Consider the following 55,440-nt stretch of genomic DNA (forward strand, 5'->3'; position numbering starts at 1 on the left):
TCAACCCGATGAACCGGCTGTGGAGCGACGGACGTTGGAACAAACTCACCGTGGCGCACGGCTGCTACTGGAAAAAGTGCAGCTTTTGCGACGTGAGCCTGGACTACATCAGCCGCTACGAAACCGCACAGGCCAGCACGCTGGTGGACCGTATCGAGCAGATCGTGGCCGAAACAGGCCAGACCGGCTTTCACTTTGTAGACGAAGCCGCACCGCCCAAAGCGCTCAAGGCACTAGCCGAAGAACTGCTGCGCCGGGGCGTGCAAATCTCTTGGTGGGGCAACATCCGTTTTGAGAAAACCTTCACCCCCGAGCTGTGCGAGCTGCTGGCCCAAAGCGGCTGCATCGCCATGTCGGGCGGGCTCGAAGTGGCTTCAGACCGCTTGCTCAGCCTCATGAAAAAAGGCGTCTCGGTCGAGCAGGTGGCCCAAGTGACCAAAGGCTTTGCCGACGCGGGCGTGATGGTGCATGCCTACCTGATGTACGGCTTTCCGACGCAGACCGTGCAAGACACGGTGGACGCCCTCGAATACGTGCGCCAGCTGTTTGAAAACAGCTGCATCCACAGCGGCTTTTTCCACCGCTTTGTCTGCACCGTGCATTCGCCGGTGGGCAAGAATCCGGAGGCTTACGGCGTGACGCTCTTGCCCCTGCCCGAAGGCACTTTTGCCAAAAACGATGTCGGCTTTGTGGACCCAACCCCCATGCCACCGGGCGTGGACCACGACCTGCTGGGCCAGGGCCTGAAAAAAGCCATCTACAACTTCATGCACGGTGTGGGCGTAGAGAACGATGTGCGCCAGTGGTTTGATCTGCCCAAAGGCCAATGCCCCAAAACCACGGTGCTGCGCCACAAGATTGCCAGGGCACTGGGCTAATCCAAGTCCTCAGCTTGGGCGCATCACCAAGGGATGTGCTGCCCCTGATGGTCCACAAACTGCGCACGCCCTGTGGGCTGCAAGCCATCGAGCGTGGCCAGCAAGCGCTGGGCTGACTCGTTTGGGTGCAGGGCATCCTGGCCCACAAACGGCTGGCTCAAGGCCGATTGCACCGTGCCCGGCTGCAAGGCGGCCACCACCAACAGCGGCCTGCGCCGTGCGATTTCGATGGCCGCTGTTTGCAGCAACATGTTGAGCGCTGCCTTGGCCGCCCGGTAACCGTACCAACCGCCTTTGCGGTTGTCTTCGATGCTGCCCACGCGCGCCGACAATTTGCCCCAAATGACACGCTCACCCGAGGCCAACAAAGGCAAGAAATGCTTGAGCAGCAAAGACGGCCCCACAGCGTTCAGGTGCAAGGCGTGAAGCAAATGCGCCGCGTCCAGCTCGTCCAGTCTTTTTTCAGGGCCTCGCCCATTCAGTGTCAAGGCCCCCGTGGCGTCCAGCACCAAATGAAAGGGCCCCTGCGCTGTCAGATCCTGGGCGCAAGAGGCCATGCTGGACTCGTCCAGCAAGTCAAAGCCGGGCGAGCTTTGCCGCGAAACGCCGTACACCTTGGCACAGCGCGGGTCACTTTGCAAGGCTTGCACAAAGGCTTGGCCCATCGCGCCACTGGCACCGAAAACCAAAGCACTGTAGCCCTCGGGCAAGGAATGCATCATGAGGGTGCCCTGTTCGGGTTGTTGCCTTTTGGCGTGAGGTCATAAGCGCAGCGAAAGCCGAGGTAGACCACATAAACGTCAGCGGCTTTGAAGGCCTGCACATTGGCCTTCATGTTGTAAGCGCCATACCACCACGAGCCTCCCACGGTGCGCCGCTGGCCGCCCTGCTCATCGGTGGTCCACTCCCACACGTTTGCGCCCATGTCGTACAAACCGTTCACGCCTTGGCGCGTGGCGCCCGCAGGGGCTGCGCGGGGCCATGGGTCTGGGTCGCTGGTGTTCGCCCCTTGCGGGCTGTCACCCGTGCTCCAGGCATAGGTTTTGCCTTTCACCCAAGGCGCTGGGGGGTTGTCACGCAACTCGGTGAACCCCGCCTTTTGCCATTCCGCGCCTGTGGGCAAGCGGCCCCCTGCCCAGCGGCAGTAAGCCTGCGCCTCGGCAAAATCCAGGTGCACCGCAGGCAAATCAGCAACTGCCGAAACGCCGTCGGGCTTGCGCCAAGACCAGCCGGGACGGCGTACCCATCCGCCGACATACTCAAAACCGCCGCCCTCTTTTTCAGCGCGGGTCACGGTGCCGGTGGCCCGCACGTAGCGCTCAAACTGGCCGATGGTCACTTCGGTGCGGTCCATGGCCCAAGGGCCCAAAGTCACCTTCTCGCCAACCGGGCTGGATGCTTGCGCCAGGGCATGGGGCAGACCCGACACAATCAAAGCGCCATACAAACCCAAGCCAACCACTTTGGGCAAAGCGCCCGACAAGCCTTTGGTCATCACGATTTCTCCTCACCCAAGCTGCGCCTGACCCACTTTTGCAAAGTGGGTCGCAACGGCAAAAACAAACGGTACGCGGCCTCGAACAGCCAAGACAGCGGAGGCCAGGCCGACAGCCAACCCAACCAACGCCAGCCCGGAAACAAGCGCCACATTTGCGAGAACGCGGCCGCGCCACTGAACAAGCGGCCTTGGCTGTCGCGCACATGGAAACGGGCCATCGCCTGCGCGCAGCTGAGCGAAGCGCCCAATTCGGCCCCCGCACTCACATCCACCCAATCGATGGCGGCCGCCTGGGGCAAACGCCGGTAAACGGCCATCTCGCGTCGGCACATGGGGCACGAGCCATCAAAGTACACCGTCAAACTGCGCAGACCGCTCATGGGGCGAGCTCCGCTCGGGCCAGCAAACGGCCTTGGCGGTCCACCAAAAATCCCTCGCCCATGCTGGGGTAGGCCCCTGTCAGGCCGGTCATGTTCACTTGGTGTGTGACCCACACCTCGGTGCGGCCCTGGGGCCATCCACGCAAACGGGACAACAAGGCTTTTTGCTGCGCAGCCGAATCACCCTGCCCGGCGAAGGTGCTGTTCAGTGCGGGCCAGTCTTCAAACTGCCCAAAAGCCAGTCGCGCCGTGTCTTGGCAGCGGCACCACTGGCTGCTCAGCACCGCATCGGGCTTGAAATTTTGTGCTTTCAGCCAGGCCCCCAAAGCCTGCGAGGCCTGCCTGCCCGCATCGCTCAAATTGCGTTGGGTGCGGCACTGTCCCAAAGTGAATCCCGCCGGATCGCCCAGGCCCGATTCGGTCGCGGCATGGCGAATCAGCAGCGCACCACCGCTTTGCCGCCACAGGCGCAAAAGTTCTGCCGCGGCAGCCTTGCGCTCAGGCTGCGCCCGCACCCCACCCGACATGCCCATCAGGGCCAAGGCCGCCGCCGCAGGCCATTGGCCCAAAAGTCTGCGCCGTGAGGTGCAGACCCTCGGCATCTCGAGGTTTGCCGCTGGCAGCTTGAACAGAGGCTTCATTTGCAAGGCCCCGATCAACCCGCTTCGCCCAGGGCGATGCGCCGAAGCGCCTGCTCGAACACCTCGACCGGCTGGCCGCCCGAGATCAAATGCTTGTCGTTGATGATGACCGCGGGCACCGAGCGGATGCCCGCCTGGGTGTAGAACTGTTGCCGCTCGCGCACCTCTGCGGTGTGGGCATCGCTTTGCAACACCGCGTTGGCGGCCGACACATCCAAGCCTGCGGCAGCCACGCTGGCCAACAAAACCTGCGGGTCTTCCACACACTCGGCACGGCCTTGGTAAGCCTGCAGCAGGGCTTTTTTCAAGGCATGCTGTGCCCCGTCGCCTTGCCCTTCGGCCCAGTGCAGCAAGCGGTGTGCGTCAAAGGTGTTGTAAACCCGGCCTCGCCCGTTGGGGTTGAACACGAAGCCCACCTCGGCCCCACGTTCGGTGATCGTCTGGCGAATCTGGGCTTGTTGCTCAGGGGTGGAGCCGTATTTTTCGGTCAAATGTTCCCCCAAGTCTTGACCACCCGGCGGCATGTGCGGGTTCAGCTCGAAAGGCTGAAAATGCAGCTCGGCCTGCACCTCGCCTTGCAAGCGCTCCAGCGCTTGCTCCAGCCCGCCCAAACCCACGGCGCACCAAGGGCAGGCGATGTCGGACACAAAATCAATCTTCAAAGGGGTCATGGTCAACTTTCGGAGAATACGTGCCGCTCAATGCGGCAGAATCATGATCTTGCCGCATATCACCGACAATCGCAGATCTTGGCCCCAATTCCCACGATCCTTTGAGCAATAGAGCCTCCACCATGAACATCCTTGTCCTGCACGGCATCAACCTGAACATGTTCGGCAAACGTGACCCGGCCCAATACGGAACGACCACGCTGGACGAAATCAACACCGAATTGACCGCCCTGGGCCTTAAACTGGGCGCGCAGGTCGAGTGCTACCAAACCAATTACGAAGGTGAAATGGCCGAGCGCATCCACCGCGCCCACGGCGATGGCGTGCAGGCCGTGGTCATCAACGCTGGGGCTTGGACGCATTACAGCTACGGCATCCGCGACGCGCTGGCCATCCTCAAGTGCCCCATCATCGAAGTGCACATGTCCAACATCCACGCCCGCGAGGCATTTCGCCACCACTCGGTGATCGCCGACATCGCCAAAGGCCAGATCGCTGGTTTTGGCGTGGACAGTTACCTGCTGGGCCTGCGGGCCGCTGTGTCGGCCGCCCTTGGTTGATTGAGCGGATTTGGCCGACACGGTGCTGCATCAATCACCCAGCGTGTAACGCTGGCACAGCGCCAAAAAATCATCCAAATGGGGCTCTAGCCCGGTCTCTTCCTGCAGCAAAGCGGCCACTGCCGGGGCCATGGACGCGGCCTGGCGCGCATCAAGAAACAGCGCCCGCCAACGCCTGGCAAGCATGTCTTCGACCGTGAACGCCCATTCGTGGCGTGCGGCAAAGCGCACCATCCCTTCGGTCAAGCCCAGGCCCAACTCGCGCTGCGCACCGGGCATGGCCAGCACATGTTCGGCTTGGCTGCCCCACAAATGCAAGCCGGGGGCGTCGCTCAAGGGGTGCAGCGCCGAGCCTCCCTCTTCTGGCGCGCCCACCAAGCGGTGCAGGCGTGTGTCCACCGGACCATTGGGCGGCGGCGGCACATCGCCGTGGGCCTGCAGGGTGTGCAAGACCTCCTCAGCCATGCTGCGGTATGTGGTCCACTTACCACCGGTCACCGTGACCAGCCCAGGGGCTTCACGGCGGATCAGGTGTTCTCGCGACATCTGGCTGGTCGACTGCGCGCCATCGCCCTGCCCTGCGCTCCCTACCAAGGGGCGCAGCCCCACCCACACGCTGCGCACATCGCCAGCCTGCAAGGTCAGGCCAAACGCGTTGCGTGTTTCGCGGAACAAAAAGTCCAGCTCTTGGGCCATGGGCTGCGGTTCGCGTGGCGCGTCGCTGCGTGGGGTGTCGGTGGTGCCAATCAAGGTGGCCCCCAACCATGGCACCGCAAACAACACCCGGCCATCGGCAGTGCGGGGAATCAGCACAGCCTCGTGCAGCGGCAAACAAGCCCGCGTGACCACCAGGTGCACGCCCTGACTGGCCGTGACCAAGGCTTTGAGCGGTGGCCCTCCGGACTCGGGCGGCAAGGCCAACCGGCGAAGTTCGTCCACCCACACCCCGGCAGCGTTGACCACGCAATGCGCGAACACCTTGCGCGATGTGCCCCGCCGAGCATCGAGCAAGCGCACTTGCCAGCCGTCGGGTGTGGGGCTGAGGGCAGTGACGCGGGTGTGGTTGTGCACTCCAGCGCCTGCGCGCTGCGCGGTCTGAGCCAAAGCCAGCGCCAAACGGGCATCTTCAAACTGACCATCCCAATAACGCATGCCCGCCACCGCGCGCCCGACCAGTCCCGCCATACCCGGCAAACCCAGGGCCAGCGCCTGGCGCGACACGGCCACGGTATCACCCAGACTCAAACGCCCTGCCAGCCACTGGTACATCTTCAGGCCCACGCCCGTGAAGGCCCAGTTCAGCCAACCGGCCGCAGGCACCACAAACGACAACGGTTGCGCCAAATGGGGGGCCAAATGCAGCACAGTGGCACGCTCGCGCAAGGCCTCGCGCACCAAACGCAGCCGCCCTTGTGCCAGATAACGCACCCCGCCGTGCAAGAGCTTGGTGGACCGCGAGGATGTACCGCTGGCAAAGTCGCGGGCCTCGACCAGCAGGACGCTGCGTCCCTCCAGCGCCGCCTGCAAAGCCACCCCCAAACCGGTGGCCCCACCGCCCACCACCAGCAGATCACAGGTCTCTGGCACTTCTTTATTTTTTAATTCACTCAAAATAACCTTTCAAATGATCAAAAATAGTTGATTACAATGATTCTTTTTTGATTGTATCTAAAAAATCCAACCATTTTACGAAGCATCGCACAGGGTGAAGAACCCAGTCCACCTTAAAAAAGCAAACACCCATGGCCCTCAATCCCAGACAACTCGCCATCCTGCAATCCGTGCGAGAACAAGGCAGCGTCAAGACCGAAGAACTGGCAGAGGAGTTCGGAATCACCCTGCAAACCGCCCGGCGCGACATCCAGCGCCTGACCGAAGCGGCCGAGTTGGAGCGCTTTCATGGCGGCGTGCGGGCCGTGGACTCCTCCACCCGCAACATCACTTACACCGAACGCCAACGCATTCAGGCCAGCGCCAAGCAAGACATTGCCCGGCAAGTGGCCGCTGCCATTCCGCACGGGGCCAGCCTGTTCATGAACATCGGCACCACCGTGGAGGCCGTGGCCAGCGAGCTGCTGCACCACCGCGATTTGCGTGTGGTGACCAACAACCTGCATGTGGCCCGTATTTTGGCGGCCAACCCACAGTGCGACGTGGTGGTGGCCGGCGGCACCCTGCGCCACGAAGACTTGGGGGTGGTGGGTGAAGCCGCCTTGAACTTCATCCGCCAATTCAAGGTGGACATTGGCCTGATCGGCATCAGCGGCATCGACGAAGACGGCACCCTGCGCGACTACGACATGCGCGAAGTCATGGTGGCCCGCGCCATCGTGGCGCAATCGCGCCAAGTCTGGCTGGTGGCCGACCACAGCAAATTCCGCCGCCCCGCCATGATCGAGATGGCCCAACTCAATGCGGTGCACACCCTGTTCACCGACTTGCCGACCGAGCCTGCGCTGGCGCAGCTCATGAGGGATCAGGGGGTGCGGTGCGTGGTGGCGCAAATGGGGGCCAACACGGCGGATGCACAAGACACCCTCTGAGGCAACAACAGCTCCCGCGTCATCATCACTCTGACCTCGCGGGACTACGAAAGCAACGGCGTAGGCGGCTTGGCAGGCTGCACCTTTTTGGCCCAAGTCGGTGGCCGCGCCACCTGCCAATGCCAGACGCCTTGACGCCAACGGGCCACCAGTTTGGGGCCAGAAATGCCATGTCGGCCCACGCCCGAGGTGTCGTACAGCAAAGCCAAATCGGCCAAGGGAATGGCGTCTTGTAAATTCTGCAAAGTCCGGGGGTAACGCGCCAAAATGCGCTCGGACGGCACATCGTGGCCGCCCTCGACCACACGCTGCGCCACCCGGCCCAGCAACTGACGCGGGTCATTCACACACACCACCAACAGAACCACGGCAAAATCCGCCGCTCGCGCATCCCGCATCAAAGCCAGTTTGGACGGGTGCGAAAACACCGTCTCACTCACAAACGACTGGCACCGCGCCAGACAAGCTGCGCGACGCGCATCGGCCCAAGCCCGGGCTTGGGCAGAACGCAGTTCGGGATCGGTGATGTGCTGCAAAGCGTGGGCTTCGTGCAGGTCCGCATTCACAAATTCGGCATCGGCCGGCAGCAAGCCCGAGGCAACGGCGGAGCGGTACAGCGTGGATTTGCCGGCACCATTGGGGCCGGCCAGCAAATAGAAAACGGGGTTCAAACGAGGCAGTTGCTCAAGCGGCCTTCACCACCTGTGAGCGGTTGCTTTGCACCGTCTGTCGCACGGCCTGAGCCAGGCGGCCGGTGCTTTCGGCGGCTACAAAATCCGCCTCAATGGCGTCCAGCGGGTCGGCCGCAGACACCGAAATCGTCTGGTGCACATCGTAGAGCGCAATGGCTTCTCGGGCCTCAGAGATGGTCAAGCCAGAAGCCTCGGCAATGCGCCCCAGCGTGGCCCAATACTCGATCTGCCCTGCTACCGAGCGGCGCATGGGCGTGGCCGCTTCGCGGGCCTGGGTGACCAAACCAGCAGGCAATTTGACGGATGAGAAAGAAGAAGGTGATGCAGACATGAGACGCTCCTTTATGGCGCATTTTGCGCCAAAACGGACTCATCTGGCCATCTGGCGTGAATAAATTCCTATCGACGCAGGAAAAACACCTGCATCCATCCACACCACCCGTGCCCAAGGCTGTGGATAAGACCCGGGACAAGTGCGCCAAAGCGCATGGCGGTTGGGCTGGCGGGGTGCGCTTAAATAACAGGCAACATCAGGAGGTAACCCTCATGGTTACTCTCGAAAAGCCAAACACACAAGTCACCTCTTTGCGCGTGGCGGCAACCCCGTGTGCTGCGTGAGCAACTGCCCCTTCTTTGGCTGCCCCATGCGCTTAGGCGCAGTCGACAAGGCAACCGATGACTTCTCCCCCGCCCCTGTGCTGTTTTTGCGCCGGGCACTTTGGTAGCCGTCTTCGGCCAACGGCTGCCAGTTCGGAATCAAATGGTGTTTGCCGTTGCCAATCAAATCCGACCGGCCCATGGCCTTGAGCGCTTCGCGCAGCAAGGGCCAATTGTTGGCGTCGTGGTAGCGCAAGAAGGCTTTGTGCAGGCGGCGGCGTTTGTCGCCTTTGACCACGTCCACTTTTTCGCTGTCACGGGTGATTTTGCGCAGCGGGTTGCGTGTGGAGTGGTACATGGCCGTGGCCGTGGCCATGGGGCTGGGATAAAAGGTTTGCACCTGGTCGGCCCGAAAGCCGTTCTTTTTGAGCCAGATGGCCAGGTTCATCATGTCTTCGTCGCTGGTGCCCGGGTGGGCGGCGATGAAGTACGGGATGAGGAACTGCTTTTTGCCCACTTCTTCGCTGTACTTGTCGAACATCGACTTGAAGCGGTCGTAGCTGCCGATGCCCGGCTTCATCATCTTGGACAGCGGGCCGCCCTCGGTGTGCTCGGGCGCAATTTTCAGGTAGCCGCCCACATGGTGCTGCACCAGCTCTTTCACGTATTCGGGCGACTGCACGGCCAAGTCATAACGCAGACCGGAGCCGATCAAAATCTTCTTGATGCCCTTCAAGTTGCGCGCCCGGCGGTACATGTTGATCAGGGGGCCGTGGTCGGTGGTCAGGTTCTGGCAGATGCCGGGGAACACGCAACTCGGTTTGCGGCAGGCCGATTCGATCTCGGGGCTCTTGCAGCCCAGGCGGTACATGTTGGCGGTGGGGCCGCCCAGGTCAGAGATGACGCCGGTGAAGCCTTTGACCTTGTCACGGATGTCTTCGACCTCGCGGATGACGGATTCTTCGGAGCGGCTTTGGATGATGCGGCCTTCGTGCTCGGTGATGGAGCAAAAGGTGCAGCCGCCAAAGCAGCCGCGCATGATGTTCACGCTGAAGCGGATCATTTCCCAGGCGGGGATTTTGGTGCTGTGGTCGTGGCTGCCGTTTTCGTCGGCATAGCGCGGGTGCGGGCTGCGGGCATAGGGCAGGTCGAACACATGGTCCATCTCTGCGGTGGTGAGCGGGATGGGCGGCGGCGTGATCCACACGTCGCGTGCCAATCGTTTGGAATTGACGTCGCCATCAAGGCCTTCGCCATGCGCTTGCACCAGGCAGCGGGCGTTGCCGGGGTTGGTTTCCAGGTGCAGCACGCGGTTGGCGTGGGCGTAGAGCACGGCATCTTGCTTGACCTGCTCGTAGCTCGGCAGACGGATCACGCTTTTGTCGCGGGGCGGCACTTTGTGGGTGCCTTTGCCCCGAAGACCAGATGAAAGGGCGGGGTTGGGCACAAAAGTCAGCGGCTGAGTGATGGGCTGAATAGCGGCTTGCACGGTGCGGGCTTGTGCCACAGCAGCCGACAAATCGGCTTCGACGCTTTGAGCGTTCTGCGCGTTGTGGCCCTCGGCCACTTCTTTGGCTTCTTCCTCGCGGGCGCAAGTGGCGCCCTGCTCCCGCGCTTGGTCCGAAATCATCAGATACGGGTTGATGTGCGCTTCCACATGGCCGGGGGTGTCCACGCTGGTCGAATCGATCTCGAACCAGCCTTCTGGGGTCTCGCGGCGCACAAAGGCTGTGCCGCGCACGTCGGTGATCTGGGCTACCGGCTCACGGGCTGCCAGTCGGTGGGCGATTTCGACAATCGCCCGCTCAGCGTTGCCGTACAGCAGCAAGTCGCACTTGCTGTCCACCACCACCGAGCGGCGGACTTTGTCAGACCAATAGTCGTAGTGCGCGATGCGGCGCAGGCTGCCTTCGATGCCGCCCAGCACGATGGGCACTTCAGGAAAAGCTTCGCGGCAGCGCTGGCTGTAGACGATGGCGGCGCGGTCAGGCCGTTTGCCGCCCAAATCACCCGCGGTGTATGCGTCGTCGGTGCGGATTTTGCGGTCCGCCGTGTAGCGGTTGATCATGGAGTCCATGTTGCCGCTGGTCACGCCCCAAAACAGGTTGGGTTGGCCCAGTTCTTTGAAGGCGTCGGCGCTGGTCCAGTCGGGCTGGGCGATGATGCCGACCCGAAAACCTTGGTTTTCCAACATGCGACCAATCACCGACATGCCAAAGCTGGGGTGGTCCACATAGGCGTCGCCCGTGACGATGATGATGTCGCAGCTGTCCCAGCCCAGTTGGGTCATTTCGGCGCGGCTCATCGGCAAAAACGGGGCCGTGCCAAAGCGCTGCGCCCAGTACTTGCGGTAACTGGTCAGGGGTTTGGCGTCACGCGGGAAGAAAGAGACGTCGACAAAGGCGTTCATGGGCGGGCATTTGGGATTACCCCTTAGTGTAGGGGCACTGCGGAGGACCTGAAGCTGGCGCGGGTATTCGCCCGGGATCCTAGACGCCTGCGGACGTGTCCCCGCGTCAAAGGTCTTTTTGGGCTCGCTCGATGAGGTCGACAAAGGTCGACGCATCCCCCAGAGCTTGGGCGGCCAGCAGCGCCAGCTTGACCAGAAAAAGCTCGGATTTTTCGGGGCCAGCGGCGTCAATGGCCATGGCCAATTGGTCATAAGCGGTTTCCAGGCCGACAATGTCCAAACCAGTCGCGTTGTTCATGGGGCTTCTCCGGTGGTGGCTTGGGCAAGGGCAGCGTTCAGGCGCTGGGCATCCAGGTGCAACCAGCGGGCGCAAATGTGCTGGTCGGGGCGCAACAAATAAGCTGAGCCGGGCGTGGTCACGCCGTAGCGGCTGTGCATCCGGCCTTGCGGATCTGACAGCACCTGCAGCCAAGGCGCATCGGCCGGGCTTTTCACCAGGCCCGCATCGGCATCGCCTGGGCTGATGCAGGTGACCTTGAGCGGCAAGCCCTTGGCCCACCATTGGGCCACGCTGGCCAGCACATCGGCAGGCAATGCATCGGCCGCACCAAACCACAGCAAGTCAAAACCACCGCCCAAGTGGTCCAGCAAAAACTGCGTGTCCGTCAGGCGCACATTGAGGGGCGGCGCGCCATGCGCGGGACCGGCCTGGAAGTGCGCGTTGTCGTCCACGCGGCAGTTGAGGCTAGAGTGGCTGTACTCGTGTGGGCGTGAGGTGCGCCAGTGGTAGAGCGGTCGCACAAAGGCTTCGGTGAGCGAGAGTGACAAGACGGCATCGCGCAGCAAACGAAAGCCGCGTGTGGGCGGGGTCATGAAGCGGGTGCTTTTGCCCGCTTCTTCGATGATTTCCCAAGCCGCAGCCACGCGCTCGGTGCTGTAGTTGGCCAGCAAGGCCGAAGAAGCCTGCCCCCGGCACACCAGAGCCAGACGCCAGGCCAGGGCCTGCGCGTCCTGAAAGCCGGTGTTGGCCCCCCGCACACCAAAAATCGGCAGCAAGTGGGCCGCATCGCCCATGAACAAGGTGCGCCCCACCAGGTAGTCGGGCAAGGTGAGCGTGCGCGCCGAATACACCGAGCTCCAGTCCATCTCCCAAGGCTTGTCGGCATGGCCGATCATGGCCAGTTGGGCGTTGATGCGGGTTTTGAGCGACTCTGGCGACAAGGCTTGCTCGGGCGTTTCGCCCTCGGGCAGTTGGTAGTCAATGCGCCAGATGCCCAGGGGCTCGCGGTGCAGCAGCACGGTGTTGCCAGGGTTCCATTCGGGGTCAAAAAAGGCCAGGCGCTCGGTGGGCAAAGGCAGGTCGATGCGGATGTCGGCAATGACAAAACGGCCTTCGTAAGAAGCGCCTTCGAGCTTGAGGTCCAGCAGGCTGCGGATGGCCGAACGGGCCCCGTCGGAGGCCACCAGCCATTCGGCCTGCAGGGTGTAGGGGCCTTCGGGGGTGTCGACTTGCAATTGCGCGTGGTCAGCGTGTTGCTCAAGCGCCATGACGCGGTTGCCCCAGCGCAGATCGATCAGAGGGTTCGCTTGGCAGGCTTCGACCAAGTACTGCTCCAAAAACTGCTGCTGCAAGTTGATCATGGGGCCAAAACGGTCGTTCTCGTCGTGCGGGGCTTCCATGCGGAACACGCGTTGCCCCCGGTAAAACGAGTTGCCAAAGCGCCAGGGCAAACCGTTTTGTGTGACGCGCTCGGCCACGCCCACTTGCTGCAAGATTTCCATGGAGCGGCGGGTGAACACGATGGCGCGGCTGCCCTCGCAGACCTGCTGCTCCGATTCCAGCAGCACACAGGGCACCCCCAAGCGGGCCAACTCCAAAGCAGCTGTCAGGCCCGCCGGCCCGCCCCCGGCCATCACCACCGGGTGCAGCGGCTGCGCCGGGTGCTGCGAGGGCAACCAGGGCTGGTGCACGGTGTAGTCGTAATAAATCGAGCGGCGGGGCGCGCTGGCCGGTTGGTGCATGGTGATTGAAACAGGTGAATGCGACAGAAGAATGGTGACCAAACGCACCGATTGGCACGCAGGCGAGTGAAAAAGAGCGCTGTCTGATCAGGTCTAGCGTGGGATCATATCGAAGCGTCACTTTGACGGCCTTCGGTACGGCGTGGTGCCACAGTGCTTGGGGTATTCTTGGCCGATGCCTTTTTCTCTTGCCTGCCCTGCCCACCACGTACTGGTCATCAAAAAAAGCCGTTTCATCGCCTGTGTCGAATCGGTTGCAGGACGCGACGAGGCGCAGGCCCGGGTGGCGCAGCTCAAAGCCGAGCACCCCGATGCCGCCCATGTGTGTTGGGCGCTGCTGGCAGGTGGCCAGTCGGCGGCCAACGACGATGGCGAGCCCGGCGGCACGGCAGGACGGCCCATGCTGGAGGTGCTGCGGCACCAAGCGCTGGAAGGCGTGATGGCTTCGGTGGTACGTTACTTTGGCGGGGTCAAGCTGGGCGCAGGCGGTCTGGTGAGGGCCTACACCGATGCGGTGGCCCAGGCCTTGCTGACCGCCGAAAAAATCCCGCTGATCAAGCAGGCACAACTGGCGTGCAGCGTGCCTTATGCACTCGAAGGCCTGGTGCGGCGCGAGCTGGAACTGGCGCAGACACAGCTGCTGGACGTGGCCCATGGCAGCGTGGTCACTATGCGCTTTGCCCTGCCCGACACGCAGGCAGCGGCCTTGATGACGCGATTAAGCGAGAGCGGTCGGGGCCAACTGGTGTGGCTGGACAGTGACACCTTTGATTGAGCCCGCACAGGGATAATCCGAAACATGCCCGAACACCAACCCCTGCAGCAACCGCGCTCCAAAACCGATCTGTTTGTGTCCTTCACCGTTTTGGCCCTGCAAGGCTTTGGCGGCGTGCTGGCCGTGGTGCAGCGCGAGTTGGTCGAAAAAAAACACTGGATGACACGCGAGCAATTTGTCGAAGACTGGGCAGTAGCGCAAATTTTGCCAGGGCCGAATGTGGTCAATTTTTGCCTGATGATTGGCGGTCGTTATTTTGGTTTGGCTGGTGCCCTGGCTTCTTTGGCGGGTTTGCTGTTGGCCCCGTTGGCGGTGGTGTTGGTGTTGGCCATGGCTTTTGGCGGCGTATCGGATGCCCCTTGGGCACAAGGCGCGTTGCGCGGCATGGGCGCTGTGGCGGCCGGTTTGATTGCCGCCACCGGGATCAAACTGATGAGCGCCTTGAAACGCAACCCCATGGGTCTGCCAGTGTGCGCGGCCGTGATGCTGTTCACCTTCGTCTGTGTGGGCGTTCTGCGCTGGCCGCTGATCTGGGTGCTTTTGGGGGTGGGCAGTGCCGCTTGTGGCTGGGCTTATCTTCAGCTGACGCGCCAAATGCTGAACAAAGGGGACGCCACATGAACCTTGCTGTATCACTGAGCTTCAGCGATTGGCTGGCGTTTTTCAACCACTTTTTGTCCCTTTCCCTGTTGGCGGTGGGCGGCGCGATCATCACCGCGCCCGACATGCACCGTTTTTTGGTGGACGAGCGCCAGTGGCTGAGCGACCAACAATTCAACTCCTCCATCGCACTGGCGCAATCTGCGCCCGGGCCCAATGTGTTGTTTGTGGCCGTGATCGGATGGAACGTGGGACTGAACGCAGGTACGGGTTTGGGAGGGGGATGGATCAGCGTGGGCTTGTCGGCCATGGGCGTTGTCCTGAGTTTGCTGGGCATCATGCTGCCCTCGTCCATCTTGACTTACAACACCACGCGCTGGGCCCAGCGCCACCGGGACAAGTTGGGCGTGCGGGCCTTCAAGCTGGGCATGGCACCTGTGGTGATTGCGCTGCTGGTGTCCACCGGTTGGCTGCTCACTGCGGGGCACAACCAGCCAGCGAAAGACTGGCCACTGTGGCTGCTCACGGCCGTGGCCATGCTGCTGGTCTGGCGCACCCGCATCCATTTGCTGTGGTTGATTGGCGCGGGCGCTGTGATCGGCGGGTTGGGCTGGATCTGAGACCTCAGGCCTGAACAGCCCGTCAGCGCGGGCTCTCGAAAAACACCGTGTTCGAGTAGTCGCTGACCTCAAAATACACTTTTTTCTCGCCCGGATCGACTTCGAAGTTGAAGTTTTCATCGAGCACGCCGTAGCCATATCGGTAGGCACGGGCTTTGCCATCGTCTGTACCCAAAGCGGTGCTGACTTTGTCGACCTTGATGAAGCGGCGCACCAGCTTCTCGCCTGCATACACCTCCATCACGCCATTGGTCCCGGTCCAGTTCTGGATGCCGCGGCTGATTTTGTTTTGTTGCTCTTGTGTGCAGGCGGCCAGCAGGCAGGCCGCACCAACGGCGAAGATCAAGCCGATTCGGGGGGTGTTTTTTGACATGGCGTGCGCCCTATTTGAATGGTTGGATGATTTGAAAGAATCTCAGCTGCGCTGGCGCAAGGCCTCGTAGAGGCAAACGCCACTGGCCACCGACACGTTCAGGCTTTCCACCGCGCCGCGCATGGGGATGCTGACCAGCTCGTCACAGTTCTTGCGCGTCAACTGGCGCATGCCAGCGCCCTCAGCGCCCAGCACCAAGGCAGTGGGCACTTTCAAGTCGGCTTGGTAAACCGTGCGCGGTGCATCGTCGCTGGTGCCGACGATCCAGATGCTGCGCTCCTTGAGTTCGCCCAAGGTGCGCGCCAAGTTGGTGACCATGAAATAAGGCATGGTTTCGGCCGCGCCGCTGGCCACCTTGGCCACGGTGGCGTTGATGCCCGCCGCGTGGTCTTTGGGGGCGATGACCGCGTGCGCACCCGCGCCATCGGCCACGCGCAGGCACGCGCCCAGGTTGTGCGGATCGGTCACGCCGTCCAGCACCAACAGCAAGGGCGGGCCTTCCACGGTGTCGAGCAGGTCGTCCAGCGAATGGTTTTGAGGCATGGGCGAGACCATGGCCACCACACCCTGGTGACCGTGGCCACCGGCCAGCTTGGCCAAGCGCTCACCGTCCGATTCGATCATGCGCATGCCCGAATCGCGCGCCTTGTCGATGAACAGGCGCATGCGCGCATCGCGGCGCGTGACCTCGTAATGGATTTCAACAACGGATTGAGGGGCGATCTTGAGGCGAACGCCCACGGCATGAAAGCCGAACAGCACTTTGTGGGATGACATGCCCGGATTATCGTTGGTCGCAGCCTGCCGATTTGACCGCTTGCCCAAACGGATCCGAGTTCAGGCCGGGGTCGCTGCAGGCTCCGACAAACGTCCTGCCTGAATCACCAAGCTGCGCTCGCATCTGGCGGCCAGCAGGCGGTCGTGCGTGACCAGGACCAAGGTCGTGCCCTGCTCGCGGTTGAGCGCGAACATCAAATCCATGATGGCCTCGCCGGTGGCGTGGTCCAGACTGCCGGTGGGCTCGTCGGCCAGCAGCACGTCGGGTTGCACCACAAAGGCACGGGCCAGCGCCACGCGTTGTTGCTCGCCGCCACTGAGCACTCTCGGCAGGTGCTTCAGGCGTTCACCCAGGCCCACGCGCTGCAGCATGGCCGTGGCGGTGCTGCGGGCATCGTGCCGATCGGCCAACTCCAGGGGCAGCATCACGTTTTCCAGCGCTGTCAGATTGGGCATGAGCTGAAAGCTCTGAAACACAAATCCCACATGTTGGGCCCGAACGGCCGCGCGCTCGTCTTCGGACAAATCGAACAGCGATTGCCCTGCCAACACCACCTGCCCCGTGCTGGGCGTGTCCAACCCGGCCAGGATCGCCAGCAGCGTGCTTTTGCCCGAGCCGGAAGCACCGACAATGGCGGCTGTTTCCCCCGCGATCAAAGAGAAATCGATATCGCGCAAAATGTCCAGCTGCCCACTGGCATCCTGCACACTTTTGGAAATGCCACGCACGGCAATGATGGATTCAGGCATGCACAAACCTTTGTTGAGACGACGCCACTTTAACTGGACCTTGCTGGCCCTTGCCAGCTGGGGCTTTGCCGCGCCAGTGACGGCGGCCTCCAGGCAACGCATTTTGGTGGTAGGCGACTCGCTGAGCGCCGAATACGGCCTGGCCCGCGGCACCGGTTGGGTGGCCTTATTGCAAAAACAACTGGCCACCGAAAAGCCGGGCGTTCAGGTCATCAACGCCAGCATCAGCGGCGACACCACCTCGGGCGGGCGCTCGCGCCTGCCCGCCTTGCTGCAACGCCACCGACCCAGCCATGTGGTCATTGAACTGGGGGGCAACGACGCCCTGCGCGGCCTGCCGATGGCCATGACGCAAGACAACTTGCTGGCCATGACCAAGCAAGCCCAAGCGGCCGGGGCCCAAGTGCTGCTTTTGGGCATGCAAATGCCGCCCAACTACGGCCCCGAGATGGCGCGGCAGTTTGAAGCTGCCTACGCCCAAGTGGCCAGAAGCCAAAAAGCGGCGCTGGTGCCTTTCTTTTTGAAAGGCGTGGGCGATGATGCCGAACCGCTCAAATGGTTTCAGGCCGACCGCATCCACCCCAACGAAGCCGCGCAGCCGCGCATGCTGGCCAATGTTTGGCCCGCCTTGAGTAAACAACTGAAATGAGCCTTCACCTGATCTCGGCCTTTGAAGCCATGGCCAAACTGAACCAGTTTGACGCCATTCTGGATGCGCGCTCCGAAGGTGAACACGCCGAGGACCACCTGCCCGGCGCTTTGAGCTGGCCGTCACTCAACAACGAAGAGCGCATCAAGGTGGGTACCCTGTACAAACAGGTCAACCCCTTTGAGGCGCAAAAAGTGGGGGCGGCCTTGGTGGCCAAAAACATCGCCCGACACATCGAAACCCAGGTGATGGACAAGCCGCGCAACTGGCAACCGCTGGTGTATTGCTGGCGCGGGGGCAAGCGCAGCAATTCGCTGGCGCTGATCTTGGGGCAAATCGGATTCAAGGTGCACCTGATTGAGGGCGGCTACAAAGCGTTTCGCAAAGAGGTCATGGAAGACACGCCCCGCCAGGCACAGCGCCTGCAATTCAAGGTGCTTTGTGGACCCACGGGTTCGGGTAAAACGCGCTTGCTGCAAGCCTTGGCGCAAGAAGGTGCGCAGGTGCTCGATCTGGAGGACATCGCCTGCCACCGCAGTTCGGTGTTGGGCTTGATTCCGGGCACGCCGCAGCCGACGCAAAAAGCCTTTGACACGCAGGTCTGGAATGCTTTGCGCGGCTTCAGCGCGGACCGTCCGGTGTTTGTGGAAGCCGAAAGCAAAAAGGTGGGCAATCTGGCGGTGCCCGACGAGCTGATGGTGACCATGCGGGCCAGCCCCTGCCTGCGGGTGGACCTGTCGCTGGAGAGTCGGGTGAATTTGCTGTTGGAAGACTATGCGTTTTTCACGCAAGACCGCGCCCTGTTTGCCGACCGGTTGGAGCGGCTGACAGCCCTGCGCGGCAAGGCTGTGGTGCAAGGCTGGCAAGAAAGAATTGAGCGGGGTGAAATGCGTGAGGTGGTGACCGAACTGCTTTCAGGCCACTATGACCCGGGTTACGAGACCTCCACCGGCAACAACTTTGTGCATTACGCCCAAGCCCCGCTGGTCACGCCGGCCAGCCACAGCATGGCGGACATGCTGGTTTTGGCGCGTGAGCTGGTGCAAGGGTGATCAATGTCCGGTGATTCAATCAGCTGTCGTGGAAGCGTCGACCGCGCCGGGCGTGGACGAGTCAGCAGCACCGGGCGCTGCATTGTTGGCGTCGCCCTCTTCGCCCTCGATTTCGGAGCCGTCTTCTGAAAACAGGCCTGATTTGCGGTCGGACTTGGCTTTGAGCTTGTCTTCTTTTTTGCGTTTCTTGGCCAGTTCTTTCTGGCGTTTTTCGAATCCGTAGTTGGGTGTGGCCAAGATGGCTCCTTTAATTTGAGCTGCCCAATGTAACAGCTTCTTCAGGGTTTTCTTGCCACTCGACACAGCCCCGGTACGCATGCCAGCTGGCGTGACCCAGCCAAGGCCCCACCATGATGATGCCCAGCGCCCAAGGCCACAAGGCCGCGAGCACCAGCACGCTCAGCAGCAAGCCCCACAACAGCATCACGCCCGGGTGCGAAAAAACCACCCGCATGCTGGTGATCACCGCCAAAATCGCATCGGTATCGCGGTCCAGGATCATGGGAATCGACACCACCGACAGGCCATAAACCAGGGCCGCAAACACACCGCCCACCACCAGGTACACCATCAAAAATTCAATGTTTTGCGGGTTGAACACCGCCTCGATCACGCCCGTGGTCGAAGGCATACCGGTGTTGAAGAACACCGCAAACACCACCAGCGACGCCCTGCCCCACAGCAGTTCCAGCACCATCAGCACCAAAATCAGCATGGCCATGCTCTTGATGTGCTGATCCCAACATATCAAGGAGCTGGCCATGTCCGGCACTTCGCCCTGCTCGCGTTTGCGGCTGACCTCGTACAAACCCATGGCCAAAAAAGGTCCGACCAGCAAGCAGCCCGAAATCAGGGTCAAGGTGTACTCGGGCTTGTGCTTGAACACCAAGGCCAGCACCTGGGCCATGCCCCAAAAACACAGGCCATAAAAAAGGGCAATGCCCGGGTGATGGCGCAAGTCCTTCAGGCCCCGAGCCAGCCAGCGAAAAGGATCGGCAAAGCCCACGGGCCGCATGTGCGAGCGCGGCCCCACGGGCAACGGCGGCACATAGGGCTTGGACATGGTGGGCAGGCCTGGCTCACGGGCAGCTTCAATAGACTTGGCGTCGGCGTTCATATGAAAAGCCCATCTGAAATTACAAAGGTTTTCAGATTACCCCCACCGGTCCACTTTGAACAGTCAGGAAAACCTGAACTGCGCGTGTCTTGGGCCACAAAAGTGCCCACATGGTCACCAGCGTGATCAGGCCATGGGCAAATGCGCTTGCACGGCTTGATGCAAGTCAAGAATCAGGTCCTGCGTCGATTCCAGACCGGTCGAAAAACGCACCAAGCTGCCCGGTTTCAAATGGCCAGGCCAGTTCTGTCGCATTGAGGCAATGTTGTAAGGCACCACCAGGCTCACAGGGCCTCCCCAGCTGTAGCCGATCTTGAAGAGTTTCAGCCCATCGCAAAACGCGTCCACCTGGGCTTGGCTGAAACGCACGTCGATCATCACGCTGAACAAGCCTGCGGCCAGGCCCGTGCCGGGCTCGCGATCACACAGGGCTTGCCAATGGGCGTAGCCGGGTGCGCCTTCAAAGGCCGGGTGCATCAGTTGCGCGCATTGCGGCTGGGTTTGCCACCAGGCAGCGAGAGCGCGGGCGGTTTGGTCGTGCGCGGCATAGCGCAGCGCAATGCTGGGCAAAGAGCGCAGCACGGTTTCAGCGTCGTTGGCCGCCACACCCAGGCCCAGGCGCATGTGGCAAAGTTTGATTTGAAGGTGCAAGGCCGCGTCGCGGGTGATGACGCTGCCCATGAGCACGTCACCGCCACCACTGGGGTATTTGGTGAGCGCATGGGCGCTGATGTCTACCGCCAGGCTACCCGCCCCATCTGCACCATCGGCCAACAAATCAAAAGGCTTGAACGCCAGGCCCGAGCCCCAGGTGTTATCCAGTGCGCACAAGACACCGCGCTCGCGGCAACGGCGCACCATTTCGGGCAAATCGGGAAACTCCATGCTCACCGAGCCGGGCGCTTCAAGCCACACCAAGCGGGTGCGGTCCGTGATCTGGCGGGACAGATCTTGTGGGTCCATCGGGTTGTAAAAGCGGTGGGTGATGCCGAAGTGGCGCAACTCACCATCGGCCAAGGCTTTGTTGGGGCCGTAAGCGTTGTCCGGAATCAGGACTTCGTCGCCGGTTTTTAGGACGGCCAAGGCCACCAGGGCCAAAGCCGCCAGCCCACTGGGCACCAGCATGCATTGCAATCCCCCCTCCAGCGCGCACAAACGCTCCTCAAGCAAATAGGTGGTGGGCGTGCCGTGCAAGCCGTAGGTGTAGGCCGATTTGTCTTTCCACTCGCGCTGGCGCATGTCGGCCACCGTGGGAAAGTAAACCGTCGAGGCCTTGAACACGCCCGGCTGGGGCGCGTCGAAACCGGCAGGCGGTGTGTAGGGGTGGTGAATCAGGCCGGTGACGCTGGGCACGGCGGGGAGATTTGGATGGTCTTTTTGCATCCGGACATCCTAATGCAAACTGCCTCCCAAAGGAGGCTGTTGCAGGTCGACTCAGGGAAAGTCCGAGTCCGAGTCGGCTCAGACGCGCCACTTTTCCATCAACTTTTCGGGGCGCATGTTGTCGTACGGCTCAAAAGGCTGGTGAATCCAGGGGTTGGTGGGCAGGTCCTCGATCGAGTAATCGGGCTTGAAGCTGGACACGCCCTTGGTCCAGATCACGGCGGTGCGCAGCTCGGTGATCGGCTTGTAGTTGTTTTTCAGCTGGTCCACCACCGCACGCAGGGTGTGGCCCGTGTCGGCCAGGTCGTCCACCAACAGCACTTTGCCAGCGATCTCGCCTTTGGGTGTGGTGATGAAGCGGGCGATGTCCAAGTGGCCCTGCACCGTGCCAGAGTCAGCGCGGTAGGAACTGGTGGACATGATGGCCAGCGGCTTGTCGAATACGCGAGAGAGAATGTCGCCGGGGCGCATGCCACCGCGTGCCAGACAGAGGATGGTGTCGAATTCCCAGCCGGACTGGTGAATTTTGATCGCGAGTTTTTCGATCAGGTTGTGGTACTCGTCGTAGCTCACGTACAGGTGCTTGCCGTCTTCGGTCAACATGGGGTCACTCCAAAAATTCAGGGGTTGAGATCGATGGGTTTCGCGGACTGAAAAAATCAGGCGGCAAAGGGGTTGTGCAGCAAGATCGTGTGGTCACGGTCCGGGCTGGTGGAGACCACATGCACGGGCACGCCCGTCACTTCAGCAATGCGGTCAAGGTAATAACGGGCCGTGGCTGGCAGCTTGTCCATCTCGGTCACACCCACGGTGGTCTCGGTCCAACCGGGAATCACTTCATAAATGGGTTTGCAGCGGGCGATCTCGTCGGCGCCCATGGGCAAGATGTCAATCGTTTCGCCATCCAGCTCATAGCCGGTACACAGCCACAATTCTTTCAGGCCGTCGAGCACATCGAGCTTGGTGATGCACAGACCGCTCAGGCCGTTGACCTGGGCGCTGCGCTTGAGCAAAGCCGCATCGAACCAGCCGCAGCGGCGTGAACGGCCAGTGGTTACGCCTTTTTCAGCGCCCACGGTGGACATGTGGTGACCGGGCGTGCCGGGGGTTTCCCAGTTAAGTTCTGTGGGAAATGGGCCGCCGCCCACGCGGGTGCAATAGGCTTTTGTGATGCCCAAAATGTAGTGCAGCATGCCAGGGCCCACGCCCGCACCGGCAGCGGCATTGCCCGCCACACAGTTGCTGGACGTCACAAAGGGGTAAGTGCCGTGGTCCACGTCGAGCAAGGTGCCTTGTGCGCCCTCGAACAGCAAATTCGCACCCGCTTTGTGGGCTTCATTCAACTCGCGGGACACGTCGGCCACCATGGGCAGCAGCGCTTTGGCATAAGCCATGGCTTCGTTGTAAGTCGAGTCAAAGTCAACGGGCGCAACCCCCAAGATGTTGACCAAAATTTCGTTGTGCAGCGCCAAGTTTTCGCGCAACTTGGTGGCAAAACGCTCGGGATATTTGAGGTCTTGCACGCGCAGGGCACGGCGCGCCACTTTGTCTTCGTAGGCGGGGCCAATGCCGCGGCCTGTGGTGCCGATTTTGGCCGTTCCGGCTTTTTCCTTGGCGGCTTCGCGGCCCACATCCAGCGCGACGTGGTACGGCAAGATCAGCGGACAGGCCTCGCTCACGCGCAAACGTGAACGCACCTCAACACCGGCTTTTTCCAAGCCCGCGATTTCTTCGAGCAGTTTGGGCACCGATAACACCACACCGTTGCCAATGTAGCACTTGACGCCGGCGCGCATGATGCCACTGGGGATCAGGTGCAAAGCGGTTTTGACGCCGTTGATCACCAAGGTGTGTCCCGCGTTGTGACCGCCCTGGAAACGCACAACGCCTTGGGCGCTTTCAGTCAACCAATCGACCAGTTTGCCTTTGCCCTCGTCGCCCCATTGGGTACCGACAACGACCACGTTACGGCCTTGCTTCATGTTCATGCTTGAAATGTTCTTTCTCAAAGAGCCTTGACCAACCACCGCCCTGCCGCTTCAACCAGCTCGCGGTCGCAATGGAATTCGTCCACTTCGCTTTCATGGCCTGGCAAAACGCACACCACGGTTTCGCCTCGGCCGCGCAGCGCTGCGATGGCCGAACGCAAGGCGTCCGATTGGCCCCATGGCGCGCGAATGGCTGCGCGCAAAGCCAAAGGCTGAACGGCGGCCACCAATTCTTTCAAATCCAGGCTGAAACCCACGGCCGGACGGTCGCGGTCGATGCGGTGCCCAAAGACAGCGCCCACGCCATCGTAGCGACCGCCACGGGCCAGGGCGTCAGAGGCGCCTTTGGCATAAATGGCAAAGCGCGTGCCGCTGTAATAAGCGTAACCACGCGAATCGCCCAGGTCAAAACTGACGGCCACGCCTGGGATCTGCTCAGCCAACCAACGCAGCTGAGCCAAGGCCTGGGTAATTTCAGGGTACCCGGGCAAGCGCGATGCCGCCACGTCCAGGACGCTGATGTCACCGTACAAATCAACCAAGGCCAGCAGCCCCTCGCGCACGGCGGGTGCCCAACTGGCGCTCAAACGGGCCAAGGTCGAGGCGTCCTTGCTCGCCAGGGCGGCATGGATGGCGTGGCGCTGGGCTTCGCTCAAAGGCTGGGCCTGCAACAAGCTGTTCACAATGCGGGCATCGGCCAGGTCCACCTGCAGCCCACTGGCTCGGCCAGCGGCCAGGCAGTCCAGGGCCAGTTGCAGGATTTCCAGATCGGCCTCAGGGCCGGCATGGCCGTAAATTTCGGCACCCAGTTGCAGCGGCTCACGCGTGGCGTGTGGGCGCGCTGGGCGGGTGTGCAGCACAGGTCCGCAATAACACAGACGGGTCAGTGCCGTGCGGCCCAGCAAGTGCGCGTCGATGCGAGCCACCTGGGGCGTTGTGTCGGCACGCAAACCCAAGGTGCGGCCCGAGAGTTGGTCGACCAGTTTGAAGGTCTGCAAATCCAAGGCTTCACCCGTGCCGGTCAGCAGGGATTCCAAATGCTCCAGCAGCGGCGGCATCACCAGCTCGTAGCCATAGCCACGGGCGGTGTCCAGCAGTTCGCGGCGGAGTTCTTCGATGTGGCGAGCCTCGGAAGGCAAGACATCGGCAACATGATCCGGGAGGACCCAAGCAGACATGAGGGGATGGGGGGAAGGGGTAAAAACGAGATTTTACCGGGTTGACAGGCTCATTTCCGGCAAAGAGATTGGCAAATTGTCCAAATCCTGACTCTGTGAGAAGAATGGGCCCGTTCAGATCAGCCGCACCAGCGTGAGGGTGTCAGGCCAGCAGCCAAATCACCACCAGTCCGAACACCACCATGATCATGCCGAAAAATCGGATCTGCCCCTCCTGAAGCTGGAGCATTTGCTCAAACAGGCCTCGCCACCTGCGTGGCGAGATCATGGGCAGCAACCCCTCCAGGATAAGCATCAGGCCCAAGGCCATCAGGAGGGTGTCGAGCAAGATTTACTTCCGGGCCGGCGCACTGCCCGGTGTGCCGCGCATGCCCTTGAAGAACTCGGAGCTACCGGGGTCGAGCACCATCACGTCACCCTTGCTGTTGAAGCTGGATTTGTAGGCTTCGAGGCTGCGGTAGAACTGGGCAAACTGAGGGTCGCGGCCAAAAGATTCAGCATACAGACGGGCCGCTTGGGCATCGCCCTCGCCCTTGATTTTCTGGGCATCACGGTAAGCGTTGGCGATCGTCACCTCGCGCTGGCGATCGGCGTCAGCACGAATTTTTTCACCTTCTGCGCCACCGGTCGAGCGCAGCTCGTTGGCCACGCGCTTGCGCTCGGCTTCCATGCGGCGATACACCGATTCGGTGATGGTGTCCACATAGTCTGCGCGGGTGATGCGCACATCCACCACGTCCACGCCCCAAGGCTTGGCCCCTTTGACCACGACCAGCACGGCGGCTTTGACATCGTCCATCAGTTCTTCCCTCTTGAGAGAGAGCAACTCGTTGACGGTGCGTTTGTTGATTTCTTCTTGGAAAGCGTTGCGCACCACGCGGTTGAGTTGGTTGGTGCCTGCCTTCTCATCCAGACCCACGTTGCGGATGTAGGCCTGTGGGTCGGTGATGCGCCAGCGCACATACCAATCGATCACCACACGCTGCTTTTCAGCGGTGAGCATGGGCTCATTTTCAGGGCTGTCCAGCGTCAACAAACGCTTGTCAATGTAATTAACGTTTTGCAGGGGGGGCGGCAGTTTGAAGTGCAGGCCCGGCTCGGTGATCACTTCCTTGATCTGACCCAAAGCGTAAACCACGCCAAATTGGCGCTGGTCCACCACGAACAATGTAGAGCTGAGCAGTGCGAACACCACCAGCAAACTCGAAATCCACAATCCGATGCGATTCATTGTCTTTTTCCTTATCGTGGATCGCGACTACGCGAACGCTCGAGGTCTCGGGAGCGGGTATCCACCGTGCCGTTGCTGCCCGCGTTGGCAGGGGCTGCGGGCACATCCATGGCGGGCGGAGCCACTTGCGTGACTTGTTGCATGATTTTGTCGAGCGGCAAATACAGAAGGTTGGAGCCTGACTTGCTGTCCACCAGCACCTTGGTCACGTTGCTGTAGATCTGCTGCATGGTGTCGGTGTACATGCGGTCGCGCATGACCTGGGGCGACTTCTGGTACTCGGGCAAGATGGTCTTGAAGCGCTGCGCATCACCTTCGGCTTGCGCCACGATACGTTCGCGGTAAGCGTCGGCCTCCTCCTTCAGGCGCGAGGCCGCACCCACGGCGCGGGGCACCACGTCGTTGGCGTAGGCTTGCGCTTCGTTCTTGGCGCGTTCGCGCTCCTGTCCGGCTTTGAGCACATCGTCAAAAGCGGCCTGCACCTGCTCTGGCGGACGCACGCCCCCTTGCTGCAAGTTGATGCCCACCACCTCGATGCCGACTTTGTAGCGATCCAGGATGACTTGCATTTTTTCACGCACACGGGGCGCGATTTGGTCTCGCTCTTCGGCCAGGGCCGAATCCATCTTCATTTTGCCCACCACCTCGCGCACAGCGGTTTCTGCAGACTGCACCACCGCCTCGGTCGGATTGCGACTTTCGAACAGGTAAGCACGGGCATCGTTCAATCGGTACTGAACCGCAAACTTGATCTCGACGATGTTTTCGTCTTCGGTCAACATCGCCGACTCACGCAGTCCTGTGGCTTTAACGATGTTGTCGCGGCCAATGTCCACCGAGCGGATTTGCGTCACAAAGACCAGTTCGTGGCGCTGCACGGGGTAAGGCAAGCGCCAATTGAAACCGGCCCCCACTGTGTTCTGGTATTTGCCAAACTGGGTGATCACCGCCTGCTGACCTTCTTGCACGATGAAAAAGCCGGTGGCCAACCAGACCAGCAAAGCGCCGCCCAAAATGACGCCAATGCCCAGGTTCTTGATGAATGCCGGGATTTCAGGCCCGCCCGAGCCACCGCCAGGACCTTGGGGGCGCTGAGGACCACCTTTGCCACCAAAAATCTGACCAAGCTTGCGGTTGAAGTCGCGCCACAACTCGTCCAGATCAGGCGGGCCACTTTGCTGTTGCTGCGGACCGCGTCCGGGCGGTGGCTGCCAGGCTTCCGGCTTGGGGCCGGGGGGGGGTGTGTCTCCCGATGGCTTGTTGCCCGAGTCACCGGAAGATTTGTCATCGTCACGACCCCAGCGTGGGTCGTTCAAATTGAACATGCCTCGTATCTTTGCGGGCAGCAAGGACCATCGCAGGGCTGGCAGTTGAAAATTCATGGTTCTTTGTCTTTGTCTGAAGGACGAAACAGTATTGTGCCGAATTTAAGGGCCACTCAAGGCAAGTCGCCGGGATATTCCCGGTACAACTCACGGGGATCGGGTTCTGGTGACTGGGCTGCAGGCAGCGCCGCCTTCACGATGTCAGACAGCGCCAAGCGCAAAAGGGCCAGACCCTCGCCGCTTCGCGCGCTCAGAAACACACGCGGCACGGGATCACCATCGAGTTCGTACTGGTCTTGCATCTGCAAGGGGTAACGCTCAGCGGGCAGCGCATCGAGTTTGTTGAAAACGAGCAATTGCGGCACCTGATGGGCACCGATTTCGGCCAGCACTTTTTGCACCTCGGCCATCTGCTCGGGAAAATCCGGGTTGGCAGCATCGACCACATGCAGCAGCAAATCCGCCTCCGTGGCTTCCTGCAATGTGGCCTGGAAGGCTTCGACCAGACCGTGCGGCAAATCACGGATGAAACCCACCGTGTCCGACAAGGAAACCGAGCGACCCGCCTCGCCCAAATAGAGCTGGCGCGTGGTGGTGTCCAAGGTGGCAAACAACTGGTCGGCGGCAAAGGCGCGGGCCTTGACCAGGGCATTGAACAGTGTGGATTTGCCCGCGTTGGTGTAGCCCACCAGCGAAATGTTGAAGGTGTCGCGCCGCTCGCGCTGTCGCCGCTGGGTGTTGCGCTGCTTTTTGACCTTGAGCAAACGCTCCTTGATGCGCTTGATCGAGTCGTTGATCATGCGGCGGTCCAGCTCGATTTGGGTTTCACCCGGACCACCCCGCATGCCAATACCACCACTTTGCCGCTCCAAGTGCGACCAGCGGCGCACCAGACGGGTGCTCAGGTACTGCTGGCGTGCCAGCTCCACTTGCAGTTTGCCCTCGTGACTGCGCGCACGCTGGCCAAAAATTTCCAGGATCAGCAAGGTTCGGTCATTCACCGGCAAACCAATGTGGCGCTCCAGATTGCGCTGCTGCGCCGGGCTCAGGGACTGGTCGAACAAGACCTCGACCGCCCCGTGCATCAGGGCCAAGGCCTTGATCTCGTCGGCCTTGCCGCTGCCGACAAAGAACGCTGGGTCCGGGGCCTTGCGTTTGCAGGTCAGGCGCGCCACCGGCTTTAAGCCGCCAGACTCGGCCAAAAGGCCGAGTTCTTGCAGCTCTCCGTCAAAATGCGGCAGCCCAAAGTCAACGCCGACCAGTAAGGTCGGCGCGGCTGGTTGGGAAGAAGTTTCAGACAATGTCAGCAACCTGCAGAGGCGGTGTCACACCGCCGGGCGAGCAAAAACCGCATCAAGCGGTGATTTCACCCGTTTCAGGGGTGCTGAAGGTGACGGAACGACCGGGGACGATGGTCGAGATGGCGTGCTTGTAAACCATCTGGGTGACCGTATTGCGCAAAAGCACAACGTACTGGTCGAACGATTCAATTTGGCCTTGAAGTTTGATGCCGTTGACGAGGTAAATGGACACCGGCACGTGTTCTTTGCGCAGTGCGTTCAGAAAGGGGTCTTGCAAAAGTTGACCTTTGTTGCTCACGATATTCTCCGTGTTCAGAAGTTTTAAAGCCTTGACCTTACCACAGGGAAAGGGGCGTGATTTTGGAGAAATATGAATTCCTCAAATCTCAGCTGGATTCTTTGTCTGCAAAGGGATTTGTCGATGTTTTCATTTCAATTCGCATCGGCGTGCCGGCCAAACTGAAGGCTTTGCGAAAGCGTCCTTCCAGAAAGCGCTTGTAGGTGTCGGTGACGTGCTCCAGCGAATTGCCGTGGATCACGATCACGGGCGGGTTCATGCCACCTTGATGGGCATAACGCAGTTTGGGGCGGAACATGCCGCCACGTTGGGGGCTCTGAAACTGCACGGCCTCTAGCAACAAACGCGTCAGGATGGGCGTGCTCATTTTGCACATGGCCGACTTGTGCGCCTGCACAATCGAGGCCCAGACAGGACCCAGACCCTGGCGTTTTTTGGCCGAAATGAAGTGCATGTTGGCAAAGCTCAAAAACGGCAAGCGGTTTTCAATCGAGCGCTGCACCAACTGGCGCTGGTATTCGTCGATGGCATCCCACTTGTTGATGGCCAGCACCATGGCGCGGCCGCTTTCCAGGGCATAACCAGCAATGTGCGCGTCTTGATCGGTCACGCCCTGCTCGGCGTCGAGCAAGAGCAAAACCACGTTGGCCGATTCAATCGCTTGCAGAGTTTTGACCACCGAAAACTTTTCAATGGCCTCAAACACCTTGCCTTTGCGGCGCAAACCGGCCGTGTCGATCAGCTCGAACTTTTGGCCTTGGCGCTCAAACGGCACGCTGATGGCATCCCGCGTGGTGCCCGGCATGTCAAAAGCCACCAGGCGCTCTTCGCCCAACCAGGTGTTGATCAGGGTGGACTTTCCCACGTTGGGGCGACCGGCCACCGCCAGTTTGATGACCGAAGGGTCTTCGTCGGTCTCTTCGGGTTCGTCGGGCAAATTCAGCGACTCGAAAGCCAGCTCGACCAGACCGCGTGTGCCCTGCCCGTGCGCGGCCGAAATGGCGATCACCTCGCCCAGACCCAATTCATAGAATTCGGTCAACTGAATCCCTTCGAGCATGCCTTCGGCTTTGTTGGCCACCAACAAACAGGGTTTGCCAATCTTGCGCAAGTATTTGGCGATGTCGTGGTCTTGCGCTGACAGCCCACCACGGGCGTCCACCACAAAAATGACCATGTCAGCCTCGGCCACGGCCTGCCGGGTCTGCTTGGCCATCTCTTTGTAGATGCCGCTGCTGGCATCGGGCTCAAAACCGCCCGTGTCGATCACAATGAATTCTTGGCGACCTTGTTTGCCATTGCCGTAATGGCGGTCTCGGGTCAGACCCGCAAAATCGGCCACGATGGCATCCCGGCTCTTGGTGAGGCGGTTGAACAGCGTGGATTTGCCCACATTCGGGCGGCCAACCAGGGCCAGTACAGGTTTCACTTAAAAATTTTCCGATCCATCATTCAGGGCGAAATCCGAAGACGCCCCCGGTGCGTGTCACCACCACCAAAGTCTGACCTGCGGCCACAGGGCGGCCGGTGATGGCGCTGCCATCGGTACCGATGCGTTGCAAGGGCTGCCCGTTTTGGGGCGAGAGTGCATGCACCCAGCCCTCCTGATCACCCACCACCAGGGCTTGGCCCCAAGCCAAAGGCATGCTCACGCCCCGAAAACGCAAAGCCTCTTGCGTCCAAAGGGGTGCACCCGAAGCACGTTGCCAGGCGAGCAGCTTGCCGTCAGACTCGACGCCCCACAGGGTTTGGGCGTCACCGTCCAGGCCTTGGTGACCGTTGGCAGGGCGGCTCCAAGCCATGCGGCCATTGGTGCCATCGACACAGGACACCGCGGTCTGGAACGCGCGCACGCACACCGAACTGCCAACACGGCTGGCACCGGCCACCAAGTCAACCAGTCGCTCGACTTCGTTGGTGCCACGGGTGCTGCCCACCAGGGTTTCCCAGCGCACAGCACCCGTCAAAGGGTTCAGGTACACCAGACGCCCGCCCCAACCGACCAGCAGCTGGTCTCCCACCGGCATCAGCAAACCGGCTTGGCGCAACACCAGTGGGTCCCCCGGACGCTGTTGCGTCCAGAGTTTTTGGCCCGTGGTCCCATCAAAGGCGCTCACGGCACGGTCGCCTGTCAAGACAAACACGCGGGCACCCGCCACCAAAGGCGGCGTGTAAGACAAGGCGGGCAAAGCTTGCCGCCAAAGGACGCGGCCCGCTTCGACGGTCACCAGTTCGTTGTTGCGCGTGACCACTGCAAAGCGCTGGCCATCACCGCCAACGCCGGCCTGAATGGGCGCGCCCAAGTTCAGCCGCCAGACATCGCGGCCATTGGCCGCATCGATCAGGGCCAACTGGCCTGCCGTAGAGGCCACAGCCACTTGCTGACCATGGGCAGAGGCCATGAGGGGGGTGCTGACCTCGCCAATTTGGTTAGTCCAGGCCTGCTTCACCGTCCAAGAGCCAGTGACACTGGGCAAAGGCGAAGGCTTTGGCTTGTCGGGGGCACTGGAACAAGCCGACAACACGCACAAGCTGGTCACAGCCAACCAGCGGCCGCACAGAGAATTGAACAAACGTGTCACTTGGTGCTTCCTGTCGCAGTGGCCAGGCTGGCAGTTTCTGGATCCAAGCCCAAAGCATTGAGCTTGGCTTGCACCAATCGCCTGTAATCGGGACTGTCACTCAACAGTTGCCACGCGCTTTGATAAGCACTGACCGCTTCGCCTTTTTGACCTTTGACTTGCATGACGTCGCCACGCAAATCAGCCGCCAAACCCGCCATGGCCGGGGTAAAGGGCGCACTCAACTGGGCCAGCGCCTCGTCGTTCGAGCCGGCATCGAGCAAGAGTGCAGAAAGTCGCAAACGCGCAATGTCGCGGTACGCAGGGTCGGGTGCCACTTCAGCGACCCACTTCAGAGCGGCGCGGGCGGCTTCGGCCTTGTCTTTGGCCTGCAACGCCTTGGCCGCCAGCAAGGCAGCCTGGTGGGCGTATTGCGTACCACCGAACTTTTCTTTCATGTCGGCCAAACTGCGCTCCACACGGACCACATCTCCGGCAGTGACGGCGCGCTCGACCTCGTCAAACAGCACAGCGGCCTTGGCCGCCTGGTCTCGTTGCCAATATTGGTAGCCGTTCCAAGCCGCATAGCTGCCTAAAACGACTATCAACACCCAGGAAATCAGGTTGCCGTATTTCTTCCAGAAGTGTTTGATCTGGTCGAGTTGTTCTTGTTCTTCAAGGTCGAGGGCTTTGGCCATGGTGTGATTAAAAAGTTGAGCGCTTCAAAGCGCGGATTGTAGGCTGTGGGCCCACGCGGCCACAGTGTTCAGCGGCTCGGTGCGCTGGGCACCTTCACCGTCACGCAGCGATTTGACCGCCACCAGGCCTTGGGCCAATTCTTCGGCACCAAAGACCAGGGCGAAACGCGCACCCGAGGCATCGGCTTTTTTGAACTGGGACTTCATGCTGCCCATGCCGTCACCCGAGCCAGAATGCATCTGAGCCGACACGCCACAAGCGCGCAAGCTCTGCAACACCTGCATGGCCACGGGCAAGGTGGCGGTCTCTGGGATGATGGCGTAAACGTCGGGGGCCAAATCGGGCAAGGTCTCGCCCTGCTCCTTGATGAGCTCAAGCACGCGCTCGACACCCAAGGCCCACCCCACCGCAGGTGTTGGCTTGCCGCCAATTTGCTCAATCAGGTAGTCGTAACGGCCACCGCCGCAAATCGTGCCCTGCGAGCCCAGGCGGGTGGTGATGAACTCGAACACCGTGAGGTTGTAGTAATCCATGCCACGCACCAAGCGCGGGTTGATGCTGTAGGCCACCCCATTGGCATCCAGAATGGCTTTGACTGCATTGAAATGGGCCAAGGACGCTTCACCCAAAAAGTCGAGCAAACGGGGGGCCGCCTCCACCACGCTTTGCATGGCCGGGTTCTTGGTGTCCAGGATGCGCAGCGGGTTGTTGTGCAGCCGGCGCTTGGCTTCTTCGTCCAGCACATCGCTGTGCTTTTCAAGGTGGGCAATCAAGGCTGCGCGGTGGGCTTGACGCTCTGCGGGTTGGCCCAAGCTGTTGAGTTCCAGGCGCACATCTTTCAGGCCCAACACCTTCCACAGGTCATTGGCCAGCAAGATCAGTTCAGCGTCCACCTCGGCACCACCAAAACCCAGCACCTCGGCACCGACTTGGTGAAACTGGCGGTAGCGACCGCGCTGCGGGCGCTCATGGCGGAACATGGGGCCCATGTAATACAGGCGCTTGCCGCCTTCGTAAAGCAGGTTGTGCTCGACCACAGCGCGCACAAGTCCTGCTGTCCCCTCGGGGCGCAGGGTGAGTTGTTCGCCATTCAGGCGGTCTTCAAAGGAGTACATCTCCTTTTCAACGATGTCGGTCACCTCACCCAGGCCGCGCACAAACAAGGCCGTGGGCTCAACAATGGGCAAACGCACGTTGCGGTAGGCATAACGCGCCATCAAGGCGCGCACTTGCTGCTCCAGCCATTCCCAACGCGCCGAGTCGGGCGGCAGGATGTCGTTCATGCCCTTGACGCCGACCAGCTTTTGGGCCTTGGCCACCTTTTCAACCTTGGGGGCGTTTTCTTTCAACGGCTCACTCATTTTGGTACTGCAGATCCGGAACCAAAACGGTTCTCAATGTAGTTTTCAACCAGCACCTGAAACTCTTGCGCAATGCCTTCACCGCGCAGCGTCAGGCGTTTTTCGCCGTCGATGAAGACCGGAGCCGCAGGCGCTTCGCCCGTGCCCGGCAGGCTGATGCCGATGTCGGCGTGTTTGCTTTCACCAGGGCCGTTGACGATGCAGCCCATGACCGCCACCTTGAGGTTTTCCACCCCGGGGTAATGCGCACGCCAGACGGGCATTTGTGCACGCAAAAAGTCGTCAATCTGCTTGGCCAGCTCCTGGAAAGTGCTGCTGGTCGTGCGGCCGCAGCCGGGGCAAGCCGTCACGCTGGGCACAAAAATGCGCAAGCCCAGCGACTGCAAAATCTCAGACGCGATCACCACCTCTTGCGTGCGGGCTTCACCCGGCTGAGGCGTGAGCGAGACGCGGATGGTGTCGCCAATGCCTTCTTGGAGCAAGACCGACAAAGCCGTCGCCGAAGCCACCGTGCCCTTGGTGCCCATGCCCGCTTCGGTCAGGCCCAGGTGCAAGGCGTAGTCGGTGCGGCGGCCCAGCTCGCGGTAAACAGCGATCAAATCTTGCACCCCTGAAACCTTGCAGGACAGGGCAATTTGCGCACCGTTCAAGCCCATGGCTTCAGCCCGTTCGGCAGAGGAGATGGCCGATGAAATCAGCGCTTCGTACATGACTTGGCGCGCTTCCCAAGGCTGGGCGCGCTGGCTGTTGGTGTCCATCAGATCGGCCAGCAACTCCTGGTCGAGACTGCCCCAGTTCACGCCGATGCGGATGGCTTTGTTGAAACGCATGGCCGCTTCGATCATCTGACCGAACTGCACATCGCGCTTGTCGCCCTTGCCCACGTTGCCGGGGTTGATGCGGTATTTGGACAAGGCCTCGGCGCACGCTGGGTAATCGGTCAACAGCCGGTGGCCGTTGTAATGAAAATCACCGATCAGGGGCACGTCGATGCCCATTTTGTCGAGCTGGTCGCGGATGTGCGGCACCGCCTCAGCGGCTTCGGGGGTGTTGACGGTGATGCGCACCATCTCGGAACCTGCAATGGCCAGTTCCTTGACCTGAATGGCGGTACCGATCACGTCGACCGTGTCGGTATTGGTCATGGACTGCACGCGCACTGGGGCGCCGCCGCCGACGGTGACGACGCGCGAGCCCCAGACCACTTGGGACTGGCGACTGCGCCGCACTGCAGGACGCGCAATCGCAATCGGCTCAGGGCTCAGTGGCAAGTTTGCAGATGACATGTTCACTCCTTCACTTCAAAACGAGCCACCGTCACTTGGGTGTGGGGCTTGAGGTCAAAAGCTTGGCCGCGCAGCGTTGCGCTGACCACCTGTGCACGGCCGACCACCACACTCACCGGCAAAGGGCTCTGGATTCGGGTGCTTTCGCCGGCCTTGACCACACCACTCCAGACCACCGCTTTTTGCGCGTTGCGCACTTCCAGCCAACTGTCGCCCGAAGCGGAAAACACCCATTCGGGGGATGCATCAGTACGGCCTGCAGAAGACGATGCCATGGCTGTCGCTGGATTGGCAGGGAGCACTTGCGTACTCTTGGATGCCATGGGCGCAGTCGCCACTGCGGTCGTTGCCGCATTGGGAGCCATAGAGACCGAAGACGCTGACGACTTCGTGGTTTTTGCATCAGAAGCTTCCAAGGTGGGCAATGGCGCGGCAAACACAGGCAGCGAAACAGGTTCGCCGACTTGTTGAGAAACCACCTCGTCAGCCATCAAGGATTGGACGTCCTCCAACCAAGCCCACTGAGACGGACCGGGCAACCAAAGCAACGCGCCTGTCAAAAACAGCATGAATGCGGCACTCCAGACCACTTTGGATGAAACCATGCGACCCCAAGGCAGACCAGCGATGCCCACAGAGGCCTCATCTTCAAGGGGCTTGATGGCGCTTCGCAGAGGCTCCAAATGGGAGGACATTTGCGGCAACAAGGCCAAAATCGGTGCAGCGTCGGTTTGCAAGTGACGGCAAACGCCGGAAGCCAGGCCCCGGTAAAAGACGGGGCCTTTGCCCGGGTCAAGCTGATCCGCCTCCAAAGCCTCCAGCTGGCGCACCGGCACTTTCAAGGTGACCGACAAAACGGCCAGGTGGATGCCCGCCTTCAAACGCGCTTTGCGCAGCAACTGCCCTGCCGTCACAGCCAAAACAGGGGGCTCAGAACTGTCGACCAGGGGTCCGGACTCGGTTTTTAGGCTTGGTGTCATGTCAAGGCTCCGAAAAAGTCACAGCGGACAGGGGGACCCAGTGGATGGTGCGTTGCTCGGCCATCCGCGATTGCACTTGGGTGCGGTCTTTCACATCTCCGGCCAGCTGGCCGCAGGCCGCATCGATGTCATCGCCACGGGTTTTGCGCACCGTGGTGACCAAACCGGCGTCTTGCAACTGCTTGGCAAAAGCCTGCACGCGAGCCTGAGGTGAACGCAGCAAACCGGAGGCCGGAAAAGGGTTGAAGGGAATCAGATTGAACTTGCAGCGCAGACCCTGGCGGGCGTGTTTTTGCACCAGGTCAATCAAGGCGCTGGCGTGCTCGGGCTGGTCGTTGACGCCATCGAGCATGCAGTATTCAAAGGTGATGAAGTCGCGCGGCGCATGGGCCAGATAGCCAATGCAAGCCTGCATGAGCTCATCGAGCGGGTATTTGCGGTTGAGCGGCACCAGGTTGTCGCGCAGCGCATCAAAAGGTGCGTGCAGCGACACGGCCAGCGCGACCGGGCAATCGCTCGACAAGCGCTCGATCATGGGCACCACCCCTGAAGTGGACACTGTGACGCGGCGGCGCGACAGGCCATAACCGTGGTCGTCAAGCATGGCGCGCAAGGCGGGCACCAAGGCCGAATAGTTTTGCAGCGGCTCGCCCATGCCCATCATCACCACGTTGGAGATGACGCGGTCTGGCGTGTTCAGGTGCTGGCGCAAGAAATGCTCGGCGAACCACAGCTGGGCCAGGATCTCACCCGTGGTGAGGTTGCGGCTGAAACCTTGGTGACCCGTCGAGCAAAAACGGCAGCCCACGGCGCATCCGGCCTGAGATGAAATGCACAAGGTGCCCCGATCGTCTTCGGGGATGAACACCGATTCGATGGCGTTGCCATCGCCGACGTCAAACAACCATTTGATGGTGCCGTCGGCTGAAATGTGTTGGCTGATGAGGGGAAGTGGCGCGACGCGCGCGTGGGACTGGAGCTTTTGGCGCAAGGACTTGGCCAGATCGCTCATCAGATCAAAATCCACAGCGCCCCGCTGGTGGATCCAGCGGAACAACTGCGTGGCTCGAAAGCGCTTTTCGCCCAGACCCTCGCAAAAAACGGCCAAACCTTCCAGGTCGAATTCGAGAAGGTTGGTCGTCATGGGGTCAGGGCGCAGGGGCGCGTGCGGTCCACAACGCGATCAGCGTGCGTACACGTTCATGCCGGCAAAGAAGAAGGCGATTTCAGCGGCAGCCGTTTCAGGCGCATCGGAGCCATGCACAGCGTTGGCGTCGATGCTGTCAGCGAAATCAGCACGGATGGTGCCGGCGGCGGCTTTCTTGGGATCGGTCGCACCCATCAGGTCACGGTTTTTGGCAATGGCGTTCTCGCCTTCCAGGGCCTGGATCATCACAGGGCCGGAGATCATGAAATCAACCAGGTCCTTGAAGAAAGGACGCTCTTTGTGCACACCGTAAAACTGCTCGGCTTCGCCGCGAGAGAGGTGGGCCATTCTGGCAGCGACCACTTTGAGGCCAGCGGCTTCGAAACGGGCGTAAATTTGACCGATGACGTTCTTGGCGACAGCGTCGGGCTTGATGATGGAAAGAGTGCGTTCGATGGCCATGGTTTTTTCCTGTTAAGAGGTGATTTTTAACTATTTTTGCCTTGCGACAAAGCCCACCATTCTAACCTGAGTGGGTGACAAAATGGCCCCGCCAGCCGATGGCCGACAGAGGAAACGGGATTTGGCCGCCCTGAGCTGCCAAGACAGCCAAAGCCGATCTTCAGCGGCTGCGTACACCACCGCCTCGACCACCTCGACCTGGGGTGGCCGGCGCTTTTTTCAGGCGGTTGAAGCTTTCGGCGCCAATGTACTTGGCCTCACTTTTGGGGGCATCAGATTGGGCATGCAAGCCAGACCCTCCCGGTGCCTGGTTGGGCTTGGCGGCCGGTTTGGCGCGGGGCACGGCCGTGCCTGCGCGGCCTTGTCCACCGGTGCGGGGGCGCCGGTCATTGCGGTTGGTGCGGGTCGGCTGCTCTGTGACGGGGCGGGGACGCTCGCTCGTGCCCGCCGCCCGCATCAAGGCGCGGATATCGGCCTCGTCGAGTTCAAGCCAAGCGCCACGGCGCAAACCGTGCGGCAGCACCATCGCGCCATAACGGATGCGGATCAGGCGACTGACTGCATGACCGACAGATTCCATCATGCGGCGCACTTCGCGGTTACGGCCTTCAGAGATGGTCACGCGGTACCAGCAGTTGGAGCCTTCGCCGCCACCGTCTTCGATCGAGCCGAACTGGGCCGGACCGTCTTCGAGCATCACGCCGTCCAACAGCTTTTGCTTTTCGTCTTTGCTCAGGGCACCCAGAACACGCACGGCGTATTCGCGCTCCAGACCAAAACGCGGGTGCATGAGCTGGTTGGCCAACTCACCCGAGCTGGTGAACAGGAGCAGTCCTTCGGTGTTCAGATCCAGGCGGCCCACCGACTGCCATTTGCCGTTTTGCAGGCGCGGCAGTTTGCGAAACACCGAGGGGCGGTTTTGCGGGTCGTCGTGGCTGACGATCTCGCCAGCAGGCTTGTGGTAGGCGATCACACGGGCGGGCGGCGGGTCGATGCGGATGCGGATCGGCTTGCCGTCGACCTTGATTTGGTCGCCGTATTGCACACGCTGGCCCACATGGGCGAGTTCGTTGTTCACGACAATGCGGCCTTCGGTGATGAGTTTTTCCATCTCCAGGCGCGAGCCCATGCCGGCCTGGGCCAGCACCTTATGCAGTTTGGGCGAGTCGGTTTGGGGGGCAAGCACGCGCTTGCCCAGGTCTTGCGCCACCGCTTCGGCTGCGTCCTCGTCATCGAACTGGCCAGAGACCACATCGGCCAGGTCAATCGCCTTGTAAGGCGTGGGGGCTGCTTTGGCAGCACCCGTTTTGCGAGCGGCGTAAACGCCAGAGCGTTGGCCCTGCGCGTTGGAGGAAGAATCGTTCATGTGGGGGTGTTTTCTTGGCCGTGGCCGGGGTTGGCGGGGTCCACGTCGGGCAAATTGGCGTCCGAGTGGTCATCGCCGAGCGGGTCGCTCAATGCAGGGCTGGAAAGCTCATTTTGGGGGGCGTTGGCAGCTTCGGTAAAGGCCGCGGCAGAGCGGGGTTCACCCGCCAAGCTTGATTCGGCAGACTCGGCCAGAGCCTCTTCGAGCGAAAGGCTGGCCTGCGCCGGGGACTCGTCCAGCATGCCGGCCAGGGCCGACATGGGCGAATCGACTTGGGAGAGCAAGGGCAATTGGTCCAAAGCGGCCAGACCCAAATCGTCCAGAAACTGGCGGGTGGTGGCAAACAAGCTGGGACGACCCACCGTTTCGCGGTGGCCAATGACCTCGACCCAGCCCCGGTCCTCCAGCTGCTTGATGATTGGCGAGCCGATGGTCACGCCCCGGATGTCTTCCATGTCACCACGAGTGACCGGCTGGCGATAGGCGATGATGGCCAGGGTCTCCAGCACGGCGCGGGTGTATTTGGGGGGCTTTTCGGGGTGCAGACGGTCCAGGTAAACACGCAACTCCGGACGGCTTTGAAAACGCCAACCGCTGGCCACGCGGGTCAGCTCCAGGCCTTTGCCCGCCCATTCAAGTTCAAGGTCTTGCAGCATCAGCCGCAGGGTGTCGGCCCCGAGCGCATCGTCAAACAGCACGCGCAAGTCGCGCAGCGACAAAGGCTGGCCCGCTGTCAGCAGGGCCGTTTCCAGGACACGCTTGGCTTGCGCCGTATTCATGGTGTCGGTCTTTCGGAAAAAAACGCCTCACGGCGAAGTGGCAAAACGCCTCACGGCGTGTGAATAGGGCAGTTCAGAACTGCCAAAGACCCTCCAAAGGGGTCAGGGTCAACGGCCTTGGTGGCGCGTCAAGGGGACAGATTGTAACTGAGGCCCAAATTTTGCAAGGCCTGGGCCATGTCCTCGGGCAAAGCCGACGTCAGGTCGATGCTCTGGCCGGTGATCGGGTGCTCAAAGGCCAGCCGCCAGGCATGCAAGGCCTGGCGCACCATGCCACCCAGCGGGGCGCCACCGTACACCGCGTCGCCCAACAAGGGGTGCCCGAGGTGCGCCATGTGCACCCGAATCTGGTGCGTGCGCCCCGTGTGCAAGGTGCAACGCACCAAGCAGCAACGCTCGCCTTGGGCCAGCAGATCGAAGGTGGTGGCCGCTGTTTTGCCCGATTGGTGGGCCAGGTCCACCACGGCCATGCGCAAACGGTTGGCCGGGTCTCGGCCGATGGCGGCCTCGAGCGTGCGCGTTGACGGGCCGGTCCAGTTCTTATGGCCCAAGGCCAGGTATTGGCGGTGCACTTGACGCGCAGCAATCTGGGCCACCAATGCGTCCATGGCCTGGCGCGTGCGGGCCACCACCATCAGTCCGCTGGTGTCCTTGTCCAGCCGGTGCACGATGCCTGCGCGGGGCACTTCACTGGCCAACGGGTCCAAGGCCAGCAAGCCATTGAGCAGCGTGCCGCGCCAATTGCCCGGCGCCGGGTGAACCACCAAACCCGCCGGCTTGTGGACCACGCGCAGGTGCGCGTCTTCGTACACCACATCGATGGGCATGGCCTCGGGCACAAAGGCTTGTGACTGCGGCGTGGCCCGCAAGGTGATTTGCAGCAGATGCCCCAGCCGCACCTTGGCCGAGACCTTGGTGGTCACGCGGCCATCGATCAGCAACTCACCTTGCTCGATCAATTGCTGCAAATAACTGCGCGAAAACTCGGGAACCAACTGTGCCAATACCCTGTCCAGACGCTGGCCATGCAGGGTCACAGGGACGGCTGCCGTGCGCACCTCTTCTTGTGCATCTTCTTGTGCATCTTCTTGCGACGCTTCAAGCGCGTGCTCAGCATCTTCGGCCAGCTCGCCGGGGTCATGCATTTCGGGGTCGGTCGATATAATCAAAGGGTTCAACAATCAAGGTGTCACAGATGCAAAGCTTCAGATTATCAATGGTTCCAGCTGGCCTGGTTTTGACCATGGGACTCCTTCTGAGTGGCTGCGCCAACACCCCCAAGGACCTGACGGCAGGCTGGACCCCTGAAAAGATCTACAGCGAAGCCCGCGACGAGGCGAGCGCGGGTGCCTGGGACAAGGCCATTGGCTATTACGAAAAACTCGAAGGCCGCGCCGCAGGCACAGCCCTTGCCCAACAAGCCCAGATCAACAAGGCTTTCGCCCAGTACAAAACCGGCGACAAGATCCAGGCCATCGCCACGCTGGACCGATTCATCCGACTGCACCCCACCAGCCCGGCCCTGGACTACGCGATTTACCTCAAAGGCTTGGTCAACTTCAACGACAACCTGGGTTTGTTCGCTTTCATCACGCGTCAAGACCTCTCCGAGCGTGACCAAAAGGCCGCGAAAGACTCCTACGAGGCCTTTCGCGATCTGAGCACACGCTTTCCGGACTCCAAATACACCGCTGATGCACGCCAGCGCATGACTTACATCATCAACTCGCTGGCCGCTTACGAGGTGCATGTGGCCCGTTTCTATGCCAGCCGGGGCGCGCATGTGGCGGCCATCAACCGGGCGCAGCAGGCCATTGCCGACTACCAGGGCGTGCCTGCCCTCGAGGAAGCCCTGGCCATTTTGATCAGCTCTTACAAGGCCATGGGCATGGCGACGCTGAGCAACGATGCCAAGCGTGTGTTGCAAAGCAGCTTCCCAAAGTCGGCCTTTTTGCTCACCGATGGCGCAGAGGTCAAGCGCTCGAGTGGCTGGCGTCTGTGGTGAGCTGACGCAGCGCTTCCATAAAAGCCGCGTGGTCGTCCAGGCGGCGCATGGCGGGCAAACCCCGCAGCAAGCGCCGGCCATAGGACATGGTGCTCAGGCGGTTGTCGCACACCACCAAAATGCCGCGATCGGTTTCGCTGCGGATCAAGCGCCCTGCCCCTTGTTTGAGTGACACCGCCGCTTCCGGCAGAGCGTGGTCAGCAAAAGCGCTCTTGCCCTGCTGCGTGATGCGCAGGCTGCGCGCCTCAAACAGCGGATCACCCGGTGGCGGAAAAGGCAGCTTGTCGATGACCACCAGTTGCAGCGCATCACCGGGCACATCGAAGCCCTCCCAAAATGAGGCCGAGGCCACCAGCACGCAACCCATGCGGCCTTGCGCGTCACCGCGCCCTCCCCCCTCGCGAAAACGCTCCATCAAGCGTCTCTTGGGGCTTTGGCCCTGCACCAGCACCTCCACACTGCCTTCACACTGCGCTTGCAGTTGCTCGCCAATGCTGCGCATCGCGTTCAAGGTGGTGGTCAACACCAGGGTTCGGCCGCCCAAAATCGCCAGCGCCTCCAGCACCAAAGCAGCCACCTGGTGGGCGTGGCCCGGGTCACCCGGACGAGGCAGGTGCGGCGGCACATACAGAGCCGCTTGCTGTGCATAGTCAAAAGGGCTGTTGACCTGCATGACCTCGGCCGAGCTCAGGCCACAAGGCTCGGTGAACCAGCGCAAACTCGGCTCGTGACCCAAAGTCGCCGAGGTGAAAATCCAGGCCCGCTGCCCCACACCCGGCGCAGGTCCTGCCGGCGCATGCCCTGCCGACGCAGGGTGGCTTACAGCGTGTCGCGGAACCCCCGCCATCAAGGCCTCCAAAGAGTCGGCGTCTGGGGGCGACTCGGCCTCGGCCGCGGGTTGCGGCGTCACTGACACAGGACGGGTCAGGGCAGAAAAGGCCTGCGCGATGTCCAAGGGCGACTCGATCAGGCGCAGTTGTGCACTCACCTCGACCCAGCGCACGCCCTCGGGGTTGGGCATTTCAGTGAACAAGGTGGCGCGCTGCATCAGCTCGCGGGTGCGCTCGCCCAGTCGCTGAAAATCGGGGGCCAGCTCGCTCACCATGTCCAAGCCATTTTGCAAATTCACCAAGGCGCTCGACACCGCTTGCAGTGCATCCGACCACTCGTCTGGAGCCACCCCCTCCGGGTGTTGGCCCGTCCAACGCAAACGCACCGATCCTCGGTGCTGGCCAGCGGTCAGGCGCCAATCGCGGGCGGCTTTTTCCAGGCCGGCGCTCAGGGCTTGCCAATCGACCAGGCCACGCGCCAACTGCAAACCGGTGGCCAGCACATCGCGCACCAGTTCGTGCAACTGCACTGTGGACAATTGCTGGCCCAAAAAATTCACCCCGATCTCGTTGAGTTGGTGAGCCTCGTCAAACACGGTCACGCGCACCGTGGGCAGCAGCTCGGCCACACCCGACTCGCGCACCGCCATGTCCGCAAAGAAAAGATGGTGGTTGATGACCACCACGTCCGCGGCCATGGCCTCTTTGCGCGCCAGATTGACATGGCAAGCGCGAAAGCGTGGGCAGGTTGAGCCCAGGCAGTTGTCGCGGGTGGAGGTGACCAGCGGCCACAAGGAGGAGCGCTCGTCCAAACCCGTCAGCTCGGCCATGTCGCCGCTGCGGGTGGATTGCGCCCAGGTCTCGATCTTGGCCAAGGCTTTTTGCGCCCCGGGTTGGGCCGATTCAGGGCTGTGCCGGGCTTGCTCCATGCGGTGCAGGCACAAGTAGTTGCCACGGCCTTTGAGCAAAGCCACCCGAATGGGCAAACCCAACACCTCCACCAAACGCGGAATGTCGCGAGAAAATAATTGGTCTTGCAGCGCCTTGGTGGCCGTGGACACCAGGGCCCGCTGGCCACTCAGCAAGACCGGCACCAGATAGGCGTAGGTCTTGCCCGTGCCCGTGCCTGCCTCCACCACCAACTGACCGCCGTCTTGCACCGTGCGGCTGACCGCCATGGCCATGTCGGTCTGGCCCTGCCGAGGCTGAAAACCCGGCACGGTTTGCGCCAACACCCCGTGGCCGGACAGGGTTTCGGCCACCCGCTGATCGAGCAAATTCAAGCGGGTTCCTTGGGGGACAACTGCGATTGCAGCTGAACGATCTGGTCACGCAGGACCAAACGGCGTTTTTTCATGCGTCGCAAGCTCAGTTCGTCGAGTTGAACGGGCACAGACACGGCTTGGTCAATCCGTGCATCCAGGTCGGCATGCTCGATTTGGCATTCGATCAGCTGACGTTGGGGTGAACGCAAATCAACTGACGCTGTCTTGGACACATTGCTGGGGCTGTCTTCGCTCATGGTGCCCCCCGAGTCTCGGATGGCTTGAATTGCAAACGCCGTTCGCGTTGCTCGGTGCGCCACGACCGCTCTTGCGCGTTCAAGGCCAACTCCTGCTGGCGCAAGGGCGCCAACGCCTGTCTTCGGGTGAGTCGCGCATCGCTCAAGCAGACGTTGACGGCAAATTTTTGCCAACACGCCGCTTGCTGCATCTGCTCGGCTTGCACAATGGCGCTGCGTTGTGCTGCCAGTGCCTGTCGTTGGCGTGTGATGGCCTCGGGCACCTCAGTCAAGCTGGGGTCCGAAGCCAATGGTGTCTGAGTGTCCAGCACGGGGAGGGCCAGATACGTCATCGGGGCCGTCAAGGTTTCTGTATGGACGATTTGCGCCTGAACGCCCCAGCCCGACAACAGGCTCAGCGCCAAACCGCAACACCTGCTCAAAAATGCGCTTGTCATGTGAGCTGCGTGTCCACCGTGCGGTGTTCCAACGCCAGAAACTCGCTGGACTGCATTTCATGCAAGCGCGAGACGGTGCGTGGAAACTCGTGCGACATCGGACCTGAAGTGTACAGGCCCTCGGGCGGCACGGCGGCCGACATGATCAGCTTGACCCGGCGGTCGTACAGCACATCGATCAGCCAAGTGAAGCGCCGTGCTTCAGACGCCATGCTCACCGGCATGTGCGGCACATTGCTGAGCAAAACCGTGTGGTACTGCGTGGCGATTTCCAGGTAGTCGTTTTGCGAACGCGGACCGCCGCAAATGGCGCGAAAGTCAAACCAGACCACATCCCCGGCGCGGCGTTTGGCGGTGATGTTGCGCGCTTCGATGTGCAGCACCGGGTCTTCATCGGGGCCCGTGGCCAGGCGGTTGAAGGCATCGTTCATCTCGGCATCGGCCTGCTCACCCAGTGGCGAGTGGTAAAGCTTGACCTGCTCCAAGGTGCGGCGGCGGTAATCGATGCCGTTGTCCACACTGAGCACCTGCATGCGCTGGTTCAACAAAGCAATGGCAGGCAAAATCCGGTCACGGTGCAGACCCCCGGGGTACAAGCCGTCGGGTTCAAAATTGGAGGTGGTGACAAAGCCCACGCCATTGTCAAACAAAGCCACCAGCAGCCGATGCAAGATCATCGCGTCGGTGATGTCGGCCACATGGAACTCGTCAAAGCAAATCAGCTGGTAACGCTTGGCCATGCGCTTGCCCAGCTCGTCCAGCGGGTTCACGGTGCCCTGAATGGCGGTCAGCTCACGGTGCACCTCCCGCATGAACTCGTGAAAATGCAGCCGGGTCTTGCGCTGGATGGGCAGGGCCGCAAAAAAGCAGTCCATCAAAAAGCTTTTACCGCGCCCCACGCCCCCAAACATGTAAACCCCCTTGGGGATCTCAGGGCGGCTGAAGAACTTGCCCAGCAGTCCTGAACGCTTGGATTGGTAGGCGGTCCACTCGCTGGCGCACCGCTCCAGCGCCTCGATGGCCCGCAGTTGGGCCGGATCGCTTTGGTAAGCACGTTTTTGGAGCTCTTCTTCGTAAACTTCACGAACGGACATGGGGGGCTTGCTCTTCAATTCAAAAACAAAACCCGGGACCAGGCCCGGGTTTTAGGGATGCAGAACTTTAACCCAACTCACCCAGAACCGCAGCTCCGGGGGCGTTAAAGACTCAGAAGTTCAGCGTGCGCTTGTCCACAGCCAAAGCGGCCTCTTTGGTCGACTCGCTCAAGGACGGGTGCGCGTGGCAAATGCGGGCAATGTCTTCGGCGCTGGCACGGAACTCCATGGCCACCACAGCCTCGGCGATCAACTCGCTGGCTTGTGGGCCCACGATGTGCACACCCAGGATTTCGTCGGTGGTCGCATCGGCCAGCATTTTCACCATGCCCGTCGTGTCGCCCAAAGCACGGGCACGGCCATTGGCCAAGAACGGGAACGAACCCGCCTTGTAGGCCACGCCATCGGCTTTGAGCTGCTGCTCGGTGCGACCCACCCAAGCGATCTCAGGGCTGGTGTAAATGACCCAAGGGATGGTGTTGAAGTTGACATGACCGTGCTGACCTGCGATGCGCTCGGCCACGGCCACGCCCTCTTCTTCGGCTTTGTGCGCCAGCATCGGGCCGCGCACCACATCACCCACCGCCCACACGCCGGGCAGGTTGGTTTTGCAATCCGAGTCCACCACGATCGCGCCGCGTTCGTCCAGTTGCAGGCCGACCGCTTCGGTGTTCAAACCGATGGTGTTGGGCACGCGGCCGATCGAGATGATCAGCTTGTCGGCGTCCAGCGCCACGGCTTCGCCCTTGGCGTTGGTGTAGTGGACAGTCACGCCCTTCTTGCCGTTGACGATCTCGCCAACTTTCACGCCCAGCTCGATCTTCAGGCCTTGTTTGTCGAAAGCCTTCTTGGCTTCCTTGGCGATTTGCTCGTCCACGGCCCCCAGGAAAGTCGGCAGACCTTCGAGGATGGTGACTTCTGCGCCCAGACGGCGCCAGACCGAACCCATTTCCAGACCGATCACGCCGGAGCCGATCAGGGCCAGCTTCTTGGGCACTGCGCCCACGCGCAAAGCGCCATCGTTGGACAACACATTGACTTCGTCAAACGGCGTGCCAGGCAGAGCACGCGCGTTGGAGCCGGTGGCGATGATCACTTGCTTGGCCGTGATGGCCTCTTCGGTCTTTCCAGCCACGTTGATGGCATAGCCGCCTTCAGCTTGGCCAGCAAAGCTGCCGCGACCGTGGAAAAAGGTGACCTTGTTTTTCTTGAGCAGGTAAAGAATGCCATCGTTGTTTTGCTTCACCACGGTGTCTTTGCGCGCCAGCATCTTGGCCACGTCCATCTTCACGTCCTTGGCCGTGATGCCGTGGTCTGCGAAGTGGTGGTTGGCGTGCTCAAAGTGTTCGCTGGACTGCAACAAAGCCTTGGACGGGATGCAGCCCACGTTGGTGCAGGTGCCGCCGGGCGCTGGGCCACCGGCTGCGTTTTTCCATTCGTCGATACAGGCGACCTGGAAACCGAGTTGCGCGGCTCGAATGGCCGCAATGTAGCCACCGGGGCCACCGCCGATGACGACGACGTCGAATTGTTTGCTCATGGAATGGGTCTTCTGGATGGAAAACGCCCCCTGGGCAGGGGGCATTCAAAACAAGGGGTTTCAGATGTCGAACAGCAAGCGGGCTGGATCTTCCAGCGCTTCTTTCATGGCGACCAAGCCCAAGACAGCTTCGCGGCCGTCGATGATGCGGTGGTCGTACGACATGGCAAAGTAGTTCATGGGGCGAACCACGACCTGGCCGTTTTCCACCATGGCACGGTCTTTGGTCGCGTGAACGCCCAAAATGGCCGACTGGGGTGGGTTGATGATGGGGGTGGACATCATCGAGCCGAAGGTGCCGCCGTTGGAAATCGAGAAGGTGCCGCCGGTCATCTCTTCCATGCCCAGCTTGCCGTCTTTGGCTTTTTGGCCAAATTCAGCGATCTTTTTCTCGATGTCGGCAAAGCTCATCTGGTCGGCGTTGCGCAAGATGGGCACCACCAGACCACGGGGCGAACCCACCGCGATGCCGATGTCGAAGTAGCCGTGGTAAACGATGTCGTTGCCATCCACCGAGGCGTTGAGCACGGGGAACTTCTTGAGGGCGTGCACAGCGGCCTTGACAAAAAAGCTCATGAAGCCCAGCTTGCAGCCATGTTCCTTCTCGAAGCGCTCTTGCATGCGCTTGCGCATGTCCATGACCGGAGCCATGTTGATTTCGTTGAACGTCGTCAGGATGGCGTTGGTCGATTGCGATTGCAGCAAACGCTCGGCCACACGGGCACGCAGACGCGTCATGGGCACGCGCTGCTCGGGGCGCTCGCCCAAATCAACCGCCGGGCCAGACACCTGCGGCAAGGCCTTGGTGGGCACGCCGGTCGGGATCACCGCGGCAGTCGTTTTGACGCCACCGGCCACTGCAGCCAGCACATCGCCCTTGGTCACGCGGCCGTCTTTGCCGGTGCCAGGCACCGAGCCCGCAGCCAGACTGTTGTCGGCCATCAGCTTGGCTGCAGCGGGCATGGCCACACCGGCCATGCTGGTGCTGGCCACTGAGGGTGCAGCGGCGGCAGCCAGAGCCGATGCAGCGGCTGGCGCTGCTGCAGGTGCGGCGGCCACTTTGCCGTCGGTGTCGATGCGTGCGATCAGTTGCTCGGCGGCCACCGTGGCACCGTCAGCCTGGAGGATTTCAGACAGGACGCCAGCGGCGGGCGCGGGCACTTCGAGCACGACCTTGTCGGTTTCGATCTCGATCAGAATCTCATCGGCGGCCACGGTGTCGCCGACTTTCTTTTTCCACTGCAGCATGGTGGCCTCGGCCACGGACTCGGACAGTTGGGGAACTTTGACTTCTACGATTGCCATGATTTTTCCGTTATGCGTTGTACGTTAGGAAGGTGTACGAGAGGATTCAGGTGAAGGGTCTGGCGCTGAACACTCAGCGCCAGAGGCCGCATCACTTGGTCAGCACGAAGCCCTTGAGTTTGGCAAAGGCCGCCTCAATCAGCGCCTTTTGCTGGTCCTGGTGCAGGTGCGAGTAACCCACCGCGGGCGAGGCGGAGGCTGCGCGACCGGCGTAACCGAGCTTTTGGCCATCCTGCATGTTTTCGTGGATGTTGTGCTGGATGAAGAACCAGGCCCCCTGGTTTTGCGGTTCGTCCTGGCACCACACGAGGTCGGTGGCGTTGGGGTACTTCTTCAGCTCGGCCGCAAAGGCCTTGTGCGGGAAGGGGTAGAGCTGCTCCACACGGATGATGGCCACGTCGTCAGCACCCTTGGCCTCGCGGTGCTTGACCAGGTCGTAATAGACCTTGCCCGAGCAAGCCACCAAGCGCTTGACCTTGTCGGCCTTGAGTGTTTTGTTCTCTGGGATCACGGTCTGGAAGCTGCCATGCGTGAACTCGGACACGGGCGATGTCGCGTCCTTGTTGCGCAGCAGCGACTTTGGCGTGAAGATGACCAAGGGCTTGCGCAGGTTGCGCACCATCTGGCGACGCAGCACATGGAAGATCTGACTGGCCGTGGTGGGCTGAACCAGTTGCATGTTGGTGTCGGCCGCCAGCTGCATGAAGCGCTCCACACGGGCCGAGCTGTGCTCTGGCCCTTGACCTTCGTAGCCATGAGGCAACATCAAGGTGATGCCGTTGACACGGCCCCACTTGACCTCACCCGAGGCGATGAACTGGTCGATGACCACCTGTGCGCCGTTGGCGAAGTCGCCAAACTGCGCCTCCCAGATCACCAGGGTGTTGGGGTCGTTGGAGGCGTAACCGTATTCAAATGCCAGCACCGCTTCTTCGGACAAGATCGAGTCGATGACCACAAACGGTGCCTGCTTGTCAGAGACATTTTGCAGGGCCACGTAAGTGCCTGTGTCCCACTTCTCACGCTTTTGGTCGTGAATGACCGCGTGGCGGTGTGTGAACGTGCCACGGCCGCAATCTTCGCCCGACAGGCGCACGGGGTAGCCACTGGCCACCAAAGAGGCGAAGGCCATGTGTTCGCCCATGCCCCAGTCGACGGGTGTTTCGCCACGGCCCATGGCCGCGCGGTCGTCGTACACCTTTTTGACCAATTGGTGCGGCGTCACCGATTCAGGGATGGTCGTGATTTTTTCGGCGACGCGCTTCCACTCAGCCAGCGGAATGGCGGTGTCGCCCGCATCGGTCCACTTCTTGCCCAAGAAGGGCGACCAGTCCACCGTGAATTGTGTCTTGAAGTTGGTCAGCACCGGCTCGGTCGTGTTTTTGCCCGCGTCGAGTGCGGCGCGGTAAGCCTTGGCCATCTCATCGCCCAGGCTATCGCCCAAGCCTTGCGCAGCCAATCTGTCGGCAAACAGCTTGCGCGTGCCGGGGTGAGCAGCGATTTTCTTGTACATCAGCGGCTGGGTCAGCGCAGGGGTGTCCTGTTCGTTGTGGCCCAGTTTGCGAAAGCACACCACGTCCAGCACCACATCCTTGCGGAAGGTCATGCGGTATTCGAGCGCCAACTGCGTGGCCAAAACCACGGCTTCCGGGTCGTCGCCGTTGACGTGCAATACCGGAGCCTCGACCATCTTGACGATGTCGGTACAAAACACGCTGGAGCGCATGTCGCGAGGGTCGGACGTGGTAAAGCCGATCTGATTGTTGATGATGATGTGCACCGTGCCACCGGTGGAATAACCCCGGGTTTGCGCCAGAGCAAAGGTTTCCTGGTTCACCCCCTGGCCACCAAAGGCGGCATCGCCGTGCACCAGCACGGGCAGCACCTGTTTGCCTTGCGGGTCACCCCGGCGGTCCATGCGGGCGCGCACCGAGCCCTCGACCACGGGGTTCACGATTTCCAGGTGTGAGGGGTTGAAGGCCAGAGTCAAGTGGACCGGGCCACCGGCCGTGCTCACGTCGGAGCTGAAACCCTGGTGGTACTTCACGTCACCGGCAGGCAACTCTTCAGGGGCAGTGTGGTCGAACTCGGCAAAGAGGTCGGCCGGCAACTTGCCCATGGTGTTGACCAACACGTTCAAGCGGCCACGGTGGGCCATGCCGATCACGACTTCCTGCACGCCTTGCGCGCCGGCGGATTGGATCAACTCGTCCATGGCGGCGATGAAACTCTCGCCACCTTCGAGCGAAAAACGCTTTTGGCCTACGTACTTGGTGTGCAGGTAGCGCTCCAGACCTTCGGCGGCCGTCAGGCGGTCGAGGATCTGCTTTTTCTTGTCAACCGTGAAGTTGGGCTTGCTGCGGATGCTTTCGAGCTTTTGCTGCCACCAGCGCTTTTCGGCTTGGTCGGTGGTGTACATGTACTCGGCGCCCAGGGTGCCGCAATAGGTTTCGCGCAGTGCATTGAGCAATTCGCGCAGAGACATGCGGTTTTTGCCGAAGAAGGTGTTGCTGGTGTCGAACACGGTTTCTTGGTCGGCATCGGTGAAGCCAAAGAAAGCGGGGACGAGGTCAGGGATGTTGGGGCGCTCGGTGCGCTTGAGCGGGTCCAAGTCGGCCCAGCGCTGGCCCACGTTGCGGTAAGCGGCGATCAGCTGCTGCACGGCGGTGCGTTTGCGGCCCATTTCGACATCGGCACTGGCCATGACCACTTTGGTTCCGCCGGACTTGGCGCGCTCGGCAAAGGCATTGATGACGGGCAGGTGCGGCACGTCTTTGGCTTGGCTGCCATCGGTTGCGGGGACGTGCTGGAGGGCGTCAAAGTATTCGCGCCAGGAGTCGGGGACGCTGCCGGGGTTGGCCAGGTAGTTTTCGTACATCTCTTCGACATACGGGGCGTTGCCGCCGAACAAGTACGTGTTGCCTTGATAGGCAGCGTAGACGGAATTAGTCTCGCTCATATTTCGCTGACCTCCGTTTCCCTCTGGGAAACATAAGTTGGGTTGTTTTTACCTTCCGCGACACGGCTGAACCGGTTGGCGGATGCGACTGTGGCATGGGAAGGGCCTGAGTACATCAATCATTGTGCCATGGCTTGTCCGATACCCAGCATACAGCCGCATCCAACAAAGTGTTCAAAAGGCTCTTGGGGTGGAAAAAGACCCCGGCCAAGTGGGGCCCCCTGTCATCCTGGCTCGATCAGCCTTTGATCTGATCAACGATCTGCTGCAAAGCGGCCGGGTCGTCCATGGTGGTCAGATCGCCCGGATCGCGCCCCTCAGCCACGGCTTGAATGGCCCGGCGCAGCAATTTGCCGCTGCGCGTCTTGGGCAAGGCCGAGACGAAAAAGACACGCGAGGGGCGCGCCACCGCGCCCAGTTGCGAGTCCACCACCTTCATGACCTCGCCTTCGAGCTTCAAACGCGCCGCCGCATCGGTCAGGCCCGAGGTGTCCTTGGCAATGGCAAAGGCCATGGCCACCTGCCCTTTGAGCGGGTCGGCCACACCGACCACCGCCACTTCGGCGATGTTGGGGTGGCTGGAAATGCTTTCTTCGATCTCACGGGTGCCCAAGCGGTGCCCGGCCACGTTGATCACGTCGTCGGTGCGGCCTAGGATGAAAAAGTACCCGTCTTCGTCGCGCACAGCCCAGTCGAAGGTGTTGTAAACCAGCTTGCCCGGCACGGTTTTCCAGTAAGTCTTGACGAAGCGCTCGTCATCGCCCCAGATAGTTTGGAGGTTGCCGGGGGGCAGCGGGCCTTCGATGGTCAACACGCCCTTCTGATTGGCACCCGTCAGTTCTTCACCGGTCTGGTCGTCGACCAGTTTGACGTTGTAGCCATAAATGGCTTTGCCGGGCGAGCCAAACTTGCTGGGCGCTTTTTCCACGCCATTGCAAATGCTCAAGATGGGCCAGCCGGTTTCGGTTTGCCAGTAGTTGTCGATGATGGCCTTGCCGTTCAGGCCTTCAGAAATCCACTTGGCGGTCGGCTCATCCAACGGCTCCCCGGCCAGGAACAGCGCTTGCAGGCTGGACAAATCGTATTGGGTGAGCAGCGCAGGGTCTTGTTTTTTCAGCACACGGATCGCCGTGGGCGCGCTGAACATGACGTTGACCTTGTACTTCTCGACCAGGCTCCACCAGATGCCGCCGTCGGGGCGAATCGGCAGACCTTCATACAGGATGGTGGCCATGCCGCCGATCAGCGGGCCATAAATGATGTAACTGTGGCCCACCACCCAGCCAATGTCGCTGGTGCAGAAGAATGTTCCGCCCGGCTTGCCTTCAAAGACATTGGGCATGCTCGCCGCCAGGGCCACGGTGTAGCCGCCGGTGTCACGCTGCACGCCTTTGGGTTTGCCGGTGGTGCCCGAGGTGTAGAGCGTGTAGCTGGGGTGGGTGGATTCCACCCATTTACAAGGCACGACCGCATCCATGTGCTTGACGCGTTCGGTGGCGTAGTCCACATCGCGGCCAGCCACGGGTGTGAAGGCGGCCAGATTTCGGTTCACCATGACCACTTTGGCGGGTTTGTGGGCCGACAGCTGGATGGCTTCGTCGAGCAGGGGCTTGTAGGCCACCACCTTGCCGCTGCGTGAACCCGCGTCGGCACTGATGATGACTTTGGGCGAAGCGTCTTCGATGCGGGTGGCCAGCGAGTGCGACGCGAAACCGCCAAACACCACCGAATGGATGGCCCCCAGGCGCACGCAAGCCAACATGGCGAACGCCGCTTCGGCGACCATGGGCATGTAGATCAACACGCGGTCGCCCTTGACCACGCCCAGGTCTTGCAAGATGGCGGCCATGCGCTGCACTTCGGCGTGCAGGTCACGGTAGGTGTAAGTTTTTTCGGTGTCGGTTTCGGTCGACACGAAGATCAAGGCGGGCTGGTCGGCGCGCCCGACCAGGTGGCGGTCCACCGCGTTGTGGCACAGGTTGGTTTGGCCGCCGATAAACCACTTGGCAAACGGCGGGTTGCTGTAGTCGCAAATTTGCTGGGGCTGGACTTTCCAATCCACCAGTTTGGCCTGCTCGGCCCAAAAAGCGTCGCGGTCGTTGATCGAGCGCTGGTGAAATTCTGCGAAATTGCCCATCAATGTCTCCTGAATACCCATCACGTTGAAACCGGGGAAGGGGGCAATGTCTTTGCACCACCCAGCACTTCTGAATTCATAATTATGGCCAAGGGACTTGCAAGAAGCTGACTCAGCCCATGGTCAAAACCGTCATCGACGATGGTTGGCCAGCGCACGTCCCGCTCGGCCCGTTCACTTGAACAAACTTTGCAGCAGCTTGAAATCGGGGTGCTCGGCCGTGCGCAGCCACTCGAATGCCACCATTTCGGCGGTCACCAACTCAGCCCCAGCCCCAGCCAGGCGGTCGTAGGCCGCATCGCGGTTGCGCTCTGTGCGCGAGCTGCACGCATCGGTCACCACCCACACTTCGAACTCGTCTTCCAGCAAATCCAGCGTCGTTTGCAGCAAGCAAATGTGCGCTTCGCAACCCGCCAACACGATGGTCTTGCGCGGCTCTGCGCCGGGCTGGGGTTTTTGGAGGTGGCGTGGCAAGCTGCGGGCATTGCCCTTGGGGGCCTGGGGCGCCTCGGGCTGCAGCCATTCGCCCAAGCCCTCTTCCACAGCGCTGAACTGCATCTTGGCCAGCACCTGGCGGCAGCGGCTGCGCAATTCGGGAGGCATCTCGCCCAATCGAGACGGGTTTTGTTCGGTGCCCCAGGTGGGCACATCCAGCGCTTGGGCCAAGGTGGCCAGCCGTATGGCGTTGGCCCAGACGGCATCGGCATCCAGCATCGCGGGCTTCAATCGGGCTTGGAAATCCACCAGCACCAATTGGCTTTCATCTGCATCGATCAACATGTTCAGTCCTTGGAGTGTCTGGGTCAGGATTGTCGCAGCAGCACCGAACCTGGAAACATAAAAAGGGATCACCACCGGGAAGGCGTGTGCTGACAGCGAACAACCCACATCATTGAAGCCAAAAATATCCGTTATGCTGCCAGAACATGCGTTGGCTCATTTTTTTATCTTTGGCTACAGCCCTGAACCTGCCTGCTTGGTCGTCCCCGACAGAGGAGGCACCGACACCGGGCTTGCCCGAGCGAGGCTTGGTCTCGCAGATCAGCACCCAACTGGGCGCAGTCAAGGACAAGGCCAGTGGCCAAGCTGCTGGCATGGTGGAGCAAGCCATGGGTTTGCTGGGTGTGCCCTACCGCCGTGGCGGCAACAGCGAAAACACCGGTTTTGATTGCAGTGGCTTTGTGCGCCACCTCTACGAAAAATCGGTCGGACAAATTCTTCCGCGCCGCGCTGTGGACCAAGCCCGGGCCACCGAGGTCATTGACCGCGAAGAACTCAAGCCCGGCGATCTGGTGTTTTTCAACACCATGCGCCGAGCCTTCAGCCATGTGGGCATCTATGTGGGCGATGGCAAATTCATCCACGCCCCGCGTGCGGGCAAAGCCGTCAACGTTGAGGACATGCGCAGCGCTTATTGGCAAAAACGCTTCAACGGTGCTCGCCGCGTGCCCGTGAACGGCGACAATCCAAGAAATGAAAACTCAAATTGATCACCTCGTGGTGATGGCGGCCTCCCTGGACCAAGGCGTGCAATGGTGCGAAGCCACCCTGGGCATCAGCCCCGGCCCCGGCGGCGAGCATGAAAAATACGGCACCCACAACCGCCTTTTCAAGATCGCCTCACCCCAGTTTCCCTTGGCTTACTTCGAAATCATCGCCATCAACCCAGAGGCCGTGATCCCCAAGCGCGCACAAGTGCCGCGCTGGTTCGACATGGACGACGCCGCTGTGCAAAAAGCCGTGGCGCAAGGCCCCCGGCTCATCCACTTTGTCAGCAGCACCGAAGATGTGAAGTCTGCCCGCCATCTGCTGCGCACCCAGGGCATTGAGCGGGGACAAGTGGTGCAAGCCAGCCGCAAGTCGCGCAAAGGCACGCTCAATTGGCAAATCACCGTGCGCGAGGACGGCGAGCGGCTGTTCAATGGCTGCTTGCCCACCCTGATTCAATGGGGCAAGCCCGAGGCCACCGATCCGCTGCGCCTGCACCCGCGCAACAGCCTGCCGCGCTCGGGCGTGACGCTGCAAGGCCTCACGGTGAGTCACCCCAGTGGTGCCAAACTGCAAGCCGCCTTTGATGCCATAGGCTTGGCTGACATCGCCATCGAAACCGGCCCAGCGAACCTGGTGGCCAGCTTGCAAACCCCCAAAGGCTTGGTCCAGCTGCAAAGTCTGGGGATTTAGCTCTCTTTGGGCAAAGCCAACAGCAGCGCCATGCCCACGAGCATCACCGCGGCCGTCAGCCACAAAGCGCCTTTGAAACTGCCCGTGGCCTGCGCCATGGCACCGGCCACGACGGGCGCAATCATTTGCGCGGCACCGTAGCTCAGGGTCAAGCGGGCCATGGCTTTGCCCGGGTTGTGGGGCGCACGCCGCCCCATCAGCGCCAAGGTCAGGCTCACGATGCCGATGAAGGTGGCCCCATAGCCTACCGCCCCAGCCAAAGCTGCCAGCAACGAGCCTGACAAGGCGGGCAAAACGATGGACACGGTCTGCAGACCAAACGCCAGCAGCAAGGCCGGGATGTCGCCCAACTTTCGGGCCACACGGTCCCACAAAAACACGGCCGGCATGGCCGCCAGACCCACCAGGGCCCAGGCCAACGCGCCCTGCCCGGCCAAAGCCGGTTCACGCTCAACAATGGCCACGGTGAATGTGGCGCTG

General features: G+C 61.3%; 57 protein-coding genes (1 of these 57 only partly in view). 11 read left to right on the forward strand and 46 right to left on the reverse strand.

Features of this window, described 5'->3' with window-relative positions:
• Window positions 1–878, forward strand: an 878-nt coding sequence (locus ACIQ47_RS01525) for a B12-binding domain-containing radical SAM protein (RefSeq protein WP_396436508.1), incomplete at its 5' end; no start/stop codon positions are given.
• 23 nt (window positions 879–901) lie between these two features.
• Here ACIQ47_RS01525 and ACIQ47_RS01530 read toward each other — a convergent pair.
• The 5 genes from ACIQ47_RS01530 to ACIQ47_RS01550 are packed head-to-tail and all read right to left on the reverse strand — an operon-like array spanning window position 902 to window position 4,068.
• Window positions 902–1,600 (reverse strand): SDR family NAD(P)-dependent oxidoreductase, encoded by a 699-nt coding sequence (locus ACIQ47_RS01530; protein ID WP_396436509.1) that lies wholly within the window; start codon window positions 1,598–1,600, stop codon window positions 902–904.
• Window positions 1,597–2,373: a formylglycine-generating enzyme family protein gene (locus ACIQ47_RS01535; protein WP_396436510.1), complete on the reverse strand. Its 777-nt coding sequence runs from the start codon at window positions 2,371–2,373 to the stop codon at window positions 1,597–1,599. Before ACIQ47_RS01535 ends, ACIQ47_RS01530 begins: the two co-directional genes overlap by 4 nt.
• The gene (locus ACIQ47_RS01540; protein ID WP_296292155.1) at window positions 2,373–2,756 is read right to left on the reverse strand and encodes a thiol-disulfide oxidoreductase DCC family protein; all 384 of its coding nucleotides are present in this window, start codon (window positions 2,754–2,756) and stop codon (window positions 2,373–2,375) included. The genes ACIQ47_RS01535 and ACIQ47_RS01540 overlap by 1 nt, the downstream gene beginning before the upstream one ends.
• Window positions 2,753–3,397, reverse strand: a complete 645-nt coding sequence (locus tag ACIQ47_RS01545) for a histidine phosphatase family protein (RefSeq protein WP_396436511.1) — start codon at window positions 3,395–3,397, stop codon at window positions 2,753–2,755. Before ACIQ47_RS01545 ends, ACIQ47_RS01540 begins: the two co-directional genes overlap by 4 nt.
• Window positions 3,398–3,411: 14 nt before the next feature.
• On the reverse strand, window positions 3,412–4,068 hold the full coding sequence (locus tag ACIQ47_RS01550; RefSeq protein WP_296292157.1) for a DsbA family oxidoreductase: 657 nt from the start codon (window positions 4,066–4,068) through the stop codon (window positions 3,412–3,414).
• A gap of 122 nt (window positions 4,069–4,190) precedes the next feature.
• On the opposite strand from ACIQ47_RS01550, the gene aroQ reads away from it, so the two are divergent.
• On the forward strand, window positions 4,191–4,628 hold the full coding sequence (gene aroQ, locus ACIQ47_RS01555; RefSeq protein ID WP_396436512.1) for a type II 3-dehydroquinate dehydratase: 438 nt from the start codon (window positions 4,191–4,193) through the stop codon (window positions 4,626–4,628).
• A gap of 30 nt (window positions 4,629–4,658) precedes the next feature.
• On the opposite strand, the gene ACIQ47_RS01560 is transcribed toward aroQ, so the two are convergent.
• Window positions 4,659–6,239, reverse strand: coding sequence for an FAD-dependent oxidoreductase (locus tag ACIQ47_RS01560; protein ID WP_396436513.1), 1,581 nt, complete (start codon window positions 6,237–6,239; stop codon window positions 4,659–4,661).
• A gap of 131 nt (window positions 6,240–6,370) precedes the next feature.
• Between ACIQ47_RS01560 and ACIQ47_RS01565 the strand changes: the two genes are divergently transcribed.
• Window positions 6,371–7,171 carry a DeoR/GlpR family DNA-binding transcription regulator gene (locus ACIQ47_RS01565; protein WP_396436514.1) on the forward strand — a complete coding sequence of 267 codons (801 nt, stop codon included), beginning with the start codon at window positions 6,371–6,373 and terminating at the stop codon, window positions 7,169–7,171.
• A gap of 44 nt (window positions 7,172–7,215) precedes the next feature.
• On the opposite strand, the gene ACIQ47_RS01570 is transcribed toward ACIQ47_RS01565, so the two are convergent.
• The 5 genes from ACIQ47_RS01570 to ACIQ47_RS01590 all read right to left on the reverse strand — a co-directional run bounded on the left by ACIQ47_RS01570 (window position 7,216) and on the right by ACIQ47_RS01590 (window position 12,892).
• On the reverse strand, window positions 7,216–7,842 hold the full coding sequence (locus tag ACIQ47_RS01570; protein WP_396436515.1) for an AAA family ATPase: 627 nt from the start codon (window positions 7,840–7,842) through the stop codon (window positions 7,216–7,218).
• A 13-nt stretch (window positions 7,843–7,855) separates the two neighbouring features.
• Complete coding sequence (locus tag ACIQ47_RS01575) at window positions 7,856–8,194, reverse strand: hypothetical protein (RefSeq protein WP_396436516.1); 339 nt, start codon at window positions 8,192–8,194, stop codon at window positions 7,856–7,858.
• A gap of 246 nt (window positions 8,195–8,440) precedes the next feature.
• Window positions 8,441–10,870, reverse strand: coding sequence for a YgiQ family radical SAM protein (locus ACIQ47_RS01580; RefSeq protein ID WP_396436517.1), 2,430 nt, complete (start codon window positions 10,868–10,870; stop codon window positions 8,441–8,443).
• A gap of 106 nt (window positions 10,871–10,976) precedes the next feature.
• Complete coding sequence (locus ACIQ47_RS01585) at window positions 10,977–11,168, reverse strand: DUF2783 domain-containing protein (protein ID WP_396436518.1); 192 nt, start codon at window positions 11,166–11,168, stop codon at window positions 10,977–10,979.
• Window positions 11,165–12,892 (reverse strand): FAD-dependent monooxygenase, encoded by a 1,728-nt coding sequence (locus ACIQ47_RS01590; protein ID WP_396436519.1) that lies wholly within the window; start codon window positions 12,890–12,892, stop codon window positions 11,165–11,167. Before ACIQ47_RS01590 ends, ACIQ47_RS01585 begins: the two co-directional genes overlap by 4 nt.
• Before the next feature lie 175 nt (window positions 12,893–13,067).
• On the opposite strand from ACIQ47_RS01590, the gene ACIQ47_RS01595 reads away from it, so the two are divergent.
• Genes ACIQ47_RS01595 through ACIQ47_RS01605 form a run of 3 tightly spaced genes read left to right on the forward strand, consistent with a single transcriptional unit; the run spans window position 13,068 to window position 14,887 of the window.
• Window positions 13,068–13,667 carry an IMPACT family protein gene (locus tag ACIQ47_RS01595; RefSeq protein WP_396436520.1) on the forward strand — a complete coding sequence of 200 codons (600 nt, stop codon included), beginning with the start codon at window positions 13,068–13,070 and terminating at the stop codon, window positions 13,665–13,667.
• A gap of 24 nt (window positions 13,668–13,691) precedes the next feature.
• Window positions 13,692–14,288 carry a chromate transporter gene (locus ACIQ47_RS01600; protein ID WP_396436521.1) on the forward strand — a complete coding sequence of 199 codons (597 nt, stop codon included), beginning with the start codon at window positions 13,692–13,694 and terminating at the stop codon, window positions 14,286–14,288.
• Window positions 14,285–14,887, forward strand: a complete 603-nt coding sequence (locus tag ACIQ47_RS01605) for a chromate transporter (RefSeq protein WP_396436522.1) — start codon at window positions 14,285–14,287, stop codon at window positions 14,885–14,887. Before ACIQ47_RS01600 ends, ACIQ47_RS01605 begins: the two co-directional genes overlap by 4 nt.
• 22 nt (window positions 14,888–14,909) lie before the next feature.
• Here the strand turns inward: ACIQ47_RS01605 and ACIQ47_RS01610 are convergent, their stop codons facing one another.
• From ACIQ47_RS01610 to ACIQ47_RS01620, 3 genes are read right to left on the reverse strand one after another with little or no spacing between them, the layout of a single operon-like run.
• Complete coding sequence (locus tag ACIQ47_RS01610) at window positions 14,910–15,260, reverse strand: hypothetical protein (protein WP_396436523.1); 351 nt, start codon at window positions 15,258–15,260, stop codon at window positions 14,910–14,912.
• A 42-nt stretch (window positions 15,261–15,302) separates the two neighbouring features.
• Window positions 15,303–16,037 (reverse strand): 23S rRNA (guanosine(2251)-2'-O)-methyltransferase RlmB, encoded by a 735-nt coding sequence (gene rlmB / locus ACIQ47_RS01615; RefSeq protein ID WP_396436524.1) that lies wholly within the window; start codon window positions 16,035–16,037, stop codon window positions 15,303–15,305.
• 60 nt (window positions 16,038–16,097) lie between these two features.
• Window positions 16,098–16,787, reverse strand: a complete 690-nt coding sequence (locus tag ACIQ47_RS01620) for an ABC transporter ATP-binding protein (protein WP_396436525.1) — start codon at window positions 16,785–16,787, stop codon at window positions 16,098–16,100.
• Here ACIQ47_RS01620 and ACIQ47_RS01625 point away from each other — a divergent pair.
• Window positions 16,786–17,436, forward strand: a complete 651-nt coding sequence (locus tag ACIQ47_RS01625; protein ID WP_396436526.1) for an arylesterase — start codon at window positions 16,786–16,788, stop codon at window positions 17,434–17,436. The genes ACIQ47_RS01620 and ACIQ47_RS01625 overlap by 2 nt on opposite strands.
• A complete protein-coding gene (gene mnmH / locus ACIQ47_RS01630) occupies window positions 17,433–18,488 on the forward strand; it encodes a tRNA 2-selenouridine(34) synthase MnmH (protein ID WP_396436527.1) in 1,056 nt (351 codons plus the stop codon). Before ACIQ47_RS01625 ends, mnmH begins: the two co-directional genes overlap by 4 nt.
• A 15-nt stretch (window positions 18,489–18,503) precedes the next feature.
• Here mnmH and ACIQ47_RS01635 read toward each other — a convergent pair whose 3' ends face one another.
• The 22 genes from ACIQ47_RS01635 to ACIQ47_RS01740 form a co-directional block, all read right to left on the reverse strand.
• Entirely contained in the window at window positions 18,504–18,725 is a 222-nt protein-coding gene (locus ACIQ47_RS01635) for a hypothetical protein (RefSeq protein WP_396436528.1), read from the reverse strand.
• A 10-nt stretch (window positions 18,726–18,735) separates the two neighbouring features.
• Complete coding sequence (locus tag ACIQ47_RS01640; RefSeq protein ID WP_396436529.1) at window positions 18,736–19,605, reverse strand: DUF2189 domain-containing protein; 870 nt, start codon at window positions 19,603–19,605, stop codon at window positions 18,736–18,738.
• Between the two features lie 126 nt (window positions 19,606–19,731).
• A complete protein-coding gene (locus tag ACIQ47_RS01645) occupies window positions 19,732–20,988 on the reverse strand; it encodes a PLP-dependent transferase (RefSeq protein ID WP_396436530.1) in 1,257 nt (418 codons plus the stop codon).
• A 78-nt stretch (window positions 20,989–21,066) separates the two neighbouring features.
• Window positions 21,067–21,591 carry a phosphoribosyltransferase gene (locus tag ACIQ47_RS01650; RefSeq protein ID WP_108354755.1) on the reverse strand — a complete coding sequence of 175 codons (525 nt, stop codon included), beginning with the start codon at window positions 21,589–21,591 and terminating at the stop codon, window positions 21,067–21,069.
• 56 nt (window positions 21,592–21,647) lie between these two features.
• Window positions 21,648–22,976, reverse strand: coding sequence for an adenylosuccinate synthase (locus ACIQ47_RS01655; RefSeq protein ID WP_396436531.1), 1,329 nt, complete (start codon window positions 22,974–22,976; stop codon window positions 21,648–21,650).
• 17 nt (window positions 22,977–22,993) lie between these two features.
• Complete coding sequence (locus ACIQ47_RS01660) at window positions 22,994–24,154, reverse strand: ATP phosphoribosyltransferase regulatory subunit (protein WP_396436532.1); 1,161 nt, start codon at window positions 24,152–24,154, stop codon at window positions 22,994–22,996.
• A gap of 142 nt (window positions 24,155–24,296) precedes the next feature.
• Entirely contained in the window at window positions 24,297–24,482 is a 186-nt protein-coding gene (locus ACIQ47_RS01665; protein WP_396436533.1) for a DUF2065 domain-containing protein, read from the reverse strand.
• A 3-nt stretch (window positions 24,483–24,485) separates the two neighbouring features.
• Complete coding sequence (gene hflC / locus ACIQ47_RS01670; protein WP_396436534.1) at window positions 24,486–25,385, reverse strand: protease modulator HflC; 900 nt, start codon at window positions 25,383–25,385, stop codon at window positions 24,486–24,488.
• Window positions 25,386–25,396: 11 nt separating this feature from the next.
• Window positions 25,397–26,767, reverse strand: a complete 1,371-nt coding sequence (gene hflK, locus ACIQ47_RS01675) for an FtsH protease activity modulator HflK (protein WP_396436535.1) — start codon at window positions 26,765–26,767, stop codon at window positions 25,397–25,399.
• A 56-nt stretch (window positions 26,768–26,823) separates the two neighbouring features.
• Window positions 26,824–28,020, reverse strand: coding sequence for a GTPase HflX (gene hflX / locus ACIQ47_RS01680; RefSeq protein ID WP_396436536.1), 1,197 nt, complete (start codon window positions 28,018–28,020; stop codon window positions 26,824–26,826).
• Window positions 28,021–28,063: 43 nt separating this feature from the next.
• Entirely contained in the window at window positions 28,064–28,327 is a 264-nt protein-coding gene (hfq, locus tag ACIQ47_RS01685; protein WP_040506060.1) for an RNA chaperone Hfq, read from the reverse strand.
• A gap of 70 nt (window positions 28,328–28,397) precedes the next feature.
• A complete protein-coding gene (gene der / locus ACIQ47_RS01690) occupies window positions 28,398–29,738 on the reverse strand; it encodes a ribosome biogenesis GTPase Der (RefSeq protein ID WP_396436537.1) in 1,341 nt (446 codons plus the stop codon).
• Window positions 29,739–29,757: 19 nt separating this feature from the next.
• The gene (gene bamB / locus ACIQ47_RS01695; RefSeq protein WP_396436568.1) at window positions 29,758–30,882 is read right to left on the reverse strand and encodes an outer membrane protein assembly factor BamB; all 1,125 of its coding nucleotides are present in this window, start codon (window positions 30,880–30,882) and stop codon (window positions 29,758–29,760) included.
• A 5-nt stretch (window positions 30,883–30,887) separates the two neighbouring features.
• Window positions 30,888–31,568: a YfgM family protein gene (locus ACIQ47_RS01700; RefSeq protein WP_396436538.1), complete on the reverse strand. Its 681-nt coding sequence runs from the start codon at window positions 31,566–31,568 to the stop codon at window positions 30,888–30,890.
• 24 nt (window positions 31,569–31,592) lie between these two features.
• Window positions 31,593–32,930 (reverse strand): histidine--tRNA ligase, encoded by a 1,338-nt coding sequence (gene hisS, locus ACIQ47_RS01705; RefSeq protein ID WP_396436539.1) that lies wholly within the window; start codon window positions 32,928–32,930, stop codon window positions 31,593–31,595.
• Window positions 32,927–34,216: a flavodoxin-dependent (E)-4-hydroxy-3-methylbut-2-enyl-diphosphate synthase gene (ispG, locus tag ACIQ47_RS01710; protein WP_396436540.1), complete on the reverse strand. Its 1,290-nt coding sequence runs from the start codon at window positions 34,214–34,216 to the stop codon at window positions 32,927–32,929. The genes hisS and ispG overlap by 4 nt, the downstream gene beginning before the upstream one ends.
• Before the next feature lie 2 nt (window positions 34,217–34,218).
• Entirely contained in the window at window positions 34,219–35,196 is a 978-nt protein-coding gene (locus tag ACIQ47_RS01715; RefSeq protein WP_396436541.1) for a helix-turn-helix domain-containing protein, read from the reverse strand.
• 1 nt (window position 35,197) lies between these two features.
• A complete protein-coding gene (gene rlmN / locus ACIQ47_RS01720; RefSeq protein WP_396436542.1) occupies window positions 35,198–36,340 on the reverse strand; it encodes a 23S rRNA (adenine(2503)-C(2))-methyltransferase RlmN in 1,143 nt (380 codons plus the stop codon).
• A gap of 39 nt (window positions 36,341–36,379) precedes the next feature.
• Window positions 36,380–36,805, reverse strand: a complete 426-nt coding sequence (gene ndk / locus ACIQ47_RS01725) for a nucleoside-diphosphate kinase (protein ID WP_396436543.1) — start codon at window positions 36,803–36,805, stop codon at window positions 36,380–36,382.
• Window positions 36,806–36,965: 160 nt separating this feature from the next.
• Window positions 36,966–38,171, reverse strand: a complete 1,206-nt coding sequence (locus ACIQ47_RS01730) for a pseudouridine synthase (protein ID WP_396436544.1) — start codon at window positions 38,169–38,171, stop codon at window positions 36,966–36,968.
• Window positions 38,168–38,950: an SMC-Scp complex subunit ScpB gene (scpB, locus tag ACIQ47_RS01735; RefSeq protein ID WP_396436545.1), complete on the reverse strand. Its 783-nt coding sequence runs from the start codon at window positions 38,948–38,950 to the stop codon at window positions 38,168–38,170. Before scpB ends, ACIQ47_RS01730 begins: the two co-directional genes overlap by 4 nt.
• 128 nt (window positions 38,951–39,078) lie before the next feature.
• The gene (locus ACIQ47_RS01740) at window positions 39,079–40,095 is read right to left on the reverse strand and encodes an RluA family pseudouridine synthase (protein WP_396436569.1); all 1,017 of its coding nucleotides are present in this window, start codon (window positions 40,093–40,095) and stop codon (window positions 39,079–39,081) included.
• Window positions 40,096–40,145: 50 nt separating this feature from the next.
• Between ACIQ47_RS01740 and ACIQ47_RS01745 the strand changes: the two genes are divergently transcribed.
• Window positions 40,146–40,955 carry an outer membrane protein assembly factor BamD gene (locus ACIQ47_RS01745; protein WP_396436546.1) on the forward strand — a complete coding sequence of 270 codons (810 nt, stop codon included), beginning with the start codon at window positions 40,146–40,148 and terminating at the stop codon, window positions 40,953–40,955.
• Here ACIQ47_RS01745 and ACIQ47_RS01750 read toward each other — a convergent pair.
• The 9 genes from ACIQ47_RS01750 to ACIQ47_RS01790 all read right to left on the reverse strand — a co-directional run bounded on the left by ACIQ47_RS01750 (window position 40,924) and on the right by ACIQ47_RS01790 (window position 53,559).
• Entirely contained in the window at window positions 40,924–43,068 is a 2,145-nt protein-coding gene (locus ACIQ47_RS01750) for an ATP-dependent DNA helicase (protein ID WP_396436547.1), read from the reverse strand. The genes ACIQ47_RS01745 and ACIQ47_RS01750 overlap by 32 nt on opposite strands.
• Entirely contained in the window at window positions 43,065–43,307 is a 243-nt protein-coding gene (locus tag ACIQ47_RS01755) for a YdcH family protein (RefSeq protein ID WP_396436548.1), read from the reverse strand. The genes ACIQ47_RS01750 and ACIQ47_RS01755 overlap by 4 nt, the downstream gene beginning before the upstream one ends.
• A complete protein-coding gene (locus ACIQ47_RS01760; protein ID WP_396436549.1) occupies window positions 43,304–43,744 on the reverse strand; it encodes a hypothetical protein in 441 nt (146 codons plus the stop codon). Before ACIQ47_RS01760 ends, ACIQ47_RS01755 begins: the two co-directional genes overlap by 4 nt.
• The gene (gene zapE, locus ACIQ47_RS01765; RefSeq protein WP_396436550.1) at window positions 43,741–44,838 is read right to left on the reverse strand and encodes a cell division protein ZapE; all 1,098 of its coding nucleotides are present in this window, start codon (window positions 44,836–44,838) and stop codon (window positions 43,741–43,743) included. The genes ACIQ47_RS01760 and zapE overlap by 4 nt, the downstream gene beginning before the upstream one ends.
• Before the next feature lie 112 nt (window positions 44,839–44,950).
• Window positions 44,951–46,378: a dihydrolipoyl dehydrogenase gene (gene lpdA, locus ACIQ47_RS01770; RefSeq protein WP_296291843.1), complete on the reverse strand. Its 1,428-nt coding sequence runs from the start codon at window positions 46,376–46,378 to the stop codon at window positions 44,951–44,953.
• A gap of 60 nt (window positions 46,379–46,438) precedes the next feature.
• A complete protein-coding gene (gene odhB, locus ACIQ47_RS01775) occupies window positions 46,439–47,683 on the reverse strand; it encodes a 2-oxoglutarate dehydrogenase complex dihydrolipoyllysine-residue succinyltransferase (protein ID WP_396436551.1) in 1,245 nt (414 codons plus the stop codon).
• Window positions 47,684–47,774: 91 nt separating this feature from the next.
• A complete protein-coding gene (locus tag ACIQ47_RS01780; RefSeq protein ID WP_396436552.1) occupies window positions 47,775–50,642 on the reverse strand; it encodes a 2-oxoglutarate dehydrogenase E1 component in 2,868 nt (955 codons plus the stop codon).
• A gap of 238 nt (window positions 50,643–50,880) precedes the next feature.
• Window positions 50,881–52,779 carry a propionate--CoA ligase gene (locus tag ACIQ47_RS01785; RefSeq protein WP_396436553.1) on the reverse strand — a complete coding sequence of 633 codons (1,899 nt, stop codon included), beginning with the start codon at window positions 52,777–52,779 and terminating at the stop codon, window positions 50,881–50,883.
• A gap of 174 nt (window positions 52,780–52,953) precedes the next feature.
• On the reverse strand, window positions 52,954–53,559 hold the full coding sequence (locus ACIQ47_RS01790) for an isochorismatase family protein (RefSeq protein ID WP_396436554.1): 606 nt from the start codon (window positions 53,557–53,559) through the stop codon (window positions 52,954–52,956).
• A 146-nt stretch (window positions 53,560–53,705) separates the two neighbouring features.
• On the opposite strand from ACIQ47_RS01790, the gene ACIQ47_RS01795 reads away from it, so the two are divergent.
• Entirely contained in the window at window positions 53,706–54,269 is a 564-nt protein-coding gene (locus ACIQ47_RS01795; RefSeq protein ID WP_396436555.1) for a C40 family peptidase, read from the forward strand.
• Window positions 54,253–54,960, forward strand: a complete 708-nt coding sequence (locus tag ACIQ47_RS01800) for a VOC family protein (RefSeq protein ID WP_396436556.1) — start codon at window positions 54,253–54,255, stop codon at window positions 54,958–54,960. The genes ACIQ47_RS01795 and ACIQ47_RS01800 overlap by 17 nt, the downstream gene beginning before the upstream one ends.
• On the opposite strand, the gene ACIQ47_RS01805 is transcribed toward ACIQ47_RS01800, so the two are convergent.
• On the reverse strand, window positions 54,957–55,440 hold the end of the coding sequence (locus ACIQ47_RS01805) for a YbfB/YjiJ family MFS transporter (RefSeq protein ID WP_396436557.1). It continues 692 nt past the right edge of the window; 484 of the gene's 1,176 nt are visible here — the last part of the coding sequence; its start codon lies off the right edge, out of view; its stop codon occupies window positions 54,957–54,959. The genes ACIQ47_RS01800 and ACIQ47_RS01805 overlap by 4 nt on opposite strands.

The organism is Limnohabitans sp. (genome assembly GCF_044373035.1).
Taxonomy (GTDB): Bacteria; Pseudomonadota; Gammaproteobacteria; order Burkholderiales; family Burkholderiaceae_C; genus Limnohabitans_A.

Excerpts from the sequence above, each read along its gene's own strand:
- ACIQ47_RS01530 (WP_396436509.1), bottom strand. The coding sequence starts at position 1,600 with ATGATGCATTCCTTGCCCGAGGGCTACAGTGCTTTGGTTTTCGGTGCC.
- ACIQ47_RS01535 (WP_396436510.1), bottom strand. The coding sequence starts at position 2,373 with ATGACCAAAGGCTTGTCGGGCGCTTTGCCCAAAGTGGTTGGCTTGGGT.
- ACIQ47_RS01540 (WP_296292155.1), bottom strand. The coding sequence starts at position 2,756 with ATGAGCGGTCTGCGCAGTTTGACGGTGTACTTTGATGGCTCGTGCCCC.
- ACIQ47_RS01545 (WP_396436511.1), bottom strand. The coding sequence starts at position 3,397 with ATGAAGCCTCTGTTCAAGCTGCCAGCGGCAAACCTCGAGATGCCGAGG.
- ACIQ47_RS01550 (WP_296292157.1), bottom strand. The coding sequence starts at position 4,068 with ATGACCCCTTTGAAGATTGATTTTGTGTCCGACATCGCCTGCCCTTGG.
- aroQ (WP_396436512.1), top strand. The coding sequence starts at position 4,191 with ATGAACATCCTTGTCCTGCACGGCATCAACCTGAACATGTTCGGCAAA.
- ACIQ47_RS01565 (WP_396436514.1), top strand. The coding sequence starts at position 6,371 with ATGGCCCTCAATCCCAGACAACTCGCCATCCTGCAATCCGTGCGAGAA.
- ACIQ47_RS01575 (WP_396436516.1), bottom strand. The coding sequence starts at position 8,194 with ATGTCTGCATCACCTTCTTCTTTCTCATCCGTCAAATTGCCTGCTGGT.
- ACIQ47_RS01580 (WP_396436517.1), bottom strand. The coding sequence starts at position 10,870 with ATGAACGCCTTTGTCGACGTCTCTTTCTTCCCGCGTGACGCCAAACCC.
- ACIQ47_RS01585 (WP_396436518.1), bottom strand. The coding sequence starts at position 11,168 with ATGAACAACGCGACTGGTTTGGACATTGTCGGCCTGGAAACCGCTTAT.
- ACIQ47_RS01590 (WP_396436519.1), bottom strand. The coding sequence starts at position 12,892 with ATGCACCAACCGGCCAGCGCGCCCCGCCGCTCGATTTATTACGACTAC.
- ACIQ47_RS01595 (WP_396436520.1), top strand. The coding sequence starts at position 13,068 with ATGCCTTTTTCTCTTGCCTGCCCTGCCCACCACGTACTGGTCATCAAA.
- ACIQ47_RS01600 (WP_396436521.1), top strand. The coding sequence starts at position 13,692 with ATGCCCGAACACCAACCCCTGCAGCAACCGCGCTCCAAAACCGATCTG.
- ACIQ47_RS01605 (WP_396436522.1), top strand. The coding sequence starts at position 14,285 with ATGAACCTTGCTGTATCACTGAGCTTCAGCGATTGGCTGGCGTTTTTC.
- ACIQ47_RS01610 (WP_396436523.1), bottom strand. The coding sequence starts at position 15,260 with ATGTCAAAAAACACCCCCCGAATCGGCTTGATCTTCGCCGTTGGTGCG.
- rlmB (WP_396436524.1), bottom strand. The coding sequence starts at position 16,037 with ATGTCATCCCACAAAGTGCTGTTCGGCTTTCATGCCGTGGGCGTTCGC.
- ACIQ47_RS01625 (WP_396436526.1), top strand. The coding sequence starts at position 16,786 with ATGCACAAACCTTTGTTGAGACGACGCCACTTTAACTGGACCTTGCTG.
- ACIQ47_RS01620 (WP_396436525.1), bottom strand. The coding sequence starts at position 16,787 with ATGCCTGAATCCATCATTGCCGTGCGTGGCATTTCCAAAAGTGTGCAG.
- mnmH (WP_396436527.1), top strand. The coding sequence starts at position 17,433 with ATGAGCCTTCACCTGATCTCGGCCTTTGAAGCCATGGCCAAACTGAAC.
- ACIQ47_RS01640 (WP_396436529.1), bottom strand. The coding sequence starts at position 19,605 with ATGAACGCCGACGCCAAGTCTATTGAAGCTGCCCGTGAGCCAGGCCTG.
- ACIQ47_RS01645 (WP_396436530.1), bottom strand. The coding sequence starts at position 20,988 with ATGCAAAAAGACCATCCAAATCTCCCCGCCGTGCCCAGCGTCACCGGC.
- ACIQ47_RS01650 (WP_108354755.1), bottom strand. The coding sequence starts at position 21,591 with ATGTTGACCGAAGACGGCAAGCACCTGTACGTGAGCTACGACGAGTAC.
- ACIQ47_RS01655 (WP_396436531.1), bottom strand. The coding sequence starts at position 22,976 with ATGAACATGAAGCAAGGCCGTAACGTGGTCGTTGTCGGTACCCAATGG.
- ACIQ47_RS01660 (WP_396436532.1), bottom strand. The coding sequence starts at position 24,154 with ATGTCTGCTTGGGTCCTCCCGGATCATGTTGCCGATGTCTTGCCTTCC.
- hflC (WP_396436534.1), bottom strand. The coding sequence starts at position 25,385 with ATGAATCGCATCGGATTGTGGATTTCGAGTTTGCTGGTGGTGTTCGCA.
- hflK (WP_396436535.1), bottom strand. The coding sequence starts at position 26,767 with ATGAATTTTCAACTGCCAGCCCTGCGATGGTCCTTGCTGCCCGCAAAG.
- ACIQ47_RS01700 (WP_396436538.1), bottom strand. The coding sequence starts at position 31,568 with ATGGCCAAAGCCCTCGACCTTGAAGAACAAGAACAACTCGACCAGATC.
- hisS (WP_396436539.1), bottom strand. The coding sequence starts at position 32,930 with ATGAGTGAGCCGTTGAAAGAAAACGCCCCCAAGGTTGAAAAGGTGGCC.
- ispG (WP_396436540.1), bottom strand. The coding sequence starts at position 34,216 with ATGTCATCTGCAAACTTGCCACTGAGCCCTGAGCCGATTGCGATTGCG.
- ACIQ47_RS01715 (WP_396436541.1), bottom strand. The coding sequence starts at position 35,196 with ATGACACCAAGCCTAAAAACCGAGTCCGGACCCCTGGTCGACAGTTCT.
- rlmN (WP_396436542.1), bottom strand. The coding sequence starts at position 36,340 with ATGACGACCAACCTTCTCGAATTCGACCTGGAAGGTTTGGCCGTTTTT.
- ndk (WP_396436543.1), bottom strand. The coding sequence starts at position 36,805 with ATGGCCATCGAACGCACTCTTTCCATCATCAAGCCCGACGCTGTCGCC.
- ACIQ47_RS01730 (WP_396436544.1), bottom strand. The coding sequence starts at position 38,171 with ATGAACGATTCTTCCTCCAACGCGCAGGGCCAACGCTCTGGCGTTTAC.
- scpB (WP_396436545.1), bottom strand. The coding sequence starts at position 38,950 with ATGAATACGGCGCAAGCCAAGCGTGTCCTGGAAACGGCCCTGCTGACA.
- ACIQ47_RS01740 (WP_396436569.1), bottom strand. The coding sequence starts at position 40,095 with ATGCATGACCCCGGCGAGCTGGCCGAAGATGCTGAGCACGCGCTTGAA.
- ACIQ47_RS01745 (WP_396436546.1), top strand. The coding sequence starts at position 40,146 with ATGCAAAGCTTCAGATTATCAATGGTTCCAGCTGGCCTGGTTTTGACC.
- ACIQ47_RS01755 (WP_396436548.1), bottom strand. The coding sequence starts at position 43,307 with ATGAGCGAAGACAGCCCCAGCAATGTGTCCAAGACAGCGTCAGTTGAT.
- ACIQ47_RS01760 (WP_396436549.1), bottom strand. The coding sequence starts at position 43,744 with ATGACAAGCGCATTTTTGAGCAGGTGTTGCGGTTTGGCGCTGAGCCTG.
- zapE (WP_396436550.1), bottom strand. The coding sequence starts at position 44,838 with ATGTCCGTTCGTGAAGTTTACGAAGAAGAGCTCCAAAAACGTGCTTAC.
- lpdA (WP_296291843.1), bottom strand. The coding sequence starts at position 46,378 with ATGAGCAAACAATTCGACGTCGTCGTCATCGGCGGTGGCCCCGGTGGC.
- odhB (WP_396436551.1), bottom strand. The coding sequence starts at position 47,683 with ATGGCAATCGTAGAAGTCAAAGTTCCCCAACTGTCCGAGTCCGTGGCC.
- ACIQ47_RS01780 (WP_396436552.1), bottom strand. The coding sequence starts at position 50,642 with ATGAGCGAGACTAATTCCGTCTACGCTGCCTATCAAGGCAACACGTAC.
- ACIQ47_RS01785 (WP_396436553.1), bottom strand. The coding sequence starts at position 52,779 with ATGGGCAATTTCGCAGAATTTCACCAGCGCTCGATCAACGACCGCGAC.
- ACIQ47_RS01790 (WP_396436554.1), bottom strand. The coding sequence starts at position 53,559 with ATGTTGATCGATGCAGATGAAAGCCAATTGGTGCTGGTGGATTTCCAA.
- ACIQ47_RS01795 (WP_396436555.1), top strand. The coding sequence starts at position 53,706 with ATGCGTTGGCTCATTTTTTTATCTTTGGCTACAGCCCTGAACCTGCCT.
- ACIQ47_RS01800 (WP_396436556.1), top strand. The coding sequence starts at position 54,253 with ATGAAAACTCAAATTGATCACCTCGTGGTGATGGCGGCCTCCCTGGAC.